This window comes from Streptomyces sp. NBC_00287, from assembly GCF_036173105.1.
GTDB lineage: Bacteria > Actinomycetota > Actinomycetes > Streptomycetales > Streptomycetaceae > Streptomyces.
The window spans coordinates 2,905,139-2,961,770 of the sequence record NZ_CP108053.1; the positions used below are offsets into that span (position 1 = coordinate 2,905,139).

Annotated in this window: 55 protein-coding genes and 1 pseudogene (2 of these 56 cut by a window edge); 38 read left to right on the forward strand and 18 right to left on the reverse strand. The window is 69.3% G+C overall.

Annotated elements, in window-relative coordinates; translation table 11 throughout:
• From OHT76_RS13245 to OHT76_RS13255, 3 genes are all read left to right on the forward strand, one after another.
• A protein-coding gene (locus OHT76_RS13245) for a hypothetical protein (RefSeq protein ID WP_328871005.1) crosses the window boundary here: on the forward strand, positions 1–243 show its final stretch. The gene continues 588 nt to the left of window position 1, outside the view; only the last 243 of its 831 coding nucleotides appear in the window; its start codon lies off the left edge, out of view; it ends in the stop codon at positions 241–243.
• Between the two features lie 94 nt (positions 244–337).
• On the forward strand, positions 338–1,342 hold the full coding sequence (locus OHT76_RS13250) for an LLM class F420-dependent oxidoreductase (RefSeq protein WP_328871006.1): 1,005 nt from the start codon (positions 338–340) through the stop codon (positions 1,340–1,342).
• Positions 1,343–1,382: 40 nt separating this feature from the next.
• Positions 1,383–1,676, forward strand: coding sequence for a hypothetical protein (locus tag OHT76_RS13255; RefSeq protein ID WP_328871007.1), 294 nt, complete (start codon positions 1,383–1,385; stop codon positions 1,674–1,676).
• Between the two features lie 127 nt (positions 1,677–1,803).
• Here the strand turns inward: OHT76_RS13255 and OHT76_RS13260 are convergent, their stop codons facing one another.
• The 3 genes from OHT76_RS13260 to OHT76_RS13270 are packed head-to-tail and all read right to left on the reverse strand — an operon-like array spanning position 1,804 to position 5,008.
• Positions 1,804–2,874: a prenyltransferase gene (locus OHT76_RS13260; protein ID WP_328871008.1), complete on the reverse strand. Its 1,071-nt coding sequence runs from the start codon at positions 2,872–2,874 to the stop codon at positions 1,804–1,806.
• Complete coding sequence (locus tag OHT76_RS13265; RefSeq protein ID WP_328871009.1) at positions 2,871–3,605, reverse strand: class I SAM-dependent methyltransferase; 735 nt, start codon at positions 3,603–3,605, stop codon at positions 2,871–2,873. Before OHT76_RS13265 ends, OHT76_RS13260 begins: the two co-directional genes overlap by 4 nt.
• On the reverse strand, positions 3,599–5,008 hold the full coding sequence (locus tag OHT76_RS13270; protein ID WP_328871010.1) for a glycosyltransferase family 4 protein: 1,410 nt from the start codon (positions 5,006–5,008) through the stop codon (positions 3,599–3,601). Before OHT76_RS13270 ends, OHT76_RS13265 begins: the two co-directional genes overlap by 7 nt.
• Before the next feature lie 172 nt (positions 5,009–5,180).
• On the opposite strand from OHT76_RS13270, the gene OHT76_RS13275 reads away from it, so the two are divergent.
• Entirely contained in the window at positions 5,181–5,810 is a 630-nt protein-coding gene (locus OHT76_RS13275; protein WP_328871011.1) for a TetR family transcriptional regulator, read from the forward strand.
• 240 nt (positions 5,811–6,050) lie between these two features.
• On the opposite strand, the gene OHT76_RS13280 is transcribed toward OHT76_RS13275, so the two are convergent.
• Together OHT76_RS13280 and OHT76_RS13285 are read right to left on the reverse strand one after the other, a co-directional pair.
• A complete protein-coding gene (locus OHT76_RS13280) occupies positions 6,051–6,284 on the reverse strand; it encodes a ferredoxin (protein WP_328871012.1) in 234 nt (77 codons plus the stop codon).
• 5 nt (positions 6,285–6,289) lie between these two features.
• Positions 6,290–7,747 carry an aldehyde dehydrogenase gene (locus OHT76_RS13285; protein ID WP_328871013.1) on the reverse strand — a complete coding sequence of 486 codons (1,458 nt, stop codon included), beginning with the start codon at positions 7,745–7,747 and terminating at the stop codon, positions 6,290–6,292.
• Between the two features lie 286 nt (positions 7,748–8,033).
• Here OHT76_RS13285 and OHT76_RS13290 point away from each other — a divergent pair, with 286 nt between their 5' ends.
• The 3 genes from OHT76_RS13290 (at position 8,034) to OHT76_RS13300 (ending at position 10,750) form a co-directional block, all read left to right on the forward strand.
• Positions 8,034–9,095: a prealbumin-like fold domain-containing protein gene (locus OHT76_RS13290; RefSeq protein WP_328871014.1), complete on the forward strand. Its 1,062-nt coding sequence runs from the start codon at positions 8,034–8,036 to the stop codon at positions 9,093–9,095.
• Between the two features lie 177 nt (positions 9,096–9,272).
• A complete protein-coding gene (locus OHT76_RS13295; RefSeq protein ID WP_328871015.1) occupies positions 9,273–10,298 on the forward strand; it encodes an MBL fold metallo-hydrolase in 1,026 nt (341 codons plus the stop codon).
• Between the two features lie 17 nt (positions 10,299–10,315).
• A complete protein-coding gene (locus OHT76_RS13300) occupies positions 10,316–10,750 on the forward strand; it encodes a nuclear transport factor 2 family protein (protein ID WP_328871016.1) in 435 nt (144 codons plus the stop codon).
• Here the strand turns inward: OHT76_RS13300 and OHT76_RS13305 are convergent.
• Positions 10,747–11,391, reverse strand: a complete 645-nt coding sequence (locus OHT76_RS13305; RefSeq protein WP_328871017.1) for a phosphotransferase — start codon at positions 11,389–11,391, stop codon at positions 10,747–10,749. The genes OHT76_RS13300 and OHT76_RS13305 overlap by 4 nt on opposite strands.
• Positions 11,392–11,673: 282 nt before the next feature.
• Between OHT76_RS13305 and OHT76_RS13310 the strand changes: the two genes are divergently transcribed.
• The 13 genes from OHT76_RS13310 (at position 11,674) to OHT76_RS13370 (ending at position 24,598) form a co-directional block, all read left to right on the forward strand.
• A complete protein-coding gene (locus OHT76_RS13310) occupies positions 11,674–12,897 on the forward strand; it encodes a prenyltransferase/squalene oxidase repeat-containing protein (protein ID WP_328871018.1) in 1,224 nt (407 codons plus the stop codon).
• Entirely contained in the window at positions 12,894–13,511 is a 618-nt protein-coding gene (locus tag OHT76_RS13315) for an SCO2322 family protein (protein WP_328871019.1), read from the forward strand. The genes OHT76_RS13310 and OHT76_RS13315 overlap by 4 nt, the downstream gene beginning before the upstream one ends.
• Positions 13,511–14,623: an energy-coupling factor transporter transmembrane component T gene (locus OHT76_RS13320; RefSeq protein ID WP_328871020.1), complete on the forward strand. Its 1,113-nt coding sequence runs from the start codon at positions 13,511–13,513 to the stop codon at positions 14,621–14,623. The genes OHT76_RS13315 and OHT76_RS13320 overlap by 1 nt, the downstream gene beginning before the upstream one ends.
• On the forward strand, positions 14,620–16,329 hold the full coding sequence (locus OHT76_RS13325; protein ID WP_328871021.1) for an ABC transporter ATP-binding protein: 1,710 nt from the start codon (positions 14,620–14,622) through the stop codon (positions 16,327–16,329). Before OHT76_RS13320 ends, OHT76_RS13325 begins: the two co-directional genes overlap by 4 nt.
• The gene (locus OHT76_RS13330; protein WP_328871022.1) at positions 16,326–17,156 is read left to right on the forward strand and encodes an ECF transporter S component; all 831 of its coding nucleotides are present in this window, start codon (positions 16,326–16,328) and stop codon (positions 17,154–17,156) included. Before OHT76_RS13325 ends, OHT76_RS13330 begins: the two co-directional genes overlap by 4 nt.
• A gap of 337 nt (positions 17,157–17,493) precedes the next feature.
• On the forward strand, positions 17,494–17,904 hold the full coding sequence (locus OHT76_RS13335) for a transglycosylase SLT domain-containing protein (protein WP_328871023.1): 411 nt from the start codon (positions 17,494–17,496) through the stop codon (positions 17,902–17,904).
• Positions 17,905–17,969: 65 nt separating this feature from the next.
• Positions 17,970–19,424, forward strand: a complete 1,455-nt coding sequence (locus OHT76_RS13340) for an AAA family ATPase (protein WP_328871024.1) — start codon at positions 17,970–17,972, stop codon at positions 19,422–19,424.
• A 386-nt stretch (positions 19,425–19,810) separates the two neighbouring features.
• Entirely contained in the window at positions 19,811–20,233 is a 423-nt protein-coding gene (locus tag OHT76_RS13345) for a hypothetical protein (protein WP_328871025.1), read from the forward strand.
• A gap of 364 nt (positions 20,234–20,597) precedes the next feature.
• Complete coding sequence (locus OHT76_RS13350) at positions 20,598–21,572, forward strand: hypothetical protein (RefSeq protein ID WP_328871026.1); 975 nt, start codon at positions 20,598–20,600, stop codon at positions 21,570–21,572.
• Entirely contained in the window at positions 21,569–22,153 is a 585-nt protein-coding gene (locus OHT76_RS13355; RefSeq protein WP_328871027.1) for a hypothetical protein, read from the forward strand. The genes OHT76_RS13350 and OHT76_RS13355 overlap by 4 nt, the downstream gene beginning before the upstream one ends.
• A complete protein-coding gene (locus OHT76_RS13360) occupies positions 22,150–22,890 on the forward strand; it encodes an ATP-binding cassette domain-containing protein (RefSeq protein WP_328871028.1) in 741 nt (246 codons plus the stop codon). Before OHT76_RS13355 ends, OHT76_RS13360 begins: the two co-directional genes overlap by 4 nt.
• A 101-nt stretch (positions 22,891–22,991) precedes the next feature.
• Complete coding sequence (locus OHT76_RS13365; protein WP_328871029.1) at positions 22,992–23,792, forward strand: hypothetical protein; 801 nt, start codon at positions 22,992–22,994, stop codon at positions 23,790–23,792.
• Positions 23,789–24,598: a Fic family protein gene (locus OHT76_RS13370; protein WP_328871030.1), complete on the forward strand. Its 810-nt coding sequence runs from the start codon at positions 23,789–23,791 to the stop codon at positions 24,596–24,598. The genes OHT76_RS13365 and OHT76_RS13370 overlap by 4 nt, the downstream gene beginning before the upstream one ends.
• Before the next feature lie 35 nt (positions 24,599–24,633).
• On the opposite strand, the pseudogene OHT76_RS13375 reads toward OHT76_RS13370, so the two are convergent.
• The 3 genes and pseudogenes from OHT76_RS13375 to OHT76_RS13385 all read right to left on the reverse strand — a co-directional run.
• Positions 24,634–25,056, reverse strand: a pseudogene (locus OHT76_RS13375) (DUF6461 domain-containing protein); the annotation flags it as partial.
• Between the two features lie 12 nt (positions 25,057–25,068).
• Positions 25,069–27,687: a hypothetical protein gene (locus OHT76_RS13380; protein WP_328871031.1), complete on the reverse strand. Its 2,619-nt coding sequence runs from the start codon at positions 27,685–27,687 to the stop codon at positions 25,069–25,071.
• A gap of 105 nt (positions 27,688–27,792) precedes the next feature.
• Positions 27,793–28,212 carry an ATP-binding protein gene (locus tag OHT76_RS13385; protein ID WP_328871032.1) on the reverse strand — a complete coding sequence of 140 codons (420 nt, stop codon included), beginning with the start codon at positions 28,210–28,212 and terminating at the stop codon, positions 27,793–27,795.
• A 73-nt stretch (positions 28,213–28,285) separates the two neighbouring features.
• Between OHT76_RS13385 and OHT76_RS13390 the strand changes: the two genes are divergently transcribed.
• Together OHT76_RS13390 and OHT76_RS13395 are read left to right on the forward strand one after the other, a co-directional pair.
• A complete protein-coding gene (locus OHT76_RS13390; RefSeq protein WP_328871033.1) occupies positions 28,286–29,113 on the forward strand; it encodes a helix-turn-helix domain-containing protein in 828 nt (275 codons plus the stop codon).
• Positions 29,094–29,276, forward strand: a complete 183-nt coding sequence (locus OHT76_RS13395; RefSeq protein WP_328871034.1) for a DUF397 domain-containing protein — start codon at positions 29,094–29,096, stop codon at positions 29,274–29,276. Before OHT76_RS13390 ends, OHT76_RS13395 begins: the two co-directional genes overlap by 20 nt.
• On the opposite strand, the gene OHT76_RS13400 is transcribed toward OHT76_RS13395, so the two are convergent.
• Positions 29,260–30,429, reverse strand: a complete 1,170-nt coding sequence (locus OHT76_RS13400) for a steroid 3-ketoacyl-CoA thiolase (protein ID WP_328871035.1) — start codon at positions 30,427–30,429, stop codon at positions 29,260–29,262. The two genes, OHT76_RS13395 and OHT76_RS13400, sit on opposite strands and share 17 nt — an antisense overlap.
• A 215-nt stretch (positions 30,430–30,644) precedes the next feature.
• On the opposite strand from OHT76_RS13400, the gene OHT76_RS13405 reads away from it, so the two are divergent.
• Complete coding sequence (locus OHT76_RS13405; protein ID WP_328871036.1) at positions 30,645–31,880, forward strand: cytochrome P450; 1,236 nt, start codon at positions 30,645–30,647, stop codon at positions 31,878–31,880.
• 139 nt (positions 31,881–32,019) lie between these two features.
• Entirely contained in the window at positions 32,020–33,603 is a 1,584-nt protein-coding gene (locus tag OHT76_RS13410) for a glycosyltransferase family 87 protein (RefSeq protein WP_443049914.1), read from the forward strand.
• Here the strand turns inward: OHT76_RS13410 and OHT76_RS13415 are convergent.
• Positions 33,566–35,605, reverse strand: coding sequence for a bifunctional glycosyltransferase 87/phosphatase PAP2 family protein (locus OHT76_RS13415; RefSeq protein ID WP_328871038.1), 2,040 nt, complete (start codon positions 35,603–35,605; stop codon positions 33,566–33,568). The two genes, OHT76_RS13410 and OHT76_RS13415, sit on opposite strands and share 38 nt — an antisense overlap.
• Before the next feature lie 273 nt (positions 35,606–35,878).
• Here OHT76_RS13415 and OHT76_RS13420 point away from each other — a divergent pair, with 273 nt between their 5' ends.
• Together OHT76_RS13420 and OHT76_RS13425 are read left to right on the forward strand one after the other, a co-directional pair.
• A complete protein-coding gene (locus OHT76_RS13420) occupies positions 35,879–36,982 on the forward strand; it encodes a DUF2330 domain-containing protein (protein ID WP_328871039.1) in 1,104 nt (367 codons plus the stop codon).
• 47 nt (positions 36,983–37,029) lie between these two features.
• Positions 37,030–37,701, forward strand: coding sequence for an O-methyltransferase (locus tag OHT76_RS13425; protein ID WP_328871040.1), 672 nt, complete (start codon positions 37,030–37,032; stop codon positions 37,699–37,701).
• 12 nt (positions 37,702–37,713) lie between these two features.
• On the opposite strand, the gene OHT76_RS13430 is transcribed toward OHT76_RS13425, so the two are convergent.
• Entirely contained in the window at positions 37,714–38,106 is a 393-nt protein-coding gene (locus tag OHT76_RS13430) for a hypothetical protein (protein WP_328871041.1), read from the reverse strand.
• A 91-nt stretch (positions 38,107–38,197) separates the two neighbouring features.
• On the opposite strand from OHT76_RS13430, the gene OHT76_RS13435 reads away from it, so the two are divergent.
• Complete coding sequence (locus OHT76_RS13435) at positions 38,198–38,617, forward strand: J-domain-containing protein (protein ID WP_328871042.1); 420 nt, start codon at positions 38,198–38,200, stop codon at positions 38,615–38,617.
• Here OHT76_RS13435 and OHT76_RS13440 read toward each other — a convergent pair.
• Both OHT76_RS13440 and OHT76_RS13445 read right to left on the reverse strand, forming a co-directional pair.
• A complete protein-coding gene (locus OHT76_RS13440) occupies positions 38,606–38,887 on the reverse strand; it encodes a hypothetical protein (RefSeq protein ID WP_443049783.1) in 282 nt (93 codons plus the stop codon). The genes OHT76_RS13435 and OHT76_RS13440 overlap by 12 nt on opposite strands.
• A gap of 5 nt (positions 38,888–38,892) precedes the next feature.
• Positions 38,893–39,567: a hypothetical protein gene (locus tag OHT76_RS13445; protein WP_328871043.1), complete on the reverse strand. Its 675-nt coding sequence runs from the start codon at positions 39,565–39,567 to the stop codon at positions 38,893–38,895.
• A gap of 108 nt (positions 39,568–39,675) precedes the next feature.
• On the opposite strand from OHT76_RS13445, the gene OHT76_RS13450 reads away from it, so the two are divergent.
• Positions 39,676–40,167, forward strand: coding sequence for a GNAT family N-acetyltransferase (locus OHT76_RS13450; RefSeq protein WP_328871044.1), 492 nt, complete (start codon positions 39,676–39,678; stop codon positions 40,165–40,167).
• Here OHT76_RS13450 and OHT76_RS13455 read toward each other — a convergent pair.
• A complete protein-coding gene (locus tag OHT76_RS13455; protein WP_328871045.1) occupies positions 40,160–42,196 on the reverse strand; it encodes an MDR family MFS transporter in 2,037 nt (678 codons plus the stop codon). The two genes, OHT76_RS13450 and OHT76_RS13455, sit on opposite strands and share 8 nt — an antisense overlap.
• A 192-nt stretch (positions 42,197–42,388) precedes the next feature.
• On the opposite strand from OHT76_RS13455, the gene OHT76_RS13460 reads away from it, so the two are divergent.
• The 4 genes from OHT76_RS13460 to OHT76_RS13475 all read left to right on the forward strand — a co-directional run bounded on the left by OHT76_RS13460 (position 42,389) and on the right by OHT76_RS13475 (position 46,752).
• Positions 42,389–43,294: a peptidoglycan-binding domain-containing protein gene (locus tag OHT76_RS13460; protein WP_328871046.1), complete on the forward strand. Its 906-nt coding sequence runs from the start codon at positions 42,389–42,391 to the stop codon at positions 43,292–43,294.
• Between the two features lie 195 nt (positions 43,295–43,489).
• On the forward strand, positions 43,490–44,479 hold the full coding sequence (locus OHT76_RS13465; protein ID WP_328876521.1) for an ABC transporter ATP-binding protein: 990 nt from the start codon (positions 43,490–43,492) through the stop codon (positions 44,477–44,479).
• A gap of 28 nt (positions 44,480–44,507) precedes the next feature.
• Positions 44,508–45,632, forward strand: coding sequence for an ABC transporter permease (locus OHT76_RS13470; RefSeq protein WP_328871047.1), 1,125 nt, complete (start codon positions 44,508–44,510; stop codon positions 45,630–45,632).
• 10 nt (positions 45,633–45,642) lie between these two features.
• Positions 45,643–46,752 (forward strand): ABC transporter permease, encoded by a 1,110-nt coding sequence (locus tag OHT76_RS13475; protein ID WP_328871048.1) that lies wholly within the window; start codon positions 45,643–45,645, stop codon positions 46,750–46,752.
• A gap of 423 nt (positions 46,753–47,175) precedes the next feature.
• Here OHT76_RS13475 and OHT76_RS13480 read toward each other — a convergent pair whose 3' ends face one another.
• Together OHT76_RS13480 and OHT76_RS13485 are read right to left on the reverse strand one after the other, a co-directional pair.
• Positions 47,176–47,844 (reverse strand): HAD family hydrolase, encoded by a 669-nt coding sequence (locus OHT76_RS13480; protein WP_328876522.1) that lies wholly within the window; start codon positions 47,842–47,844, stop codon positions 47,176–47,178.
• A gap of 193 nt (positions 47,845–48,037) precedes the next feature.
• Complete coding sequence (locus tag OHT76_RS13485) at positions 48,038–48,619, reverse strand: TMEM165/GDT1 family protein (RefSeq protein WP_328871049.1); 582 nt, start codon at positions 48,617–48,619, stop codon at positions 48,038–48,040.
• 368 nt (positions 48,620–48,987) lie between these two features.
• On the opposite strand from OHT76_RS13485, the gene OHT76_RS13490 reads away from it, so the two are divergent.
• The 4 genes from OHT76_RS13490 to OHT76_RS13505 all read left to right on the forward strand — a co-directional run bounded on the left by OHT76_RS13490 (position 48,988) and on the right by OHT76_RS13505 (position 54,027).
• On the forward strand, positions 48,988–49,632 hold the full coding sequence (locus OHT76_RS13490) for an HNH endonuclease family protein (RefSeq protein WP_328871050.1): 645 nt from the start codon (positions 48,988–48,990) through the stop codon (positions 49,630–49,632).
• Between the two features lie 73 nt (positions 49,633–49,705).
• Positions 49,706–51,346 carry an alkaline phosphatase D family protein gene (locus tag OHT76_RS13495; RefSeq protein ID WP_328871051.1) on the forward strand — a complete coding sequence of 547 codons (1,641 nt, stop codon included), beginning with the start codon at positions 49,706–49,708 and terminating at the stop codon, positions 51,344–51,346.
• Positions 51,347–51,614: 268 nt separating this feature from the next.
• Entirely contained in the window at positions 51,615–53,537 is a 1,923-nt protein-coding gene (locus tag OHT76_RS13500; RefSeq protein WP_328871052.1) for an FAD/NAD(P)-binding protein, read from the forward strand.
• A 52-nt stretch (positions 53,538–53,589) separates the two neighbouring features.
• The gene (locus tag OHT76_RS13505; protein WP_328871053.1) at positions 53,590–54,027 is read left to right on the forward strand and encodes a DoxX family protein; all 438 of its coding nucleotides are present in this window, start codon (positions 53,590–53,592) and stop codon (positions 54,025–54,027) included.
• 53 nt (positions 54,028–54,080) lie between these two features.
• Here the strand turns inward: OHT76_RS13505 and OHT76_RS13510 are convergent, their stop codons facing one another.
• Positions 54,081–54,614 (reverse strand): superoxide dismutase family protein, encoded by a 534-nt coding sequence (locus OHT76_RS13510; protein ID WP_328871054.1) that lies wholly within the window; start codon positions 54,612–54,614, stop codon positions 54,081–54,083.
• A 181-nt stretch (positions 54,615–54,795) separates the two neighbouring features.
• Between OHT76_RS13510 and OHT76_RS13515 the strand changes: the two genes are divergently transcribed.
• Positions 54,796–55,395 carry a DedA family protein gene (locus tag OHT76_RS13515; protein ID WP_328871055.1) on the forward strand — a complete coding sequence of 200 codons (600 nt, stop codon included), beginning with the start codon at positions 54,796–54,798 and terminating at the stop codon, positions 55,393–55,395.
• Positions 55,396–55,540: 145 nt separating this feature from the next.
• Positions 55,541–56,632: the 5' portion of an RNA polymerase recycling motor ATPase HelR gene (gene helR, locus OHT76_RS13520; RefSeq protein WP_443049784.1), read on the forward strand. Its footprint extends 1,077 nt past the window's final position; 1,092 of the gene's 2,169 nt are visible here — the first part of the coding sequence; it begins with the start codon at positions 55,541–55,543; its stop codon lies off the right edge, out of view.

The window sequence follows — 56,632 nt, forward strand, 5'->3', positions numbered from 1 at the left end:
CAGCCGCAGCCGGGGCAGCAGCCGCAGGCGCCGCAGCCGGCCGGGGACTTCTCCCCGTTCTGGTTCGCCGTGCCGGTGCCGCGTCCGCTGTTCGGGGAGGACGGTTCGCCCACGCCGATCGCCGAACTGGCGCCGGGCACCTGGTACCTGGCCGTCGAGCAGCGCGGCCCGAACCTGATCGCGCAGACGCAGGACGGTCGTCGCGGTGTCCTCCAGGACACCAGCGGCATTCAGCGCGGCTGACAACCCCGTCGTCACGGCCCCTCGCCCTTCCGGGCGGGGGGCCGTTGTCGTACAGTCGCAGCCCCCATGAACTGACATACCGTCAGGAGGTGCCATGCGGCTCGGTCTTGCCCTCGGTTACTGGGGTCGCGGCCCCTCCCCCGACCACGTCCCCCTCGCCCAGGAAGCCGAGCGGCTCGGGTACGACTCCGTGTGGACCGCCGAGAGTTGGGGTTCCGACGCGTTCACCCCGCTCACCTGGATCGCCGCGCAGACGTCAAGGATCAAGCTGGGTACGGCGGTTGCGCAGATGGCCGCCAGGTCGCCGACCACGACCGCCATGCACGCCCTCACCCTCGACCATCTCTCCGGCGGCCGCATGATGCTCGGGCTCGGGTTGTCCGGGCCGCAGGTGGTGGAGGGCTGGTACGGGCGCCCGTTCCCGAAGTCGCCGCTCAGCGCGACCAGGGAGTACGTCGACGTCGTACGGCAAGTCCTCAGGCGCGAGGCCCCCGTCACGCTCGACGGCCGCTTCCATTCCCTTCCCTATCGAGGCGCCGACGCCACAGGGCTCGGCAAAGCCCTCAAGCCCATCACTCACCCCCTCCGCCCCGACCTCCCCGTCCTCCTCGGCGCCGAGGGCCCGAAGAACGTCGCCCAGACCACCCGTATCGCCGACGGTTGGCTCCCGCTGTACTGGTCGCCCACCCGCCCCGAGGCATACGCGCTCCCCGACCTCCCGGAGGGCTTCCTCGTCGCCCCCATGGCCCAGGTCCGGGTCTGCGACGACGTACGCGAAGGCCTGCTCCCCGTGAAGACCATGCTCGGCTTCTACATCGGCGGCATGGGTCACGCGGCGCACAACTTCCACGCCGACCTCATGGCTCGCATGGGTTACGAGGAGGAGGCCCGGCGCATCCAGCGGCTGTTCCTCGAAGGGCATCGGCAGGAGGCCGTGCTCGCCGTCCCGGATGCCTTCGCCGACGAGATCTCCCTGGTCGGCCCGCGTGAACGCATCGCCGAACGCCTGGAGTTGTGGCGCAAGGGCCCGGTGACGGACCTGCTCGCGCTGGCCCCGGACGAGGAGTCGCTGCGCGTGCTCGCCGAGCTCAACCGGTGAACTCGCGTTTGGTTCACGGTTGAGCGGCTACCCGAGGGGCATGTCCCCTCGATATCGCAACGGTGCCAATCAGGCCGGCACGGTCATCGCGATCGTCGCCGACGTCATGGCTCTCATTCTGGGCCTGTGGATCCTGATGTACCTGCTGGACGCGAACCGCGCTAACGACTTCGTGCAGTTCATCCATGACGCGGCCCGCTGGCTGGCGGGCTGGTCCCACGACCTGTTCACCTTCGACGAGCAGTGGGCCAGGGTGGTGGCGGGGTACGGTCTCGCCGCGGTGGTCTACCTGTTCATCGGACACGCCATCGCGAACCGCACCCACCGCCACTGAGCGCTCCGCTGGAAGTGCCGCGATGTGCCGTCGGTTCGCTGCGGCGCCGTCGTGGCTGGTCGCGCAGTTCCCCGCGCCCCTTCAGGGCGCTGCCGAACCGCAGCGGACTGCGCCCGGCCCGCTCAGGTCAGCCGCAACAATCCGGATCCAGCCCCATCGGCAGACGATCCCCGCCGAACACCTGGCAGGTCGCCTCGTCCCCGCCCAGCGCGGCGACGGCGAGCAGCAGTGACCCCGCGGTCCAAGCGGTCAGTTCCCTGGGCCAGATCGCGTCGTCCTCGAAGACGTAGCCCGTCCAGTACAGGCCGGTCTCCTCGTCCCGCAGATGCTGGATCGACTGGAGGATGTCCAGCGCCCGGTCGGATTCGCCCACCGCCCAGAGCGCGAGGGCGAGTTCGGCCGATTCGCCGCCGGTCACCCACGGGTTGGGGACGACGCACCGCACGCCGAGCCCGGGCACGACGAAGCGGTCCCAGGACTCCTCGATCCGCGCCTTGGCCTCGGCGCCGGTGAGGGCGCCGCCCAGCACCGGGTAGTACCAGTCCATCGAGTAGCGGTCCTTGTCCAGGAACCGCTCGGGGTGACGGCGGATGGCGTGGCGAAGGGCTCCCGCCGCCAACTCCCAGTCGGGTTGGGGCTCTTCCCGCTGCTCGGCGATGGCGAGCGCGCACCGCAGCGCGTGGTGGATCGAGGAGGATCCCGTCAGCAGCGCGTCCGTCGTCGCCGTACCGTCGTCGTCCCGTCGCCAGCCGATCTGTCCGCCGGGCTGCTGGAGCTTCAGCACGCACTCGGTCGCCGCGTAGACGGTCGGCCACATGCGGTCCAGGAAGGTGTCGTCGCCGGTGGAGAGGTAGTGGTGCCACACTCCTACGGCTATGTAGGCGACGAAGTTCGTCTCGCGCCCGCGGTCGGTGACGTCGTCGAAGGCTCCGTCCTGGTACGCCGCGTACCAGGAGCCGTCCTCGTTCTGGTGCCGCGCGAGCCACTCGTACGCCCGCTCGGCGGCCTCGTGTTCACCGGCCGCGTCCAGGCCCATGGCCGCTTCGACATGGTCCCAGGGGTCGAGGTGATGGCCCCGGAACCACGGGATGGCGCCGTCCTCCCGCTGTACGGCGAGCAGTCCGGCGACGGTCGCGGCGGCTTGCTCGGCGGTGAGGACCCCGGGCAGGACGAGGTGTTCTGTCCGGGGGGTGGTCACTTGGCGTCCACCCGGGGGAGATGGGGCTTGGTCGCGTACGCCACGAAGCTCTTGCCGATCAGCGGGTTCAGCGCCTGTTCGGCGACCCGGGTGGCCAGCGGCTTCTTCATGATGTCCCAGACCAGCAGCTTGTGGTACGCCCGCACCGGCAGCGCCTTGTCGTTGTCGACGCCGAACGCGCACTTCAGCCACCAGTACGGCGAGTGCAGCGCGTGGGCGTGGTGGGTGCCGTACGGCTTGAGGCCCGCCTCGCGGATCTTCGCGAGCAGTTCGTCCGCCTTGTAGATGCGGATGTGGCCGCCCTCGACCTCGTGGTAGGCGTCGGACAGCGTCCAGCAGACCTTCTCGGGGCCGTAGCGCGGGACGGTGATGGCGATCCGGCCGCCGGGCCTGAGCACCCGGACCATCTCGGCGAGTACGCCCTTGTCGTCCGGGATGTGCTCCATGACCTCGGAGATGATGACGACGTCGAAGGACTCGTCGGGGAAGGGCAGCGCGAGCGCGTCGCCCTCCATCGCCGTCGCGGTGGCGCCCTCGGGGGCCTCGCCCGCCTCCTTCATCGCCGCGAACCACTTCGCGACCTCGCGGATCTCCTCGCCGTTCTGGTCCAGCGCGACGACCTGGGCGCCGCGCCGGTAGCACTCGAACGCGTGCCGGCCGGCACCGCATCCGAGGTCCAGTACGCGGTCGCCCGGGGCTAGCGGGAACCGGGAGAAGTCGACGGTCAGCACGTGGCCCTGCTTTCGGAATAGGAACCTTCTGAGGCCGCCGCGGAGCGGCCGGGGGTCTGGATCGCGGAGCGATCGACGGCTGGGGGCGCGGAGCGGCCTTGGTCCGTGGCCGCGGAGCGGGCGATCGCCTCGCGGTAGTGGGCCACCGTGCCTTCCGCGGCTCGGGCCCAGGTGAAGTGCCGCAGCACCCGCTCGCGGCCGGCCCGGCCGAGCCGTACGCGCAACTCGGGGTCGCCCAGGAGTCGGCTCAGGCCGGCGGCCAGCGCACCCGCGTCGCCGGGCGGTACCGCCAGACAGGTCTCGCCGTCCGTGCCGGCCACCTCCGGGATCGCGCCGCCGGTCGTGGCGATCAGGGGCGTGCCGGTGGCCATGGCCTCGGCGGCGGGGAGGGAGAAGCCCTCGTACAGCGACGGCACGCAGGCGACCTGCGCCGAGCGGACCAGGTCGACCAGTTCGGCGTCCGAGATGCCCTTGACGAACTCGACGGCGCCTTCGAGGCCGTACCGCTCGACGGCCTGCGCGACCGGGCCCTCGGCGGGCTTCTTGCCGACGACGACGAGGTGGGCGTCGGGGTGTTCGGTGCGCACCTTCGCGAGCGCCTCGACGAGGAAGACGAGTCCCTTGAGGGGGACGTCCGCGCTGGAGGTGGTGACGATCCGGCCGGGGACGACCGCCACCGACGGATCCGGCTTGAACAGGTCCGTGTCGGCGCCGATGTGGACGACGTGGATACGGTCCTCGCGCACCCCGAGGTGGTCGACGATCTCGGCGCGGGAGGTGCCGGAGACGGTGAGGACGGACGGCAGGCGGCGCGCGACGCGCTTCTGCATCCGGGTGAAGGCGTACCAGCGGCGCACCGAGTACCGGCGCTGCCAGCCCTCGGCTGCGTCCAGCTCCAACTGGCGGTCCACGGTGATGGGGTGGTGGATGGTGGTGACGAGAGGGGCTCCCACGTCGCCCAACAAGCCGTACCCCAGCGTCTGGTTGTCGTGGACGACGTCGAACTCGCCGCGCCGGGCGCGCAGATGGCGGCGGGCGCGCAGGGAGAAGGTCAGGGGCTCGGGGAAGCCGCCGGTCCACATGGTGGCCACTTCCACCGCGTCGATCCAGTCGCGGTACTCGCCCCGCTTCGGGGTGCGGAAGGGGTCCGGCTGGCGGTACAGATCGAGGCTGGCCAGCTCGGTGAGCGGGACGCCCTCGTCGAGGACCGGGTAGGGCTGGGAGCCGATGACCTCGACCCGGTGGCCGAGGCGGGCCAGTTCGCGGGAGAGGTGGCGGACGTAGACGCCCTGGCCGCCGCAGAACGGGTTCCCTTTATAGGTGAGAAGCGCGATGTCGAGAGGTCGCTCGCCGTCCGCGGCGGGCTCCTTGGGGGAACCCGTCCGACTGGCCTCAGCGGTCACTCTGGGCCCCCTTCTCCCTGCACTGTCCCGCGAGATTACGCCGGGACGCTAATCTAGAACAAGTTACAGACTTGATCGTTCAAGAGGCTCCGAATCTACCGGCAGGTAGAGGCGGCGTGAGCAGTGGATCAGGTGATTCACGCCACGGTCGCGCCATGGCGAGGGGAACAAGGTGGACAAGGTGGCAGCCAGTACCGCGAGACCCGTCACCCCGCCCCTCACCGAGCGCCAGGCGGCGCGCCGCCGCCGCATCCTGCACGCGAGCGCGCAGTTGGCCAGCCGGGGTGGTTTCGACGCGGTGCAGATGCGGGAGGTCGCGGAGTCGTCGCAGGTAGCGCTCGGCACCCTCTACCGCTACTTCCCCTCCAAGATCCATCTACTGGTCGCCACGATGCAGGATCAGCTGGAGCACATGCACGGCACGCTGCGGAAGAAGCCGCCCGCGGGCGACACGGCGGCGGAGCGGGTCGCGGAGACGTTGATGCGCGCCTTCCGGGCCCTGCAGCGCGAGCCGCATCTGGCCGACGCCATGGTCCGCGCCCTGACCTTCGCGGATCGCAGTGTGTCGCCGGAGGTGGATCAGGTGTCCCGGCAGACGACCGTGATCATCCTGGACGCGATGGGGCAGGAGAATCCGACGCCGGAGCAGCTGTCGGCGGTGCGGGTCATCGAGCACACCTGGCACTCGGCGCTGATCACCTGGCTGTCGGGCCGCGCTTCTATCGCCCAGGTGAAGATCGACATCGAGACGGTCTGCCGTCTGATCGACCTCACGGCCCCCACGGCCCCCACAGACACGTGAATGACCTACGAGACGGGTTCCCTGCGCCGGTATTACCCGGATCAGGTAATGGGGGTCGCCATCCGGCCTGACTGCTGCCTTCTGGCCTCTCAGCCCGGACCGTCGACGTCGGCACCGGCGTAAGCGTCGAGCTGTTGCTTTCCGCCGAGTCGGCTACTCCGGTTCGGACTCCCTCACTCGTCCCGTAGGCCTCTTACCAGAATAGAACGCCCACTGAAGGATGAAAAGGGTAAATATTCCCTAATCCTCCGGCGGAAAGACCGGCTCCCCGCTCCCCAGCAGCGTGATCACGATCGCCTCCACCGGGCAGGTCTCCGCCGCCGCCAGAACCTGCTCGTTGGCGTCCGTCTCCGCCTCGACCGGGTGGGACTGGCGGGCCGTGTCGAGGCGGAATCCGTCGGGTGCCCGGTGGACGCACTGGGCCGAGCCGATGCACACCGACCGGTCGACCTCGACGTGCCAGCGGTCTCCCATTCTCTCTACGCCTCCCAGCCCGCCGGGAGGTGGATCATCTTGTGTTCGAGGTACTCGCCGTACCCCTCGGGCCCGAATTCGCGCCCCAGCCCGGAGTTCTTGTAGCCGCCGAACGGGCCGAGCATGTCGAGGCTGAAGGTGTTGACCGAGTAGGTGCCGGTACGCACCTGTCGGGCGACCTCGATGCCGCGCTCGACGTCGGCCGTCCAGACGCTGCCGCTGAGCCCGTAGTCCGAGTCGTTGGCGATCTTCACGGCCTCGGACTCCTCGCCGTAGGGGAGCAGGCAGATCACGGGCCCGAAGATCTCCTCCCGCGCGATCCGCATGGAGTTGTCGACATCCCCGAAGAGCGTCGGCTCGACGTACCAGCCGCGGTCCAGGCCGTGTGGGCGACCGCCGCCGGTGAGGATCTTGGCGCCCTCCTCCTGGCCGATGCGGATGTAGTCGAGGTTGCGGCGCTGCTGGCGCTGGGCGACCAGCGGGCCGACCTGGGTCGCCGGGTCCAGCGGGTCGCCGACGACGAGGGCGTTCGCGGCGGCGGCCAGCGCCTCGGCGAACTCGTCGTAGCGGGAGCGCGGCAGCAGGATGCGGGTCTGGGCGACACAGGCCTGTCCGTTGTTCATCCAGGCCGCCGGGACGATCCCGGCCACCGCGGTGTCGACGTCCGCGTCCGGCAGCACGACCGCGGCGGACTTGCCGCCCAGCTCCAGGGTCACGCGGGTCAGATTCCGCGCGGCCACCTCCATCACGCGCTTGCCGGCGGCGACCGAGCCGGTGAAGGAGACCTTGTCGATGCCGGGGTGCCCGACGAGGTACTCACTGACCTCACGGTCGGCCGGGAGAATGGAGAGCACTCCCTCCGGCAGCCCGGCCTCCTTCGTGATCTCCGCGAGGAGGTAGGCGTCCAGCGGCGACTCGGGCGACGGCTTGAGGACGACCGTGCAGCCGGTGAGCAGCGCGGGCGCGAGCTTGGCGGCGGCGACGAACTGCGGGACGTTCCAGGGGACCACGGCCGCCACGACCCCGACAGGCTCGCGCCGGACGAGGATCTTGCCGAGAACTCCGTCGCGCTGCTCCTCGTAGGTGAAGTTCCGCGCGACGGTTATGGCGGAGTCCCACACCATCATCGCGCCGAGCGCCTGCGCGAGGATGCTCCAGGAGTACGGCGACCCGTTCTCGGAGGAGATGACGCGGGCGATCTCCTCGTGCCGGGCGGCGATGGCGTCTTTGATGCGGGTGACGACGGCGATGCGCTCGTCCAACGGCAGTCGGGGCCAAGGGCCTTCATCGAAGGCCTGCCGTGCCGCCGCGACCGCGCGGTCCACATCCGCCGTTGACGCGTGCGGGACGCGCCCGATGACCTCCTCGGTGTGTGGGGAGATCACCTCGATGACGTCCTGGCCGAGCGGATCGGTCAACTCCCCGCCGATGAACAGCTGTCCGTGCTCCACGATCTCCGCCATGGCCGAACGCCTCCCGGGGCAGCTAGTTCTGACGATGTTTCAGAACTGATACCAGTTCTAGTTCGAGGAAGCCAGGCCTGCGCCGGACCGGCCACCGACCGGGAAATATGTTCTTCATGGCGGAGTGCGGCCGGGTGTTCCGGTCCCGCTTGCGCTTTCCGGGCGGTGTGTGCGTCTGGTCGGCCTAGTCGACACGTGTGGCTACGTGCGAACCGCGTCAAAAGGTTCAAATACTCCTCCTCGGGTGCAAAGCCCGAGCCGAGAACCAAAAGGTGGAGCCACTCCTATGAGAGCAACCGCTCTGTCCCATCCGGAAAGATCCAAGTCACTGGCCGCACGGTGCCGCTCGTCCGTCCTCGCCGTCGGAATGGCGGCCGCGATGACGGTCTCCTTCGCCGGCACGGCGGCGGCCGACATTCCAGGTTCGCCCAGCACCGGAGGCGAGACTCCCTCACTCAGGTCGGGCAACCCGACCTGTGCCACCGTCATGCCGGGCGACTTCCTGGAGTTCTACAAGCAGGACCCGCCAAGGGACGAGACGAACGTCCGTGTGGAAGCCACGGATCCGGAAACGAACGAGACGCTCGTCGGGTTGCTGGACGTGGACGTCACCTTCGGAGGCACTCCCTCCGAGCCGAGGACCTTCACCTTCCACATCGACGGCGACCTCGTCGTCGTCGGTGTCCTCGTCAAGGGCGGCAACAACGCCAACTTCTACGACTACCGCCCGGGCGGCGTAACGGACGACGGCAACCTCCACGCGCCGCTGACCGACAGGGGCAACCCGCGCGGCATCAGCCACATCGAGTTCTGCTTCGGTGCGGTCCAGGAGGGCGCCCTGCTGATCGAGAAGAACAGCAGCAAGGGCGGGCCCGTCCAGGTCGAGGGCGCGAAGTTCGCGGTCACCGGTCCCAACGAGTACAGCGAGTTCGTGACCGACACCGAGGACACGCCCGACGGAGAGGTGCCCGACGAGGCCCCCGAGACCGGCGTCGTGTGCATCTCGGGGCTGCGGCAAGGCGAGTACACCGTCGCGGAGACGGAGGCTCCCGAGGGATACGCCCGTGACGAGGACACCAAGACCGCTCAGGTCGTCCCCGGCACGGACTGCACCGACAACCGGCCCACCGACGAGGACGACGGCCTGGTCGCCTTCGAGAACGTGCCGCTCGCCGATGTCGACATCAACATCACGGGACAGGTGCCGGGCGAGATCACCTCGGACATCGTGTGCCGCAGGGGCACCACGGTGGTCGGCGACAGCCGCCCCGGCGGCGACCCGGAGACCCTTGAGATGGACGACCTGCCGGCCGGCATCTACACCTGCACGCTGAACATCGACCCGTGATGCAGCCGTAGAGGAGAGCGATCCCGCTCCCGCCCGACGACCCCGCCCTGCGCAGCAGATGCCGCAGGGCGGGGTCGTTTTCGTGGATCAGGGAACTGTGATTACCCGAACGCGCTATCTGACGCTGCATCAGTTCTGGCTATAGTGGGCCGAGGTCGCGGGCAGACGGAGGGCCGGATGGCAAGAACGTTCGATCACGGCGGGGGCGTACGGTCGATCCAGGTGCCGATCCCGGACAACCCCCTCGGGCACACGCTGGTGTACGTCGTCGACACCGACCGGGGCCCGGTGCTGATCGACACCGGCTGGGACGACCCGGCCTCCTGGGACACCCTCGCCGAGGGGCTGACGGCCTGCGGTACCGGGGTCGCCGAGATCCACGGTGTGGTCGTCACCCACCATCACCCCGACCACCACGGCCTGTCCGGCAAGGTGTGCGAGGCCTCCGGTGCCTGGATCGCGATGCACGAGGCGGACACGGCGATCGTGCGCCGTACGCGATCGGCCGAACCCGAGCGCTGGTTCACGTACATGGCGGCGAAGCTCACCGCGGCCGGCGCCCCCGAGGAACATGTGGCGCCCCTGCGCGGCGCCCGTCGCCGTACCCTGCCCGGCCTCTCCCCCGCCCTCCCGGACCGCGAGATCGTCCCGGGCGAGCTCCTCGACCTCCCCGGCCGCCGCCTGCGCGCGATCTGGACCCCGGGCCACACACCCGGCCATGTCTGCCTGCACCTGGAGGAAGAGCACCCGGCCCAACTCCCCGGCCACGGGCGCCTGTTCTCCGGCGACCACGTACTCCCGGAGATCACCCCGCACATCGGCCTGTACGAGGACCCCGACGACACCACCGTCACCGACCCGCTCGGCGACTACCTCGACTCCCTGGAGCGCGTCGCCCGCCTCGCCCCCGCCGAGATCCTCCCGGCCCACCAGCACGCGTTCACCGACGCGGCGGGACGCGTACGAGCCCTCCTCGCCCACCACGAAACCCGCCTCACCGACCTCCTCGCCCTCCTCTCCGTCCCCCTCACCGCCTGGCAGCTCGCCGAGCGCATGGAGTGGAACCGCCCCTGGGACCAAATCCCTTACGGGTCAAGGAACATCGCGGTGTCGGAGGCCGAGTCGCACCTGCGCCGACTCGTGAAGCTGGGGAGGGCGGAGGCGGTGACGGGAAGCGATCCGGTGACGTACACGGCCGTATGAGGGTTTAGTACGGGATCATGGAAACCCTGCACGCCGAGCGCGCCTGCGAGCGTCTGCTCATCGACTTCGTCCACCGCCTCGACCTCGGCGAACCGGCCTCCGTGGCCGAGCTGTTCACGGAGGACGGCATCTGGGAGTGGCCTGCGGGCGACCGCCGTATCAAGGGCCGTAAGGCGCTCCGGGAGTACTTCGGCGCCCGCCCCGCCGACCGCCTCTCGCGCCGCCTGATGTCCAACATCCTGGTCACGGTGACGTCCCCCGACACGGCGACGGCGACCTCGTACTTCACGACGTACCGAGTCGACGGCTTCGCGGGCGGCCTGGTCCCGGCGGGCCCGCCGGTCCAGGTCGGCCACTACATGGACAGCTTCCGCAGATCGCCGGACGGCGGCTGGCTGCTCTCCGCCCGCGTCCTCCACCTGGCCTTCGCCGGACCGACCCCGCGCGCCTAGACCATGAACGACCGCACCAACTCCTCTGCCTCACCGAGGACTTCGACCTCCCGAGCGGTCATGGTCGGGTTGGCGGCACGTCGGCGCCGGGCCTCGATCAGCCCGGCCTCGGTGAGGTCGGAGGGGTCGGCGAGGAGGGCGGCGAGTGTTGCGCGGACGGGTACGGCGAGTTGGGCGTCCGTCATGGCGACCTGCGCGAGGATCAGCGCCGACATGCCCCAGTCCAGGCCCGGTTCGCCTTCCTCGGCGTTCGTCCAGTCGATGACGTGGGGGCCGTGCGGCGTGAGCATCACGTTGTCCGGATGAAGGTCCAGGTGGATCACCCGCCCAGGGAGCGCGTGCAGTTGCCGCAGCAGCCGGGCCAGGACCTCCCCCGCCTCCTGCGGACCGATCCGCCCCGCGCCGAAGGCCTCCAGCATCGTCGGCCCGTTCAGCCGCTCCATGACCAGCTCGCTGCGCGTGCAGTCGGCGACCCGGACTCGCGGCACCGGGTAGCCGTGTGCGTGCAGCCGCTCCATCAGCGCCGCCTCGGCGACCCCGTCGCCGTACTCTTCCCGGTCCCGGCGCAGCACCCACCCGTCGCCGAGCTCGTACACATCGGACGCCCGCCCCGAGCCGATCAGCTTCCCCGTGATCCCCATGGGCGGAACCTACCCCCGTCCCCCCGGCCGCTTCCCTACGGGCCGGTAGAGTGGCCGCGTCGTCATCACACCCGTACGGGGGGAAGCCGGTGCAAATCCGGCGCTGACCCGCAACCGTGAGCAGCCGAAAGGCCGCGAGCCGGACTGCCCCGCGCGGTACGTGAACGGCTCACGTGCGTCGGCAGCCCGCCGTCGTACGGCACCGTCGAGGTCTGCGGAGCCGAGCCGCCCGGGGTCGTCCCGTGCTGCCCGGCTCCCATCAGGGAGAGGCACCCGCCGATCATGAACGTCCGCCGCAGCGCCGCGGTCCTGGCCGCCACCGCAGTGATCGGCACGGCCACGCCCGTCATGGCCGCGTCCCCGTCCCCGTCGCCGTCCGTGGCGATCCCCTCCGGGCTGTACGGCAGCACGGACCCGACGTACGACGGCGTCTGGCGCCAGTCCCTCGCGCTGATCGCCCAGTTCCGGGTGGACGTGCGGCCCGCCGGGAAGGCCGTTGACTGGCTGCTCGGTCAGCAGTGCGGGAACGGGGCGTTCGCGGCCTTCCGGGCCGAGCCCGCCAAGGCCTGTGACGCCAAGGTCATGGTCGACACCAACAGCACGGCCGCCGCGGCCCAGGCGCTGTCCCTGGCCGGTGACGGTGACCACATGGACGTCGCCCTGAAGGCCGTGAACTGGCTGAAGTCCGAACAGAACAAGGACGGCGGCTGGGGTTACACCCCCGGCGGCCCCAGCGACGCCAACTCCACCTCCGTCGTCATCGGCGCCCTCAACACCGTCGGGCAGGACCCCGACACCGTGGTGAACGGCGGCAAGTCGCCCTACGACGCGCTGCGCGAGCTGGCCCTGCCGTGCGCCGACGGCGGTGCCTTCGCCTACCAGCCGGACAAGAAGGGCAAGCTGACCGCCAACGCGGACGCGACGGCGGCGGCCGTGGTCGGTATGAAGGGCATGAGCATGGCCTCGGCGAAGGCCGCCGCCGACACGGACCTGTCCTGCGCCGACGCCACCCACCCCGCCCCGGACCAGGCCGCCGCCAACGGCGCGTCCTACCTGGCCTCGGCCATGAAGAAGGACGGCTATCTCAAGTCCGCGCTCGCCGGCGCCGAGGACCAGCCCGACTACGGCAACACCGCCGACGCGGTCGTCGCGCTGGCCCTGACTGGCGGACCGAAGGCGGCGCAGCAGCCGCTGACGTGGCTGGAGCAGAACTCCGCGGACTGGGCGAAGCAGAACGGCCCCGCGGCCTACGCCCAGCTGATCCTCGCCGCCTCCGTGGCGGGCGCCGACCCGCGCGACTTCGGCGGCACGGACCTGGTGAAGCAGCTCAACGCGACGGGCCCGGAGCCGAAGGCCACCGCGACGGCCGAGGAGAAGAAGGACGAGGAGAAGAAGGACGAGGACGACGGTGGCGTCAGCGTCTGGTGGATCATCGGTGTCGGCCTGGTCGCGGGCATCGGCGTCGGCTTCCTGATCAGCAGCCGCAACAAGGGGCAGCAGCTGTGATCCGCCGCGCCGGCGCGCTGTTGCTGGCCGCACTCGCCCTGTGTGCGGCCACGCCCTCGGCGCAGGCTGCCAGTTACCGCTACTGGTCCTTCTGGGACCGCGAGGGCTCGTCCTGGATGTACGCCACCCAGGGCCCGTCCATGGCGGTCCCCTCCGACGGCGACGTCCAGGGCTTCCGCTTCACCCTGAGCGAGGACTCGTCGGACGCGGCGACTCCACGCAGCACCGGGACCTTCGGCACGATCTGCGCGAGAACGCCCGCGCAGGACGGCAAGAAGAGAGTGGCCCTGGTAATCGACTTCGGCACGAAGTCGGAGTCCCCGTCAGGAGAAACCCCGCCGAAGCTCCGCACGGCCTGCGCCCACGTGGCGGAGGACGCGACAACGGCAGAGGCCCTGGCCTCGGTTGCCAAACCCCTCCGCTACGACTCGAACGCCCTGCTCTGCGCGATCGCGGGCTACCCGAGCGCGGGCTGCGGAGAACAGGTCGCGAAGACCACCCCGAAGAACACAGAGAAGAACGACAACCCGTCCGTGGGCCTGTGGGCAGGTGTGGCGGGCGTAGCAACCTTGGGAGCGGCGGCAATCTGGCAGGCACGCCGACGGCGGGCGTGATGGCCAGGACGCGGGCGCCGGGCGGGCATCCCACCCAGCCCCAACCCCGCGCACCCCTGCACCCGGGGGCCTGGTGGCTCTGGGCCCTGGCCCTCGGTACCGCAGCGACCCGCACCACCAACCCCCTCCTCCTGACCCTCCTCATAGCGACATCCGCCTACGTAGTAGCGACCTGCCGCCAGAACACCCCCTGGTCCCGCTCCTACAACGCCTTCCTCAAACTCGCCCTGGCCGTAATCCTCATCCGCCTGGCCTTCGCCATCCTCCTCGGCTCCCCCATCCCCGGCACCCACACCCTCGTCACCCTCCCCGAAGTCCCCCTCCCCGACTGGGCCCAAGGCATCCGCATAGGCGGCCGAGTACACGCGGAGGGACTCGTCTTCGCCCTCTACGACGCGCTGCGACTCGCCACCCTCCTCATCTGCGTAGGCGCGGCGAACGCCCTCGCCAACCCCACCCGCCTCCTCAAATGCCTCCCGGGCGCCCTGTACGAAATGGGCGTAGCGGTAGTCGTCGGCCTCACCTTCGCCCCGAACCTCATCGCGGACGTCCAGCGCCTACGAGCCGCCCGCCGCCTGCGGGGCCGCCCGGACAACGGCATCCGAGGCCTGCTCCAGGTAGGCCTCCCCGTCCTGGAAGGCGCCCTGGAACGCTCGGTCGCGCTCGCCGCCGCCATGGACGCGAGAGGCTACGGCCGTACCGCCGATGTCCCCCCAGCCGTGCGCCGTACCACCACCGCCCTCACCCTCGGCGGTCTCCTCGGAGTCTGCGCGGGCACCTACGGCGTACTGACGGCGGAAGGCGGCACGTACGGCCTCCCCGTCCTCCTCACCGGCCTCACCGCGGCCCTCATCGGCCTACGCCTGGGCGGCCGCCGAGCCACCCGCACCCGCTACCGCCCGGACCCCTGGGACGCCCGGGCCTGGCTGGTAACGGCCTCCGGCACAACAGTCGCCGCGCTCATGTTCGTAGCCGCGACCAAGGACCCCACAGCCCTGGAACCAGGCGTAATCCCCCTCACCGCCCCCACCCTCCCCCTCTGGCCCGCGGCAGCGATCCTCCTCGGCCTGCTCCCAGCCGCCCTCGCCCCCACCCCGAAGGAGCCGTCGTGATCCGCTTCGAAAACGTCTCCGTGACGTACGACGGCCAGACCGAACCCACCGTCCAGAACGTCGACTTCGAGGTCCCGGAAGGCGAACTGGTCCTCCTGGTAGGCCCGTCCGGCGTAGGCAAATCGACAATCCTCGGCGCCGTAAGCGGATTGGTCCCCCACTTCACGGGCGGCACCCTCCGCGGCAGAGTCACGGTGGCCGGTCGAGACACCCGCACCCACAAACCCCGCGAACTGGCCGACATCGTGGGCACGGTGGGCCAGGACCCCTTGTCCCACTTCGTAACGGACACGGTCGAGGACGAACTCGCCTACGGCATGGAGTCCTTGGGCCTGGCCCCGGACGTCATGCGCCGCAGGGTGGAGGAAACCCTCGACCTCCTGGGCCTCACCGACCTCCGCAACCGCCCGATAGCAACCCTCTCCGGCGGCCAGCAACAGCGCGTAGCGATCGGCTCGGTCCTCACTCCCCACCCCCAGGTCCTGATCCTCGACGAACCCACCTCAGCCCTGGACCCCGCAGCAGCGGAAGAAGTCCTGGCAGTCCTCCAACGCCTGGTCCACGACCTGGGCACGACAGTCCTGCTGGCCGAACACCGGCTGGAACGGGTCATCCAGTACGCCGACCAGGTAGCCCTGCTGCCATCACCGGGCGCGGCCCCGGTCCTCGGCACCCCGGCAGACGTAATGGCGATCTCTCCAGTAACCCCACCGGTAGTGGACCTGGGCCGCCTGGCGGGCTGGACCCCCCTGCCCCTGACGGTGAGGGACGCGCGACGACGTGCAACGGAACTCCGCGACCGACTCGCGCAGCCTGCGGGCAGTCGTGCCGCTGGGGCGGCACGGGTGGGCGCAGGCGGCACCCCGCAAGCGCGGGCAAGCGACCCCACCCCGACCGAGCCCCGACGCCGGTGGTTCCGACGCTCCCCCATCCCCCAGCCCACCTCCCACTCCCCCCACCTCGCCGAAGTACAAGCACTAGCAATCACCCGCGAACATGTCCAAGCCCTACGCAAGATCGACCTCACCATCACCCCCGGCGAAACCATCGCCCTAATGGGCCGAAACGGCGCCGGAAAATCCACCCTGCTCAACGCACTGGTCGGCCTACTCGAACCCACCAAGGGCACAGTCCAGGTAGGCGGCATAACCCCCCACCGCACCCCACCCCCCACCCTTGTCCGCCAAGTAGGCCTCGTACCCCAAGAACCCCTGGACCTGCTCTACGCAGACACAGTCGCCGCCGAATGCGCCGCAGCCGACACGGACGCCGGCGCAGCCCCCGGCACCTGTCGCACCCTCGTCACCGACCTACTCCCCGGCGTAACAGACGACACCCACCCCCGAGACCTCTCGGAAGGCCAGCGCCTCGCACTCGCACTGGCCGTCGTCCTGACCGCCCGCCCACCCCTACTCCTCCTCGACGAACCGACCCGAGGCCTGGACTACGCGGCAAAGGCCCGCCTGATCAAGCTCCTGCGCACACTCGCGGCAGAGGGCCACGCCATAGTCCTGGCCACCCACGACGTAGAACTGGCCGCAGAACTGGCGAACCGAGTGCTCCTGCTCGCAGAGGGAGAGGTAATCGCAGACGGCCCCACAGCAGACGTCGTGGTGTCGTCCCCCTCCTTCGCCCCCCAGGTCACCAAGATCCTCGCCCCCCAGCACTGGCTGACGGTCGCCCAGGTCAAGCAGGCCCTCGCATGACCCCGCAGCCAACCCCCCAGTCCCGCCCCATCCGCCTGGGACCCCGCTCGATAGCCGCCCTGACCCTCGTCAGCGCGGTAGGCCTGGGCGCGATCGGCTGGCCCCTCTTCGCCCCACCCGAATCCCAGGCGAGCGCGCACGCCCAGGACGCCCCGTGGCTCTTCGCAGCTCTGCTGATCCTCTTGGTCGCGGTCGTAGCGGCGACGATCTCGGAGTCCGGCCTGGGCCCGAAGGCGGTGGCAATGCTGGGCGTACTCGCGGCGACGGGCGCAGCCCTACGTCCCCTCGGCGCAGGTACGGCCGGCATCGAGCCGATGTTCTTCCTGATGTTGCTCAGCGGCCGCGTCCTCGGCCCGGGCTTCGGCTTCGTGCTCGGCTCGCTGAGCATGTTCGCGTCGGCCCTGCTCACGGGCGGAGTCGGACCATGGATGCCGTTCCAGATGCTGGCGATGGGCTGGTTCACGATGGGCGCGGGCCTGCTCCCGGGCCAGGACAGGCTCCGGGGCCGCGCGGAACTCCTGCTGATCGCCGCGTACGGCTTCATAGCCGCCTTCGCCTACGGCGCGATGACGAACCTCGCGGGCTGGCCCTTCCTGAAGGAACAGGCCTCGAACATCGCCTACGACCCGGACGCGGGCGTCCCCACCAACCTGGCCCGTTTCGTCGTCTACTGCCTGGCCACCTCCCTCGGCTGGGACCTGGGCCGAGCCCTGGTGACGGTCGTGCTGACCCTGACCCTCGGCCCGGCGATCCTCAAGGCGCTCCGCCGAGCCACGAGGAGGGCCGCTTTCGAGGCGCCGGTCACATTCGACAAACCCACTGCGTAAGCCGGAAGGAACACCCTGTCACCGCAGCGGTGAACCACCCCACATGACCCACATCACCTACGATCCAGCCTAGTCGGACAAACCGGACGCCATGTTCACGCCAAAACAGTGTCTGACCTGCACGTTGAGAGCCACGTCACACGAGAAGCATGTACCCCACATACGACCACAACTAGCAAAAGGGGTCATTGCGGACCCCTGCCAAGCCTGTTTCTCTGGATGACGTCGCACGGCGCCGACGAGCCCCACGGGCCTCGGCGCCGACGCATGTCCCCGCCACACACCGTGTGGTTCCGACATGCCGCGGCCACACCGTCCCCGACGAAAGGTCACCGCCTTGTCCGCCACTTCCTTCCTCCGCAGCATCGCCACCCCGAAGAAGGCCCTCGCCGGTACCGCCGTGGCAGCTGCCGCCGCCGGTGCGATCTTCGCCGCGGCGCCCGCGCAGGCCGCCGAGGCGTCCTCGGCCCAGGCGACCGCGAAGAAGATGATCGGCGACTCGGCCCAGTACCAGTGCTTCTCCAACATCGTCGACCACGAGAGCGGCTGGGACGTGAACGCCACCAACGCCTCGTCCGGCGCCTACGGCCTCGTCCAGGCCCTCCCGGCCTCGAAGATGTCCTCCGCCGGCTCCGACTGGAAGACGAACGCCGCCACCCAGATCGAGTGGGGCGTGGACTACATGAAGGACCGCTACGGCAGCCCCTGCGGCGCCTGGAACTTCTGGCAGGCCAACGGCTGGTACTAAGCCGAGCCACCAACGCGCAGAAAACCGCACCCGTGCCCCGCACGGGTGCGGTTTCGTTTTCGGGGGTGTACCTCCGCGACCTCCCCAAACCACCTCAGATCTTCGACCGTGCCCAGGAGTGGAACGATCTCGCCGCGTTCGTCACTGACGAGGAACCGGGACCGCGCCTCGGGGTGCTCTCGGGACGCCGTCGACAGGGGAAGAGCTTCCTGCTAAAGGCCCTCACCGAAGCTACCGGCGGCTTCTACTTCGCCGCCGTCGAGGCCACGCGGACAGAGTCATTGCAGCTGCTCGGCGAGGCAATCGGACGCTTCACCGACGCCCCGGTGCCACCCCGCCCGCACGACTGGACGGAAGCCCTGCAATTGCTCTTCGACCTGGCCGCGCAGCGCTCCGTCCCCGTCGTCATCGACGAGTTCCCCCATCTGGTCACGGGCGACTCCTCCCTCCCCTCCCGCCTCCGGGCGACCCTGGGTGCCCGAGCGGGCCGTCACCCACGTCTCCTGCTCTGCGGCAGCGCGATGTCCTGCCTGGGCACGTCTCCGCAGTACACCCGACCCGCCCTCAACTTGGTCATCCGCCCCCTGGGTTACCGAAAGGCGGCCGAGTTCTGGGCCATCGACGACCCACGGCTCGCCGTCCTCACTCACGCCGTGGTCGGCGGAACCCCGGCCTACCGGCGGGAGTTCGTGACCAACGACGTACCGGAGCGACTGGAGGACTTCGACGACTGGGTGTGCCGTACGGCCCTCAACCCGGCACGCCGCCTGCACCATGAGCCGCAGTTCCTGATCGCCTCCGAACCCGACATACGCGATCGCGCGCTCTACCACTCCGTCCTCGGGGCGGTCGCGGCCGGCAATCACACCAGCGGGGGCATCGCGAGCGCGGTGGGCCGCAAGGCAACCGACATCTCCCAGCCGTTGACCGTTCTCAAACGCTGCGGACTTCTGACCGCGGAACAGGACGCCTTCCGAGGCAACCGCAGCGCGTACCGCATTGCCGAGCCTCTGATCACGTTTCACCACGCGGTGGTCCGCCGCAACCAGGCCCAGCTGACTCGTCAAGGCAACACGGCGGCAGCGTGGGCTCAGGCCCAGGACACCTTCCTGAGCAAGGTCGTCGGCCCCCACTTCGAGCACCTGTGCCGCGGATGGGTCGCCGAGCACGCCGACCCCGACACCTTCGGCGGCCTACCCATCGAGGTCACCTCAGGAACCGTCGCCGACCCGGCCGCACGCACCTCACACGAGGTCGACGTCGTCGTGCGCGGCGCGGTGGGCCAGGACCACGGCATCCTCCTGTCCATCGGCGAGGCGAAGTGGAACAAGGAAATGGACATCCGCCACCTGGACCGCCTCCGCCACATCCTCACCCTCCTGACATCCCGAGGCTTCGACACAACCCACACCCGCCCGGCCTGCTACAGCGGCATCGGCTTCACCCCGGACCTCCAGGCCGCGGCCGCCCGCGGCGAAGTGGTCCTGGTCGACCTGCGACGCCTGTACGGCGGGGCTTGATTCAAGCGGCCCTACCCAACTGGGCCTACACGGAGCGAGATTCTCATCCACTCCACTCCGGGGATCCTGATGGTGGCGGAGTTCCTCACCCGATCCGCGATGGCCTCGAACTCCCACCCAGCTGTGTACGGCTCACCCATACTCAGCGCTGTCCACCAATCCCCCATGGTCCAAGCGGCGCCAAGCAAAACAGGACCATTCCTGATGTTCGCGATAATCAGATAGCAAGCTCGTAAGTTACTGAAAGTCAGACAAATCTGACTTCAGAACCCTCCGTAAACAACAAGTGATTGACACGTGATCATCAGGTGAATATTCTCCGGTGGATCACCATCGCCCCTCACGTTCACACCTCCCACAGGGGCACACATTTATCTCCATCAGGAGTGCACCTTATCTTCAATAAGCGCAATATAGCCGTCACGGCCGGCCTTACTTCCACACTAATTCTCACCTTGGCACCCAGCGCTTCCGCGAATTGGCAGAGTTTCATCTCCAACGCCACCGCCGGCTTCGAATCCAGCCGCTGGGAGGACGAACACTACAGTGAAGTCCGTTTCAAGAACTGCACGCAGGTATATGCAACAGGAAAGTATGTGAAGGTCGCGCTCTGGGAGGACAACTTCGCTTCGCCCGACACCAATCACGGCACCAAGACGTACACCAACTGCTTCAACGGCGAGGACGCCGTCAGTGCCGGAGAGTGGACGGGACTTCCTCTTGATGGCTACTACTTCCGCCTTCAGGACACCGAGGGTGGACTTTTGGATGTAGACGTTGTCTATGTCGACACCAGCCAGGCCGATTAGGCGCATGTAACACGTAAGCGAAGCGAGGGGCGCTCCACGCGCTGGAGCGCCCTCCGCCCCACCCCCCAGAGAGAATCTTGTGCGTATAGGAACCATACTGTTGGGCAGCAGTGCAAAATGGGCGGCCCCATTCGCTGTGGTGCTGTCGCTTTTTTACTACTACGGAAGCGGGATTCCGCGGGAAACTTTCGGATACTCCCCGGCCTTGGTGTCGTCCGCTCTGAGCACCATGTACGCGGCTGCGTACGCATTCGCTTCCGCACTCGCAGTATGGGAAAGCGCACGCCTACGGAAGGCGGGAATCTGGGCCATGGGCCCGGTTCGCTCTCGTTATCATGTGGCGTGGAACGGAATAATTCCCGCCATGGCATCCGCATGGATCATGCTGGTTCTACCGGTCGCTCTCGCGCTGGGAAACGCGGCTGTTCTTCCCACTCCGGCCAGTCTGGGGCCTCTGGTGATGGCGATGGCCCTGTGTGTGGCGCACGCGACGATCGGGTTCGGTGTCGGCCTCCTGGCGCCACCAGTCGTCGCCGCGCCGTTGATGTCCGTACTCGTCTGGGTACTGGTCGCCTTTTCGTGGTCGACCGACGCCTTCTGGATGCGGCACGTGTCCGGTCAATATCCCACGACTCTGATGTTCGGTGAGGCTGCCACTTACGGGTCACTCGTCCCGCCTCTGCTGCTCACGGGAGGAATCGCAACAGGAGTCGCCCTGCTTTGGCTGCCGCTGCGTTCCAGGCCGGTCCGCGGGCTGCTCGCTGCCACAGTTCCCGTCATCTGCTCGGTGTTTGCCGTTCAGGCCGTGCAGGGCTGGGAGGCGAATCCGCCTCTGCTGGCCGGTCAGGCACCCATGGACTGCGTCGGAGACGCACCGAAGGTGTGCGTGCCGCAAGCCAGTCCAGCCCGCGTCGCCGCTGTCAGGAAGGAGGCGACGTCAGTCCTGGCCGACCTGCACTCCGCGGGTTACGCGGGAACGCCTGAAGTGATTGTCGACCGCCTGGGTGAGGGCCGCTACCCGCTGCCCTCAACGGCGACCACATGGCGGGTCGGCCTCACCAGGGGAATGCAACAAGGTGAACTGCGCTACCAGATCACCCGCGCCGCCGTACAGTTCCCCTGCCTTCGCGTCGATCCTGTGCACGGCAATGCGCTCATGCTGTGGGCGGCCACCATAACGGGCGAAGAGGCCGCATACAACGCCCATATGAAGGGTCGGGCCTTCGCCGGGGAGAAGGAGGTTCGCAGGACAGTGCGCCAGGTTCTGGTCTCAGAGCCCCGCGAACAAGGAAAGTGGTACCGCCAGAGTCTCGCCGACGGTTGCCGGCAGAGCTCATGATGTGGTGGGTCAAGGCGCGACGCGCCCACACCGTCCTGCCGTCCGCCCTGGGGCTCTTCGCGTTGCTTCTGGTGGTCTTTCAGGGCGATTCGGTGGCACTTCCCTCTCTCACCGCAGGCGCGACCCAGGTGGTCCTCGCCCTCTTTATTCCGGTTCCTCTGGTGTCCGGCTTGGCGATGTGCCTGGACATGCGCCTGCACGCTGACGAGAGTACGGCCGTACGCCCGGTCAAGTACATGGACAGCGGGCTGGTAGTCGCCGTCTCCGTTTTCGCGGCGGCCATGAGCGCACTGGCCGGTGTGGCTTTGGAAGACGCGGTGACCGAGGCGGTCGGGAGAAACACCTTGTTTCTGACCGGACTGATGCTGATCGGCCGCGCGCTGTTCGGCCGACCCGGTGTTCTACTGCCCACGGCTTGGATACTCGCGGTCTGCCTTTGTGGTTTCCGGCCCGGCAACGACGCCTACCCCTGGACCATCCTTCCCGAACCTCTCGGCGCGCCGCATGCCGCCGCCGGGGCCATGCTGATGTTCGGTGCCGGACTCATCGTTCAGATCCGATACGCGAGGAACCCCTCATGACCCTTGAGCTGATCTCTTGCACCTACGGCTATGGCTACGGGCGCCGCAAAAAGACCGTGCTCAGCAACTTCGGCTACCAACTACCCTCAGGACTCACAGTTCTGCTGGGTCCCAACGGCGCCGGAAAGTCCACCCTGCTCAAACTCGCCGCCTCCGCGGTGCGTCCCGACAGCGGCAGGGTTGTCTGCGGCAGCATCCCCAGCACGTCGAAACTGTTCCGCAAGACCGTTGCCCGGATGCCGCAGGACATCATCCCTATGCCCGGCCTGACCGCACGTGAATACGTCGCTTACGTTGGCTGGTTGAAAGGTATGAACCGCAGCGATGCCTGGAAGACGGCACGCCGTGTGCTGGGCCGCGTGGAACTGACCGAGCAGAGCGATGTTAAGACGACGAACCTCTCCGGCGGCCAGCTGCGGCGAGTCGGTGTAGCGGCCGCCCTCGTGCACGGTGCCCGGGTCCTCCTTCTCGACGAACCCACTGCCGGGATGGACCCTCGACAACGCCGAGTTTTCCGGGATCTTCTCCGTGACCTCAGCGGCGAAGTGAGCATCCTCATGTCCACACACGATGTCGCCGATCTGGCTGAAGACGCCGATCACGTCACGGTCTTGGCCAACGGCCAGGTCCTGCACTCGGGCACCACGGACACCTTCCTCAGGCTCGCTCCCGGCGGAACAGCCGCCGGCCGACGAGCGGAGGGCGCTTACACCGAGTTGCTCGCGCGACACGGGTAGCCGTTCGACAACGGCAGGTCATGGCTGCAAGGAAGATGCGGCATCGGTGGCGTCCAAAACTCCGTTGCCTTCGCCCCTCTCTGTCATAGAACATCCGTCCGGTGAACCTGGAAATGCGCCCCTACCACCTCACCTGGACCGAGGTAGACCCCGCCACGCGCCCCTTCGACAGCGCCGAAACGCTGTGCGTCGTACGGGCGTTGGTGCCCGCGGGCCGGACTCCCGTGCGGCCGGAGTGGAAGCCGCTCCCTGACCGGGACGAGGCGTACGCGCAGTATCGGAAGCTCTGCGACTGGTCCCATACCGTGGGGTGGGAGTGGGCCGACGCGATGAGCGAGGCGCTCGTCGAGCGGTACGGGATGTGGGCCTCCGGGTGGCGGTGGTCGCATGATGAGGGGGATCTCGGGGGTGGGCCCGTCGGGGCGTGGTGTTGCGCTCTGCACTCCATCACCACGCCTGAAGAGACCCTGGAGCGCGTCGCCGCCGCGCTGTGCGAGTGGCGGGACTGGCTGGAGTTCCTCGGGCGGTGCTTCGATCGGTACCCCCTTGGCACCCTCTCCGCCGAGGACCGCCGTGACGCCTGGGAGCGCGCCACCCACCAGTTGATCCTCCACACCCTCGACCGCACCGGCTCCGGCGACGCCTGGTACGCCCACTGCCGTCAGGTCCTCACCTGGTTCCTCACCCGACACGGGGTCGACCAGGACACCGCCCACACCCTCGTCAAGGACGCCATCGACGGCCGCTTCGGGAGCTGGACCGCGCCGGAGAACAAGGTCGTGTACGCCGTGGCCGAGCAGCTCGCCGCCTCGCTGGAGACGGATGCCGAGCCCGCGACCGACCCCGGCAGCTATACGTACACCTCCGCCCGCGTTCAGTCGTACGTCGACGAAGACGCATGACCGGTCCCACCGCCGCCCCCGACCACCTCCGCACCTGGCTCACCCTCCGCACCCAAATCCCCTGGCACCAGGCCCACGCCGTCGTCCGCCTTCCCACCGGCATCCCCCTCCGAGACGGCGCGCAACACGACATCCGCACCCACGACCACGCCCGCGCCCCCCAGCGCGCCGCCCGCCTCCTCGCCGCCCTCGCCCGCACCCGGGAAGACGCCGCCTCCGGCGCCCCCCTCTCCTTCCAACTCCTCAGCACCTGGCAGCGCGAAGTCCTCGCCGTCCCCGACGCCCCCTTCCGCAGCCACCCCGCCTACGCCAAATCCGGCCGCGAGCGCTACGGCATCACCCCCGACCTCCCCACCCGCCTCGACGCCTGCCTGCACCAGGCTCAGACCGACGACCTCCCCCTCACCGCCCGAGCCGCCCGCGCCTACCTCGACGTCTGCTTCTTCCACCCCTTCGACGACGGCAACGCCCGCTCCGCCTTCCTGACCCTGACCTTCGTCCTGGCCCGCGCCGGGGTCTCGCTCGACCAAGTCGGCCCCGTACGACGCCTACAGCGCCGAGCCGACGACCCCGAGGGCGCCCTCGCCCTCGCCGACCTGCTGGCCGTCCTCATCACCGCAACGGCGAGGCGGCAGAGCCCCGTTCAGCCGCCCGCGAACCCCGCAGCCGGCAACCGCTCCCCCTCGGACTCCTTCGGCACCCACAGCCCGAACCGGCTCTCCAGGTACTCCAGCACCTGGACCGAGCTCATGCCCTCCCCGCCCGCCGGCCATCCGAACGCCGACGGATCGGCGCCGTCGTCGTAGGCGGGGATCCCGGGGTCGAAGGAGGACAGCACACGCCCGTCGACGGCGTACTCCACCCGCTGCGTGGCGTTCACATCCCGACTGACGGCGATGACACGGGTGCCCCGGGAGAGCTCGGGAAGGTACACCCGGGAGGAGACGTACGACGTGGAGGCCTGGATCGCGAAGGACCACTCCTCGATCGCTCCGGCCCGCAGGACAGCGTCCACCGAGGGCTCCAGGAAGCCCAGTTCCTCTACCGCTTCCACGTCCAGGTCGTCCAGGTGATCGAGGTCGTAGGGCTCGTCCGCCGCATTGCGGACCTCGATCTCCTGGGCCTCGACGCGGGTGAGCGGAAAGACGGACCCGCGCCGGGCACCGAGCCGTTCGAGCACCTCCTCTGGCGTGAGCTCCTCGCAGAAGACGAGGCTGTAGCCGAAGGGATACGCCTCGAAAACCCAGCGGAGTCCGTCGGTCATTCCGTCATCCTCTCAGCATCTCGGCGGGCACGGGTTGGGGTGCACTGCGAAGGACACCCAGCGGGGTTTGTAGATGCTGGGATCCTTGTAGTGCGAGCCCTCCTCTGAGACCCGGTTGTCGAAGGTGTTGACGTTGTAGCTGAACGTGAAGTGTGTTCCATCAGAGTTCAGTTGAGGGTGAACGTGCGCGTTGTAGGCGAAGATGTTCTCGTCGCCGTACACCCCCCACAACCCGGTCTCCGGCATCTTGTACACCTCGACCTGGTTGTACCAGCCGCCTGCCGGATCGCAGGAGGAGTAGGAGTACACCTGGGCGTTGAAGGCCAGGTTGCTGTCCTGAGTGAGCAGCATGAACTGCCCGTTCCAGGGGGTGACGCTGTACTCGTTTGCCACCCCGGTCAGGGTGTTGGAGGTGCGGCGCTCATCGAGTGCCCATCGGTTGTTCGCCGGGTCGAGGAACTCCCAGCGGGTGTTGAGATCGTCGCCCCGCACACGGGCGACCCGCATGGACTTCTTCGTCGGGGCGTCATCTACGCCGTAGATATATGTGTACCCATCGCCGCTCTGGCTCGACGGCAGAATCCCGGATCCCCAAGTGACTCCTGCGGCCGACGGCAACGGTACGACGCTCAAAGGTGAGTTGAGGTCAGACAGGGAGAAGGTCGCCAGCACGCTGTGGTGCCAGCCCCAGTCCCACAGGCCACCCCCGAAGCGGTAGTACTCCTGGAAGATCACCTGGAGGTATTTGGTACCGTCGCGTTCCGCGATCATTCCGTCGCCGAGCCAGTACCAATGCCCGGCTTCGTTGTTGGGCATGATCGGGCCCCGATTTGGGCCGGTGATCGTAGTCAGGTCGTTGCCGTCCTGGATGACGAAGGAACTGTTGATCAGCGGCGCGCTGGTGGGCCTGGACCCGTTCGAGCTGAGCGGCCCAAGAAAGGTGTCCGAGAACAGCCAGAGATTACGGCCGTCGGGCAATCGCACCGAATAGGTGGAGTCACCCCCGGTCCAGCCGTCCGGTGTTGTCCTCGCGTAGTCCAGGAAGGCACTCTGCGGGGCTGCCCCGGCCGTCACGTCGGAAACCACCGGCGACTTGACGGAACAGCTGCGCGGCTCCCAGGACTTGACCGGCCCCGCGTTGTTGTAGACCGCGGCCGCGCCGGAGTCGAGAAAGAAGCCGTCGTTGTCGAGGATGCGTTGACCTTGGTAGAAGTTGCTGAGAGCGGTGCCCACACCACCGTTCTGTCGCCGAGGCATGCTGGCGCGGGCGCACTCGCCGGTGGTGCCGGACTTCGTCCACGCCTGTACGGCGTAGTCCGTGGATGGCCATCCGGAACCCGAACCTCCTGGCCAGACCGTCCACTGCTGGCACTGCGTGCCCGAAGAGATGCCCGACTGACCGCCGCTCTCCTTGGTGGCGGCGAAGGGGAACTCGTCACACTCGATGCTGTTGGGGTCGGGAGAGTTCCTCTGGCCGAAGCGGTCCTCCTTGACCCAGCTGCTGTCGCAGACCTTCCTGCGGTTCTCGTCCGAGACCGACGAGTCGCCCTCGCGGTGCAGCGGCTGCCCCATGCCCAGCCAGCCGATGTGGGAGTCCAGGCTCGCCTGGACGCGGCCGATGTAGTCACGGGCACCTGGGTAGGCGGAGCCGTCGACGACCATCGTCGGGGTGTAGCTGGGGACGACACAGCCCGCCGTGCCGCCGATCTCGTCGTCGCAGCGGAGCTGGTAGTCGGCTCCGCCCCACACGACGGTGGAACTCTTGCCGCTCTGCGGCTTGGTGAAGGTCAGGGTCCACAGCATCAGGATGTCGTCGTGTCCGTTCGCCCCGGTCCAGCTGCGGTGCACGGTCCCCTCCCACCAGGTACCGGCGGGAGGCAAGGGAAGCTCGCCGATCCATGGGTCCTGACCGCCATCGGAGCAGCCGGAGAGGTAGTTGCACTCGGTGTTGACAGATACGGTCACGGTGGCCAGCGCGGGATCCATGCGGTCGACCCGCATGTAGAATTCCTCCACAAAGCCTGTTGACCTGGGCTCTGTGTTGATCTCCTGCGCGGTGGTGATGTCGGCAGTGCCGAACTGGCTGCCATCGGTGTTGTAGACGATGACGCCCCAGTACCGGACGGAACAGAGGCTGAAGCGGGTCACCTGGATGAGGGCTGTGCCCCCGTCGCACCATACTGGGAGGGCGGCGGCCGCAGAGAGGGCAGCCGAATTAGGGGGTTCTCTCTCCTCGACGCAGACCGCGCCGCCTTTACGCTTCGCCGGATCGCGCCTCAGCTCGTCGCAGCTGAAGCCAGCTTTGATCCTCGACCGCTTCTCCTCGACCTCCTGAGGCTTGCGGTCTGCCTGCTTCTGATTCTTGAAGCTCTGTTTCGCCGCCGCGGGAAGAGGTTCGGTGGTCTCTACGGCGGTTTCCTGCTGGGGTGACCGGGTCTGTCCGGCCATTCCGGCCGCGGGGCCCGGCGGCCTACCGGAACTTCCGGGCGCTGAGAGGGCAGGGGCCTGCGCGGTGCCAGCCAGCAGGAATATCACCGCGCAGACCATCAGGAAGGGGCGTCTTGAACGCACAGGTCTGGAACGAGGTCTTAAACACACAGGAGTTACGTCCTTCTCTCCCGATTCGGACATGGGGGAGCCCCAGGTGGTGGGGGGATGGACGTGCGAACACCTGTGGCAACCAGGCGTCTCAGACTTTACGTGTACATCAGACTTAACGTGTACATGCCTTTTCGGTCAACACTTCCCAGACTCAAACCACACCGTCTTCCCACCCCCACCCCTCCGGTCCACCCCCCACTTGTCGGCCACCTCACACAGCAGCACCAACCCCCGCCCGCCCTCCGAGTCCAGCGGCAACCAGCCCTCCATACACGGGACTTCGGCACACCCGTCCGACACCTCCACCCGCACGCCGGCCCCCTGCCGCAGCACGAGTACCCGACAGCGACGGTCCGGGACATGGCGTACGACATTGGCGACCAGCTCGGTCACGCCCAGCGCCACGGCGTCGTACAGCTCCGGCAACTCCCAGTCCTCCAGCAGCGAGCGCACGATCCGGCGGATGTGTCGCGCGGAGTGCTCACCGACGGTGAGGTTCATGGCGTACTGAACCGCGTGTGGCGCGGCGAGAGTGGGGGGAATGTATTCATTCACGGTACGAGCGTGACCTCGCGCAACTACTTTGGGCTACAGGCCGGATACAACATGCTCTGGAGTGGGGCACTTCGTGACGCACGTCAACGTTCTGGATCCGGGGGCCTCGCCTCTCGACTACTACGGCTTCGAGTTACGGCGGTACCGAGAGGCCGCCGGCCTCACTCAGCGCCAGTTGGGTGACATCGTCAACTACACCGGGTCGCTGGTCGGTCAGATTGAGACCGCCCGGAAACTCCCGACACCGGAGTTCAGCGACCGCGCGGACGCGGCTCTGGGGACGGGCGGGTTACTGTCCCGGCTGGTCGTCCTGGTGATGCGCAGTCAACTTCCGGCCTGGTTTCAGCAGGTCGCCGAGCTCGAAGTACGGGCCGTCGAAATCTGCACGTTCCAGACGCACATGGTCCACGGTCTCCTCCAGACCAAGGGCTACGTCCGTGCAGTTCTCGGCGTACTCGACGAGACCAACCTCGACGACCGCACGGCGGTACGACTCGCCCGGCAGCGCATCTTCGAGAAGGAGGAGCCGCCGGTCTTCTGGATGATCCTCAGCGAGGCGGCGTTGCATCAGGAGATCGGCAGCCGGGAGGTCATGCGTGAGCAACTCGCTCACCTGCTGTCCTTCGAGAGCAACCCGCTCATCAACATCCAGGTGCTGCCGTTCACGGCCGGCGCACACGCGGGGCTCCAAGGCTCGTTCAACCTCTACCGCTTTCCCAGCGATCCGACCATCGTCTACACGGAGGGTTACGGCAGCGGGCATCCGACCGCCAACCCGGACACCGTCAAAGACTGCTCGCTCCGTTACGATCATCTTCAAGCCGCCGCGCTCTCCCTCAAGGACTCGGCGGAGCTGATCCGGCGCGTGATGGAGGACCGCTATGGAGAGCAACTGGCGTAAGTCGACGTACAGCGGTGACCAAGGTGGCGATTGCGTCGAGATCGCCGAAGTCACCAGCGCTGTCGCCATCCGTGACTCCAAGGTCCCGGCGGGACCGATCCTCACCCTCGATCCCGCCGCGTTCACCAGCTTCGTGAACTGGACCGCTACAACCGCTGAATGATCGTGCCGGTGGCCAACCCGCCACCGGCGCACATCGTCACCAGCGCGAACTCCTTATCAGAACGCTCCAGTTCATGCAGCGCCGTCGTGATCAACCGCGCCCCCGTCGCCCCCACCGGATGCCCCAGCGCGATCCCACCACCGTTCACGTTGACCTTCTCCAGGCTCTGCTGGAAGACCTGGGCCCAGCTCAACACCACGGACGCGAAGGCCTCGTTGATCTCGACGAGGTCGATGTCCTTCAGGGACATCCCCGCCTTGCCCAGCACCGCCTTCGTCGCGTCGATCGGCCCGTCGAGGTGGAAGTGCGGGTCGGCACCCACCAGCGCCTGCGCCACAATCCGCGCACGCGGACGAAGCTTCAGCGCCCGCGCCATCCGCTTGGACGCCCACATGATCGCCGCGGCGCCGTCGCTGATCTGCGACGAGTTGCCCGCCGTATGGACGGCCGTCGGCATGACCGGCTTCAGACGGGCCAGCGCCTCCATGGACGTATCGCGCAGCCCCTCGTCCCGGTCCACGAGCCGCCACATCCCCTGCCCGGCCCGCTGCTCGTCCTCGGTCGTCGGTACCTGCACCGCGAACGTCTCCCGCTTGAACCGCTCCTCGGCCCACGCCACGGCGGCCCGCTCCTGCGACACCAACCCCAGCGAGTCGACGTTCTCGCGCGTCAGCCCCCGATGACGCGCGATCCGCTCCGCCGCCTCGAACTGGTTGGGCAGGTCTACGTTCCACTCGTCCGGGAACGGCTTCCCGGGACCGTGCTTGGAGCCAGAGCCCAGCGGCACGCGGGACATCGCCTCGACGCCGCAGGAGATACCGACGTCGATGACCCCGGCCGCGATCATGTTCGCGGTCATGTGCGAGGCCTGCTGCGAGGAGCCGCACTGGCAGTCGACGGTCGTCGCCGCCGTCTCGTACGGCAGGCCCATCGTGAGCCAGGCCGTGCGCGCGGGGTTCATGGACTGCTCGCCGGCGTGGGTGACCGTACCGCCGACGATCTGCTCGACGCAGTCGGCGGGGATGCCGGTGCGGCCGAGGAGTTCACGGTAGGTCTCGCCCAGGAGGTAGGCGGGGTGCAGATTGGCTAGCGCTCCGCCGCGCTTGCCGATGGGGGTGCGGACGGCTTCGACGATCACGGGTTCGGCGGCCATGGGGGGCGGTCCTCTCGTCCAGAACCAGCAGACCTGACAACGAGACCTGCAACTAGATCCGACAACTAGTACGTGTTCTAGTTCTGTGTGCAGTCTGCTGATGTGACGCCCATCACCGCAAGGGTCTTGCAGTCTTCGGAGCCCGCCGTTACGTTGCGCGATAACTGATGGGCCGTCAGATCACCGCCCCGAGTTGGCCGATGGCTGGAGCCGCCATGCCCTGTCCAGCGCTTCCCGACGGGTTCGACTTCACCGACCCCGACCTCCTCCAACACCGCGTCCCCTTCCCGGAGTACGCCGAGCTGCGCCGGGCCGAACCGGTGCGCTGGATCCCGCAGCCGGACAATCTCGCCGGCTTCCAGGACGAGGGGTACTGGGCCGTCACCCGGCACGCGGACGTCAAGTACGTCTCCACGCACCCGGAGCTCTTCTCCTCCTGGGTCAACACCGCGATCATCCGCTTCAACGAGCACATCGAGCGCGACGCCATCGACGCGCAGCGGCTGATCCTGCTGAACATGGACCCGCCCGAGCACACCCGGGTCCGCCAGATCGTGCAGCGGGTCTTCACCCCGCGCGCGATACGGGCGTTGGAGGAGCGGCTGCGCAACCGGGCCCACTCGATCGTCACCGAGGCCCGCGCGAACCCCGGCCCCTTCGACTTCGTCACCCAGGTCGCCTGCGAACTGCCCCTCCAGGCCATCGCCGAGCTGATCGGCATCCCGCAGGACGACCGGGCCAAGATCTTCGACTGGTCCAACAAGATGATCTCGTACGACGATCCCGAGTACGCGATCACCGAGGAGGTCGGCGCCGAGTCGGCCACCGAGCTCATCGCCTACGCGATGAACATGGCCGCCGACCGCAAGCAGTGCCCGGCGAAGGACATCGTGACCACGCTGGTCGCCGCCGAGGACGAAGGCAACCTCGGCTCCGACGAGTTCGGCTTCTTCGTGCTGATGCTGGCCGTCGCGGGCAACGAGACCACCCGCAACGCCATCACCCACGGCATGCACGCCTTCCTCACCCACCCCGAGCAGTGGGAGCTGTACAAGAGGGAGCGGCCCGAGACGGCGGCCGAGGAGATCGTGCGCTGGGCGACCCCGGTCAACTCCTTCCAGCGCACCGCGACCCAGGACACGGAGCTGGGCGGCAAGCTGATCAAGAAGGGCGACCGGGTGGGCGTGTTCTACGCCTCCGCCAACCATGACCCCGAGGTCTTCGAGAACCCCGACGCCTTCGACATCACCCGCGATCCCAATCCCCACCTCGGCTTCGGCGGCGGAGGCCCGCACTACTGCCTCGGCAAGTCCCTGGCCGTCCTGGAGATCGACCTCATCTTCAACGCCATCGCCGACGCCATGCCCGACCTGCGCCTGGCGAGCGACCCGGACCGGCTGCGCTCGGCGTGGATCAACGGCGTGAAACACCTCCAGGTCGAGCTCGCCTGACAGACGTCGAGCCGGCCCCACAGACCCGGGGGAGGCAGGAGCACCTCATCCCCCCGCCCTGCCCCTGCCTCCCCCGAGGCCACCAATGAACGAATCCGTGCGGTTCGGCGTCTTCGATCGTGTGTCTGTCCCTGTCGAGATCGCCACCCGCCCGGACACGAGCACGCCCCCACCGTGGAAGCCGGGCTTCCGCCTCCCCCTCCTCGCCACCCTCCCCCTGCTCCCGCTCTACGCCGTGTGGTGGCTCGTCCTCGCCACCGGCGGCGGTGATCTCGCGGCCCAGGAGGCCTGGTCGGGCTTCGCCTCCCGGCACGGCGGCTCGGCCTACAACCTGTTCTGGTACGGCGGTATGCACACCGCCAACTACAGCCTGATCTCTCCGTACTTGATGGCCGCGCTCGGCGTGCGCACGGTCACCGTCCTCGCCGGGCTCGCCGCGTCCTGGCTGGCGGCCGTCCTGATCAGCCGTGCCGGTGTCCGAAGACCCCTCGGCCCGGCGCTGCTCGCCTCGCTCGCCCTGTGGTGCAACGTGGCCTCGGGCCGCACGACCTTCGCCCTCGGCGTCGCCTTCGGCCTGGCCGCCTGCCTTCTGCTCACCCGCGAGCGCCGGATCACCCTGGCGGTGGCGTACGCGGCACTGGCGACGATGGCCAGCCCGGTGGCGGGCCTGTTCCTGGTGGTCGTGGGCGCGGCTCTCCTGCTCGTACGGGACTGGGGGCGGGCGCTGGCCCTGCTCATACCCCCCGCTCTCGTCGTCGGCGCGACGACCCTCCTCTTCCCGTTCACCGGCGAGCAGTTGATGCCCCCGGCCCGCATCTGGCCGCCCGTCGTTCTCGGCCTCGCGGTCACCGCGCTGGCGCCGCGCACCTGGCGGGTCGCCCGGTGGAGCGGCGCGGTCTACGCGTCCGGGACTGTCCTGACGTATCTCATCCCCTCCCCCGTCGGCACGAACGTCGAGCGGTTCGCGGAACTCTTCGCCCCGGCCGTGCTGTTGGCGGCCCTGCTCAGTGCACCCGGGCTCCGAACAGCACGCCGGAATCTGCTCGTCGCCGCCCTTGTCTTCTCCGTCGCCTGGGTCGGCAAGAAGACCGCCGACGATCTGAAGGTCTCCACCGTGGTGCCCGCCTGGGCCGCCGAGACGCAGGGTGTCGTACGGGCCCTGGAGGGCCTCGGCGCCGACCGCACCCGGGTCGAGGTCGTCCCGGCCCGCAACCACCGCGAGGCCGTGGGACTCGCCCCGCACATCAACATGGCCCGCGGCTGGAACCGCCAGCTCGACATGGAACGCGCCCGCCTCTTCTACGACGGCACCTTCAACGCTGCCACTTACCGGGCCTGGCTGGACCGGTGGGCGGTCGGTCTGGTGGTCCAGCCGCTCGGCAAGCCCGACGGATACGCCGAGGCCGAGGCGCGGCTCATAAGCGAACAGCGGCCGGAGTGGCTGGAGCCCGTCTGGCAGGACGCCCACTGGCGGATCTACCGGGTGCGGGACGCCGTACCCCTCGTATCGCCGCCCGCGACCGTCGTGCGGTCCTCCGGCGCCGACCTCGTCGTCCACCTTCCGCGCCCGGGCTCGGTGACGGTGCGGGTGGCGTACTCGCGCTGGCTGCGGGCGGAGGGCGGATGCCTGTCCCCGCAGGGGGAGTTCACCCGCCTCACGGTGACCGCGCCCGGCGAGTACCGGATCAGCTCGGAGTACGGTCCTTCAACGGCTCGCTGCTGACCGCTTGGGCCGTCACCAGCCGGGCGCGCGGTCCCTGGAGCAGGTAGGTGATCCCGAAGCCGGCGCCGACGACGGCCGCGCCGCCCGCCGCGTCCAGCACCCAGTGGTTGCCGGTGACGACGATCGCGGTGAGCGTGAAGAAGGGATGCAGGAGCCCGAGGGCCTTCATCCACATCCTCGGCGCGACGATCGCGATGACCAGACCGCACCACAGCGACCAGCCGAAGTGCAGCGACGGCATCGCCGCGTACTGGTTGGTGAGCGCGGTGAGTGTGCCGTAGTCCGGCTTCGTGAAGTCCTGCACGCCGTGCACGGTGTCGATGATTCCGAAGCCCGGCATCAGGCGCGGCGGGGCCAGTGGGTAGAGCCAGAAGCCGACCAGGGCGAGCAGGGTGGCGAAGCCGAGGGCGGAGCGGGCCCAGCGGTAGTCGACCGGGCGGCGCCAGTACAGCAGGCCGAGGACGGTCAGCGGGACCACGAAGTGGAACGACGTGTAGTAGAAGTCGAAGAAGTTCCGCAGGAAGTCGACCTTCACCACGGCGTGGTTGAGCGCGTGCTCGATGTCCAGATGCAGAAAGCGCTCGAGGTCGAGGATCTGCTGCCCGTGCTCCTCGGCCCGCTCCCGGCCCGCGGAGTTGCTGCCTCCGGTCGCGGCGAGGCGGACCTTGGAGTAGGCGGCGTAGGTGACCCGGATAAGCAGCAGTTCCAGCAGCAGGTTCGGACGGGCCAGGACCCGGCGCAGGAACGGCACCAGCGGGACATGCTTGAAGCGCGTCGGGACGGGATCGGCGTACGGCGTCGGGATCGGCGACTGGTAGTACGGCGAGGTGCGCGAGAGGAACGGCACGAAGGTGGCGGCGGCGAGCGCGGCCAGCAGGACTACGTTGTCACGCAGCGGGTAGAGGGCCGCCATGTTCGGCAGCATCATCTTCGCCGGGAGCGTCATCACCAGGACGACGGCGACCGGCCAGACGTACCGGTCGGAGGCCTTCTTGCCGACCCGGCCGACGACCGCGAGCAGCACCCACAGCAGCTGGTGCTGCCAGGCGGTGGGCGAGGCGACGATGGCCGCGCAGCCGGTGATGGCGACCGCGAGCAGCAGCTGCCCGTCCCGGGCGTAGCGCACCGCCCGTCTGACCCCGAGCGCGGCCACGGCCGCGGCGAGCACGAGGAAGAGCCCGATCTCCAGCGGCCCGTCCAGGCCCAGCCGGAGCAGGGCGCCGTGCAGCGACTGGTTCGCGAGGTCGTCGGCGCGTCCACCGAGCCCGACGCCCGCCATGTGGTGCACCCAGTAGGTGTACGAGTCGTGCGGCATCGCGGCCCAGGCGAGCAGGGTCGCCGCGCCGAAGGAGGCCCCGGTGGCCGCGGCCGCCTGCTTGCGGCCGGTGAACCACAGCAGGGGCGCGAAGAGCAGCAGGGTGGGCTGGAGCGCCCCGGCGACACCGATCAGCACTCCGCTGGCCTTCTGCCCGCGTACGGCGAAACAGCCCAGCAGGACGAGCAGGACGGGGATGATGCTGGTCTGGCCGAGCCAGAAGCTGTTGCGCACCGGCAGCGACAGCATCAGCAGGCTGACCGCGACGGGCGCGGCGAGCAGCGAGGTCCTGCGGCTGACGGGCTGCGGCAGGGCTCTTGCCGCCACCAGACCGAGGGCGACGACCAGGAGCAGGGTGCCGAAGGTCCAGCCCCAGCCGAGCGCCTGCTCGGCGGATTTCGTCAGCGGCTTGAGGACAAGTCCCCCGAAGGGGGTGCCGGTGAACCGCGTCGAGTCGTAGAGGGAACCGTTCACATGCAGGACGCCGTTGGCACCGACCCAGGTCTCCAGATCCGTCAGCCGCTCCCCCCGGGGCGTGCTGAGGACGACGGCCACCTGTCGTACGGCGAGGACGGCGGCGAGCAGCCACAGTCCGATGCGGGCCGCGCGCAGGCGTGCCCTGGCCGTACCGACGGCCGTTGCTCCGAACGCATTCGCCGGTCGCCCGCTGTGCTCCGCATTCGCCACGCCTCGTCGGCCTCCCGCCCCGTCAGTCCCACGCGGCCCGCACGCGAGATCCCGTTACGAACCCTATGAGGCTCGCACCACCCCCGGAAGAGACGCAGGCAACCCCCGATTCACCTGACGTCCTCTCTCCTTTTGTCCGAATGACGATAGTCCCGAGCCGATTCCCTCGCCTCCGAGGGGCGCGAGATGGATCACAATGCGGACCGGTGAATACGGAACCGCCGCCTCGGCCGTAGCGTCTGAGCCCCGGCGGTACGGCGGAAGGCTTCTGTGGTGGGGTTCCTGCGGGATCGGGCACGCGCGCGTGTCGTCGCCGTCGTGCTGACCCTGCTGGCCGCGCAGATCGGCTCGCTGCTCGCCCCGGCCTACGCGTGCGGCTGCGGGGCGATGATTTCGGGGGCCGGGGAGCGGGTGGCCGTGGACCGGGAGGAGTCGCTGGTCCGGTGGGACGGGCGGCGGGAGCAGATCGTGATGCGGCTGACCGTCGGCGGGGACGCCGAGCGGGCCGCCTGGATCATGCCCGTGCCGAACCGGGCGACCGTACGGCTCGGCGATCCGGCCCTCTTCGACGCGCTGCACTCCATGACCGCGCCGGTGACCCGGGACCGGTACCACTTCTGGCCGCAGGACGGGGACTGGCCGCTGGTCACCGGCGATGACGAACGCCGGGGACCGCCACCCGGAGCGCGGGCAAAAGCGCCGGTCGACGTGGTGGGCCGGCAGCGGCTCGGCCCCTTCGACGTGGCCCGACTGACGGCCACCGACCCCGAGGCCCTGGACGGCTGGCTGGACACCAACGGCTTCGCCCTCCCGCCCCGCCTGGAGGGCGCCCTCAGGCCGTACGTGGAGCGCCGCTGGGAGTACGTGGCCGTACGCCTGACCCCCGAGTCCACCGGCGACCGACTCGTCGGCGACCTGGACCCCCTGCACCTCAGCTTCGCCGCCACCGAGCCGGTCTACCCGATGCGCCTGTCCCGCCTGGCGGAGACCCCGCAGTCCCTGGGCCTGTACGTCCTCGCCGGGCATCGGATGGAACCGGCGTCCCGGATCGGCGGTGAACGGCCCCGGGTGACGTACGCCGGACGGGTGAACGCGAGCTCCGGCCCGTTGACGGAGCTGGCGGCCGGGACGCCGTATCTGACGGCGATAGGCCAGGAGTTCCCGCACCCCGAGGCGATCTCGGCCGACCACGTCCTGCGGCAGGCGCCGACCGACGACCCCTTCCAGCAGGTGATCTACGAGGACCGGCTCCGGACGGTGGCGGGGATCCCGGCGTGGCTGCTGACGATCGCGGGCGCGCTCGCGGTGGGGATCGCGGCCGTGTCGATGTTCCTCGTCCGCCGCTCACGGCGGCCGGTGGGCGACTATATTCCTTAGCAACGCTACTTAGCCGCTCTAACTAGCCATATGAAAGGCACAGGTACATGAGCGAGTCGCAGCTCTGGGACGCCGTAGACGACTACTTCACCGCCCACCTCTCGCCGGACGACGAAGCGCTCCAGGCGACCTTGCGCGACAGCGAGGCGGCGGAACTCCCGTCCGTCGCGGTAACCGCCCCGCAGGGCAAGCTCCTCCACCTCCTGGCCGTGATCCAGGGCGCCCGGAACATCCTGGAGATCGGCACCCTCGGCGGCTACAGCACCATCTGGCTGGCCCGCGCCCTGCCGTCGGACGGACATCTGGTCTCCCTGGAGTACAGCCCGAAGCACGCCGAGGTGGCCACCCGCAACATCGCCCGGGCGGGCCTGGAGAAGGTGGTCGACGTCCGGGTGGGCCCGGCCCTGGAGTCCCTCCCCCACCTCGCCGACGAGAACCCGGCCCCCTTCGACCTGGTCTTCATCGACGCCGACAAGGCGAACAACCCGCACTACGTGGAGTGGGCCCTGAAGCTGACCAGCGCGGGCAGCCTGATCATCGTGGACAACGTGGTCCGGGGCGGCCGGGTCGCGGACGCGGCCGACACGGCGCCGGATGTGCGCGGGACGCGGGCGGCCATCGAGCTGATCGGCAGCCACCCGCGACTGAGCGGTACGGCGATCCAGACGGTGGGGAGCAAGGGGTACGACGGTTTCCTGCTGGCGCGGGTGCTGGCGTAGGAGTGTGCTCGGCTAAACCTCGTGGTAGAAGCCGACGTTGACGCTGCGCGGTGCCGTGCGGTCCCGGACGACGATCTCTCCGCTGCCGCCCCTGGGGAGGGGCACGGTGCCGCCGTACGCGAGGGGCTGGGCGTAGTCGCCGATCGTGAGCCGGACCTCGGAGGACGGGTCGGGCTGGGAGCCGCGCAGCCAGGTCACCTGCCAGGTGCCGTCCGGGCCGCACAGGAACTCCAGATGGACCCGGGAGATGAACAGCCAGTCGTCGGGTGTGGACAGCCGGCACACGGCCTTGTCGCGGCCCACGCGGAGCACGGCGCCCGGCTCGCTGGGCGCGTCGGCCATGAGCATGCCGGCCGTGGCACCCTCCTCCGCCGCGGTGACGGCGGCCATGGTGAGTTCGAGCACGTGCGCTCCTCTGAAATGTCCCTCGAAGTGTCCTTGTACAGCGGCCGCATGATAAATCGCCCGGCCCGACCGTGTCCGGCACAATGGACTCATGACCGAGCGAAAGCCACCCGGCGTCCCGTTCGAGTCCTGGGTGGACAAGCAGATCCGCGACGCGGAGAGACGCGGCGACTTCTCCCATCTCCCCGGCGCGGGACGGCCGTTGCCCCCGGGCACCGACACCACGTACGACGAACTGTGGTGGGTCAGACAGAAGATGGCCCGCGAAGGACTGTCCGTCCTGCCGCCGACGCTCGCGCTGCGCAAGGAGGCGGAGGACGCGCTGGAGGCGGCGCTGAAGGCGCCCACCGAGCGGCTGGTCCGGAAGATCATCACGGACATCAACACGAAGATCCGCGACATGATGTTCAAACCGCCACCGGGCCCCCCGCTCGGAAAGAAGCCGTACGACGTCGAGGACGTCGTACGGCAATGGCGTCAGGCCAGGCTGTCGGACCCGTCAGACGCGTAGCAGCCGGTCGGCCAGCTCGCGGTAGTCGCGCAGGGCGAGACGGAGCTGCTCGGTGTCGGAGGCCGACTCCTCGCCCTGCCAGGTGCCGCGCAGGGTGCGCCGGCGCTGGTTCAGGGCGTCGGTGAAGCGCGCGGTGATCTCCTCCAGCGCCTGGTCGGCTTCCTCGACGGAGGCGCGGGGCTCGTCCACGAATCCGGACATGGCGTGCTGGAGCCGGGTTTCGAGCTTGTCGTGCTCCTCGCTGGGGAGGAGAGGCGTGCCGTCGGTCATGTCACTCAGCTCCCCTTCGCGTGACGCCTGGTGATCGCCCACGGGGCGTGGCCCTGGCCACCGGAGGGCTTCGCCGGCTCTTCCGGAGCCGCCCGGTGAGGTTTGCTTCCCGCCGCCACGAGTTCCTCGAAGAGCAGCCGCGCCTCGATCATGGCCTCGCGCATCTCCTCGGTTCCGGCCCCGCCGGTCTGCCCGACGGCCGCCATCCCGGCACCCGCACCTGTGTGCGCGGCGCGGTGGACGCGCCGATAGCCGTCCACGTGGTCGGCGTGGTGGACGGAGAGCGCGGCGAGCTGCTCCTCGTACCGTCCGCCGTCCGGGAAGCCGCGGTCACCGGCCAGCTCGGCGAGCAGCCGGTCGGCCTCGCCGACGGCCTGCTGCGGCGAGTCGACGAAGTGCTCCTGGGCGGCCGCCCAGCGTGTCTCGTACTGCTGCCGCTGCGCGGGCTCCAGCGGGCGCTCCTGCAGCGAGCCGTGCCGCTGCACCCGCTCGGCGAGCTCCCGCTCGGCGGCCTTGGTGTCACCGTCATGCCGGGCCACGGCCCGGTCGTACTCGGGCCCGAAGCGCCGCTTGAGGCTCCGACCCCCCTGCCCGCCTCGGGCGCGCAGGAACAGGACGGCCGCGACGATGAGAACGGCCGCCACGATCACGATCAGAGCGATGATCAGACCTGTGGACATGAATGCCTTCCGGGGTTCTCGACCCAACCGGTCCTCCCTGCGAACCGGTACCGGGTCCGGGTAGCCCCGACGCGCCTCCTCAAACGGCATCGGACGACAATGGACGCCATGACCTGGACCGTCGCCCCGGAAGCCCCCGACTCCCCCGCCGCGACCGCGCTCTGGCGGGCGTACTACACGGAGGTCAGCGACCGCTACTACCTCCTGCACGAGGGACGCCGCACCGACCCGGCCGAGCTGGAGCGGGAGATCGCGGCGCAGAGCTGGGACGAACTCCGTCCGCCGAAGGGGCAGTTGCTGGTGGCGCGGTTCGCAGGTGAGGCGGGCGGGACGGCGGGCGTGCGGCTGCTGTCGGCCGAAACCGCCGAGCTGAAGCGGGTGTTCGTCCAGGAGTCCCTGCGCGGCAAGGGCGGCGCGCCGCTGCTCGTCCGGGCCGCCGAGGAGGCCGCCCGCGCGATGGGCGCCGCCCGCATGATCCTCGACACCCGGAGCGACCTGACGGAGGCCCGGGCCCTGTATGCGCGGCTCGGCTATACGGAGACCGAGCGGCACAACGACGAGGTCTACGCCGAGCACTGGTTCACGAAGGACCTCAACTGATCCTCGTGGGCGCCCCGTTGTGGGGCTGCTCGCGGTCCGAGCCGCACAGCTCGGCGTTGAGGTCCTTCACGAGCTGCGCCAGATCGGTCGGCCGGTCCGGACCCCACCAGTCCCCGAGCAGCTGCGCGAGGGAGTCCTCACGGGCCTGCGCCAGCCGGTCGGCGACCTCACGGCCCTGGTCGGTCAGGACGAGGTCGAGTCCTTCGCGGGTGGCGAGGCGGCGCTCCTCGACCTGGCGGGCGGCGGCGAGGATCACCGGGAGCGGGACGACACTGCGCTCGGCGAGCTGACCCGGCTCGACCCAGCCGTACTTCTTGATGCGCAGGAGCAGCCAACTCGCCCCGGGGAGCAGGTCGTAGCCCGCCCGCTCGGTGATCTCCTGATAGATCTCGCGGCGCCCCTCCCGGGTGCCCAGCACCGACAGCGCCCGGCACACCTCGTCGTACGACGACCGCTGCACCGGATTGCTGGCCAGCGTCTCGGTGACATCCGGCGCGGTGACCGACCCGCGCAGCTTGTCCTCCTTGAGGAACCAGGCCAGGACGAAGCCGAGGAGGGCGACGGGGGCGGCGTAGAGGAAGACGTCGGTGATGGAGGTGGCGTACGCGTCCACGGCCGACGACTGGAGCGCGGGCGGCAGTTCGGCGATGCCCCGCGGGTCGGCCTCCAGCGCGTCCGCCGAGACACCGGCGGGCAGTTCGGTGCCCCGGAAGGCGTCCGCGAGCTTGTCGCCGAGGCGGCTCGCGAAGACGGTGCCGAAGATGGCGACGCCGAAGGAGGCCCCGATGGACCGGAAGAAGGTCGCGCCGGAGGTGGCGACGCCGAGATCCTCGTAGGCCACGGCGTTCTGCACGATCAGCACCAGCACCTGCATGACGAGGCCGAGCCCGAGCCCGAAGACGAAGAAGAAGGTGCTCATGACGGCCGTGGAGCTGTCCGCGTCGAGCCGGTGGAGGAGCAGCAGCCCGAGGGTGGTCACACCGGTGCCGGCGATGGGGAACACCTTCCAGCGCCCGGTACGGCTGACGATCTGCCCGGAGACGGTGGACGCCAGCAGCAGGCCGAGCACCATCGGCAGCATGTGCACACCGGACACGGTTGGCGTCACGCCCTGGACGACCTGGAGGAAGGTCGGCAGATAGGTCATCGCGCCGAACATCGCGAACCCGACGATGAAGCTGATGACCGCGGCCAGGGTGAAGGTGCGGATCCGGAACAGCTTGAGCGGGAGGACGGGTTCGGCGGCCCGGCGCTCCACGGCCACGAAGGCGAAGGCGAGGACGACCCCGAGCACGGCGAGCGACACGATCTGCGCGGAACCCCAGCCCCAGGTGGTGCCCCCGAGCGAGGCGACGAGAACGAGACAGGTGGCGACGGAGGCGATGAGGAAAGTGCCGAGATAGTCGATGACATGGTGCTCGGTGCGGCGCGGGATGTGCAGCGCGGCGGCGATGACGGCGAGGGCGACGACACCGACCGGGAGGTTGATGTAGAACACCCAACGCCAGCTCAGATGCTGGGTGAAGAGCCCACCGAGAAGCGGCCCGAGCACGCTCGTGGCACCGAAGACGGCCCCGAACAACCCCTGATAACGCCCGCGTTCACGAGGCGAGACAAGATCCCCCACGATGGCCATGGACAGCACCATGAGCCCACCGCCCCCAAGCCCCTGAAGTGCCCGGAAGGCAATGAGCTGGGGCATGTCCTGAGCCATGCCACAGAGGGCGGACCCGATGAGGAAGATGACGATGGCGGACTGAAAAAGCCGCTTGCGCCCGTACTGATCACCGAGCTTGCCCCAAAGCGGGGTGGCGGCGGTGGAGGCCAGCAGATAAGCGGTAACAACCCACGACAGATGCTCCATCCCACCCAGATCACTGACGATGGTCGGCAGCGCGGTGGACACGATGGTCTGATCGAGTGCGGCGAGCAGCATCCCGAGCAGCAGGGCGCCGATCGGAACGAGGACGTTGCCCGGCACGTTCTCCCGGACAGCGGCGCCGTGCCGTGCGTGCGTATCCCCGGCCATACGGACCTCCTGAGGCCTCCCGAGGCGCGATTGCATCTTCCATCGTGGTCGGTGTGGCCGGTTATGGCCTGTTGAATCCGGTCTCATTCTCAAGGCGGGGGGCGTGTCTGCGACGACGTGAAGGAAATCTGCATAATCTCTGGAGTTCGCGAGGGGAGTCGCGAGGGGAGGGACGAGGGGAGGGACGAGCAAGTGACAGATCCGAAGGACCATGGGTGCCCGGAGTGCGGGGCGCCCAGGGGGACCGACAGCACCCCGTCCTGCGCCTGCACGGAACGAGCGTCCGAGGCCCTGCGCGACGCGCGCGAGGCACAGGCGGCAGCGGCGGAGGACTTCGATCCACTACGAATACGCCCGTACGTAGAGCTGGACGGCACGGCGGAGCTGGACCCGTCGTCGACCATGCCACTGAGCACGCCGTTGGCGCCGCCGGTTGTGGAGCCGAGCGCAACGGACATACACCTGTTCGAAGAAACGACCCCTCAGCCTGCGCAGGAGGAACGCGCACGAGGCCGAAGAGGGAAGGTGCTGCTACTGGGGGCGGCGGGAGCGGTAGTCGCCGTCGTAGCGGCAGCGGGAATGGCGAGCGGCCTGTTCTCGTACGAGTCCCCCACCCGCGACACAGCCCTGCCGGAGGCGGTACGGGCAAGCGTCCCGGACCCCACACCGAGCGAGCCGAAGCCGGCTCCCGAGTCCAAGTCCCCGACGCCTGCATCGGCGTCCCCGACACCATCGCCGACGAAGAGCGAGACCCCGTCCCCTTCGGCGTCAAGCGCAAGCCCGACCCCCTCGGGCACCCCGACCCCCACGCAAACCTCCACCCCGGCAAGGGCCTCAGACGCCCCACCCGCAGAAACGACCCCCGACCCCGATCCCCCGATCCTCCGCCGAGGCGACAAGGGCGCAGAAGTAACAGAACTCCAACTCCGCCTGCACCAGCTGTACCTCTACAACGGCGACATCAACGGCAACTTCAACGAGCAGGTGGAGAACGCCCTGAAGAACTATCAGTGGAGCCGCGGGGTGGGCGTCGACAACCTGGGCGTGTACGACACGGAGACCCGGGCGAGCCTGGAATCGGAGACGTCGGAGCCGTAGCCGCCCCGGGGCGAGGAGGCAGCCCGCCGCTCGCGCACGGCTCGTGCGCTGCTCGAACACCACTGCACGCCCGGGGGAATTGTGGGCTCCCCTTCTGAAAACCGCCCTATTTCCACTCCTGACAGGCCCCTAGATTTGATGAGCGGTTGGCTCCGCCAACAGACATCACGGGCTCAGGAGGAATCCTTGAACAGCGTGTCGACCACCCCACTGCCGCCGGCCACTCTCAAGGACACCGCCGTGGAGGTGAAGGGCGTCAACGTCGTCTTCCACCGGCGAGGTTCCGAGCCGTACCAGGCCGTCACGAACCTCAGCTTCACCATCCCCCAAGGAACGGTGTTCTGCCTCTTAGGCCCCAACGGGTCCGGGAAAACCACCACGATCAACGTGCTGAACGGCCTGCTCAGGCCGACCGGCGGCGAGGTCAGGGTGAGCGGGCTCGACCCGACCCGGGACCGCAGGGAACTGCTCCGCCGGATCGCCCTGGTCCCGCAGGAGACCGCGCTCTACAACGAGCTCACCGGGGCGGAGAACCTGGAGTTCCACGCCAAGTACTACGGCGTCGCCCCACGCGAGGTCCGGGACCGTATCGCGCACGTGCTCGAACTGGTCGGACTGACCGACCGGGCCACCCATCGCACCGGCACCTACTCCGGCGGTATGCAGCGGCGCCTTGCGCTGGCGCGCGCCCTGCTCACCGATCCCGAGGTGCTCTTCCTCGACGAGCCCACGCTGGGCGTGGACGTCCAGTCCCGGCAGGCGATCTGGGAGCGCATCGAGCAGCTGGCCGACGAGGGCAAGACCGTCCTGCTGACCACCAACTACATGGAGGAGGCGGACGCTCTCGGGCGCGAGGTGCACATCATCGACCACGGCGCGACCGTCGCGCACGGCACGCAGACCGAGCTCAAGGCGATGGTGCAGGGCAGCCGGGTGGTGCTCGAATTCGCCGCGCCGGAACGGGCCGAACGCGCCCGCGCCGTGCTCGACGCCGTCTCCCCCACCACCGTGCCCTCGGAGGGGTCCCTGAGCATCGCGGTCCCGCGGGGCGTCGAGACCGTCGCCTTCCTGCGCCAAGTGCTCGACGAGATCAACGCGGTGGGCGGCGTGACCGGCTTCCGCTTCAGCGAGCCGAGCCTGCAGGACGTCTTCCTGCACTTCACCGGCCGCGCGCTGCGCGACTGACGGATCCGAGCCAGAAGGGAGCCACGACATGCGATCCATCTGGGCCCTGGCCGGCAAGGACCTCACGGTCACCCGGCGCAGCCCCACATTCCTCGCGATCACCGTCCTGGTGCCGCTCGTCTTCGTCGGCCTGTACGCCCTGCTCGTGCAGGTATCCGCGACCAGCCCGGTCGCGATCGCCCAGGAGGGCACCGGCCCGCACAGCCAGCGGATGGTCCAGGTCCTCAAGGACATGTCCAGCGTCGACGGGGAGTTCTTCGAGATCCGGACCACCGACCCGGACGAGGCGCGGCGGATGTTCGACGACGGCGAGATCGGGGCCGTGCTGACGATCCCCGCCGATTTCGACCGGTCGGTCGAAGCCGGCCGGCCGGTCTCGGTGCCGCTCCAGGTCTTCAACATCAACTCCGACGGCACCAAAAACTTCCAGCTCCGGGCAGAGCACGCGGTGCGGCAGTTCGCCGCGGACGGGGGCGGCTCGCTGGCCACGGTGAAGGAGACTTCGGCCTTCTCCGAGGACATGCGGATCACCGTCTATCTGGGCACCGGCCTGCTGATGTTCGCCATCCTCTACGCCTCGATGGTGAACACCGGCACGCTGGTCGCCCGGGAGTGGGAGGAACGCACGGCCAAGCCGCTGGTCCTCTCCCCCGTCGGCAACGCGCCGTTCGTACTGGGCAAGTGGCTCGCGGCCGCCGTGCAGACGGTGGTCAGCATGGTCGGGGTGCTGCTCGGGCTGGCCTGGCTGCTCGACTATCCGGTGTCCGGCCTCGGCTGGAACAGCCTGCTCGCCATGGTCGTGCTCTTCGCCTACGGCGCCGGCTTCGGCGCCCTGATCGGCGTGGCCCTGCGCAAGTCGCTGCCGATGATCCCGATCTGCGTGGTGCTGGCGGTGACGCACTTCTTCGTCAGCGGCTACGAGTCGTATCTGCGGGGTTTCGCCCACGGCGGCGCGGTCGAAGGGCTGTGGCAGGCCACCCACTGGGCGCCGATGGGGCTGCTCACCGACCAGATGCGCTTCGAGGTCTCAGGGCTGAAGACCGTCTCGCTGGACTGGTCCGCGATGGGCTGGACCCTCGCCGCCGCGGCGGCGCTCACCACGCTCGCGGTGCTGCGGATGCGCCGGGCACTGTCGTTCAGCCAAGGCCAGTGAGGAGGTCGCCATGGAGAAGATCCGTGCCATCCGGGCAACCAATCAGCGCAACCTCCGGCTCCTGAGGCGCCGGCCGGACCTGCTGGCCCAGTCGGTGCTCATGCCCATCGTGATGCTGCTGCTCAGCGCGCTGATCTTCGGCGCGGGCGGGGACGACTGGCCGGTGGGCGTGACCGACCATGCGAAGACGGAGCAGTCGGCGGCGCTGGTGGACGCCATCGAGGAGAGCACCTCGACCATCACGCCCTACTTCCGGATCACCGAGACGGACGCGACCGAGGCGAAGGCGATGCTCGACGAGGGCCGGATGCAGCTCGTCATCGAGATCCCGCCCGACTTCGACCGGACCCGCCAGGTGGACATCACCACCTACAACATCAACAGCGACGCGACGAAGAACCTCCGGCTGCGGGTCGAGGACGCGCTGAACGCGTTCGACGCCGAGGCAGGCAACCTGGATGTCACCGTCGACCTGCGCACGGTCGAGCCGGAGGACATCCCGCGATCGGAATTCATCGCCGGCGGCCTGACGCTGCTCGCGCTGTTCTTCGGCGCGGCGCTGATCTCCGCGAATCTGTTCGCCGTGGAGCAGGAACAGCGCACCACCAAGGAGATGCTGCTCACCCCGGTCGGCGCGGGCACGGCGGCGCTGAGCTGCATGATCACAGGAACGGCGGTCGCGTTCCTCACGACCGTCCCGACGTACCTGACAGGCTGGCTGGCCTTCGGCCTGACCCCGTCGCCGTCGGCACTCCTCCTGGTGCTGATCTTCATGACCCCACTGATGCTGGCCTGCGCCGGCACGGGCGTCCTGCTCGCCCAGATGCTGCGCCAGCACCGCAGCATCCAGCCCCTGCTGATCCTGGTGGCCATCGCCACGTTCTTCACGGCGGGCGGCTTCGTCAGCGTCCCCGGCCTCCCCCCGGCGGCCCGCGCCTTCGCCGAGTGGTGGCCCTTCTCCCGCATCTTCGAGTGGAACAACCCGGTCCTGCACCGCTTCGCCGACAACTTCCCCACCCACCAATGGGCATGGGCCCTGGCAGCAGCCGCACTGGGCGCCCTGGCGGCCCTATGGGCAGCCCACAAGGAACGCTACGCAACACGCGCGGGCGGCCAGTAACGCCCGTGGATCCGGCCGGGTTGCATTCCTTGATCTCGGCGGGGGTTCGCCCCCCGACCCCGTTCGGTGCTGAAAGGGCCTCGTCCTCAGGCGCCGGGCGGGTTGGGGTTGTCTGGGCCGCGGGGCGCCGCCTGCGTGGGGGTTTGCCTGGGTCCTTGCCGTGGTGTGCGGTCTTGGTGGGGTCTCGTTCTTGAACGCCGGGCGGGCTGAGGTTTCGTTGGTTGCAGCCTCGGCGGGCTGACATTGTCTGACTCGCACCGCGGCGTATCGAGTCCCATGCCCGCCGAGCTCAAGGAACGCGACCCGGCCGAGTCCACGGGCACAGCCCAGGTCCGAGCGGCGCAGCCCTCTGCGTGGGTTGAAGGGGCGGCAGCCCCTGGGGATGGGACGGGTAGGGGCGGCGGGGGCGGAACAGCCGACCGATCAGCCCACGTGCAGACGGACCCCGCCGTCAAACCCCTCGACCCGGATCTCCATGAGGTCCCGGACCACCACATCCGGCCCGTGGAACGCGGCCCGCGCCCCGACACCGACGACCCGCATCCCCGCCGCACGCCCCGCCTCGATCCCGGCCCCCGAGTCCTCGAAGACGACGCACTCGGCAGGGTCGACACCGAGTTCCGCCGCCCCCTTCAAGAACCCCTCCGGATCCGGCTTGCTCGCACCGACCGACTCGGCGGTCACCCGAACGCCCGGCAGCGCAAGCCCCGCCGCGTTCATCCGCGCCGTCGACAGCGCAACATCCGCCGAGGTCACCAGCGCATGCGGCACCCCCAGCCGCACCAGCGACGCCAAGAACTCCGCCGCGCCCGGGATCGCGAAGACCCCGTCCATGTCCGCGGTCTCCTCCGCGAGCATCCGCGCATTCTCGGCATGGTTCTGCGCCATGGGCCGCCCGGGCAGCAGCAACGCCATCGACGCATACCCCTGCCGCCCATGGACGACCTTCATGACCTCGTCCCCGTCCAGCCCGTGCCGATCGGCCCAACGGCGCCAGATCCGCTCCACGACGGCATCAGAGTTGACGAGGGTGCCGTCCATGTCGAGCAGGAGGGCGCGGGCGGTGAGCACGGTCGTGGCCGTCATCGGCAGCTCCAAAGCGCACGGGGCGAAAACCCACGGGGCGGAAAACCAAGGTGGTCCCGCCCGCCGGTCAGGGAAAACGGGCGGGAGCCACTTTGTTCCCTCACGGTACAAAACCATTCCATGATCCCGCCACCACCCCCGGCAAACGTTCACGAACCGTTCAGCTCACACGAAGATCACCCGAAGCTCACCCCGAAGCTCACCCGGCGATCGCCTCCCACAAGCTCCACACCCCGAGTCCCACCATCAACAACGCCGCCACCTGCGTAATCAACTTCAACGGCACCCGCTTCATCAGCGCCTTCCCCCCGACGATCCCCAGCCCGGCCACAGCCCACAGCGCCAGCACCGCCCCAAGCCCCACCGACAACGGATCGTCGTACCGCGCAGCCAGATTCGCCGTCATGATCTGCGTAAGATCACCGAACTCGGCAACGAGAATCAGCATGAACCCGGCCCCGGAGACCTTCCAGAAGGACTGGTTCTCCGGCTTACGGATCTCCTCGTCGTCCTCGTCCTTCTTCAGCAGCAGCATCGCCGCGCCACCCAGGAAGAGCACACCGGTCAGCGCGTGCACGATCTGCTGAGGCAGCAGCGTCAGGACACTGCCCGCCGCGACGGCCAGCGTCACATGCAGCGCAAACGCGGCGGCGACACCGACAAAGACGTACGACGCCCGATACCGCGTACCGAGCACAAGCCCCGCAAGCGCCGTCTTGTCCGGCAGTTCCGCGAGAAAGACGACGCCGAAGACGAGCGCCATCACACTGAAGCTGATCAAGGTTCCTCAATCGGTCGGGGCTGCCCCACCGAGAGTGCAGTAACTCCTCGAAAAGAAGACACCTCGGCACGGCAGCACACGGAAAATGCACTGCGTTGCCGAAGGTCTCGCTGGCAGGAACCCCGTCCAAAAAAGACGCGGTCCGCCTCCGGGCGCCGGCTCAGACGAGCTGAGCAGTATGTCGACGGTCCGGCGAAGAGCTACTCCCCTTCTGCGCCGACCATCCTACGTGATCGTTCGACCGTAAACCTTGTCATGTCATGCCCGCGTCATTAACTTCTCACGCAACGCACACCTGGAAGCAACACGGCGCCGCGAGGCTTCTCCCGCTCGCACGCCCAACACCCCCACACTCCAAGGGAGTTCGCATGCCGAAGTTCTACGCGCGTCGACGCCTGAGCATACTCGCCGCCTTCACCGGCCTCATAGCCTCCGTCGGCCTTTTCAACGGCCCGACCGCCTCCGCCGCCCTCCCCACCCCGGTCAGCGCCGCGACGGCCCGCACCTACCTCGCCTCCCTCACCGTGGCCACCGAGGACCGCACCGGCTACAACCGCGACCTCTTCCCGCACTGGATCACCCAGTCCGGCACCTGCAACACCCGCGAGGTCGTCCTCAAGCGCGACGGCACGAACGTCGTCCAGGACTCCGCCTGCGCCGCCGTCAGCGGCAGCTGGTACTCCCCGTACGAGGGCGCCACCTGGACCGCCGCCTCCGACGTCGACATCGACCACCTGGTCCCGCTGGCCGAGGCCTGGGACTCCGGCGCCGACAGCTGGACCACCTCCCGCCGCCAGTCCTTCGCCAACGACCTGACCCGCCCGCAGCTCATCGCGGTCACCGACAACGTCAACCAGTCCAAGGGCGACCAGGACCCGGCCACCTGGATGCCGTCGCGCACCGCCTACCGCTGCACCTACGTCCGCGCCTGGGTCCAGGTGAAGTACTACTACGACCTCTCCGTGGACTCCGCCGAGAAGAGCGCGCTCACCAGCTACCTGAACGCCTGCTGAACGAAGATCCCGGAACCTCCCCACCGGCCTCCGTCGTTCCGTACCGTACGGGGCGACGGAGGAAGGTGACCGCGTGGCTGAACTGCGGCTGGGACCGCTGCTGAGATACGCCGACGGCTCGTCCGCGACCGTCTGGGTCGAGACGAGCCGTCCGTGCACCGCCGAGGTGCGCGGCGAGCAGGGCGCGGGCGGCACGTCCCGGACCTTCCAGGTCGCGGGTCACCACTACGCGCTCGTCGAGGTGACCGGCCTCACACCGGGCACCTCACAGTCGTACGACGTCTTCCTCGACGGCACGCGCGTGTGGCCGCTCCCGGACTCCCGTTTCCCGCCCTCGGTGATCCGCACCCCGGCCGAGGACGACACCGTCCGGGTCGCCTTCGGTTCCTGCCGCTGGGCCGCCCCGCCGGAGGGTGAGAACGACCCGGTGGGCCCGGACGCCCTGGACACCCTCGCGGCCCGGATCGCGGCCGAGCCGGACGGTGAACGCCCGGACGTCCTGGTGCTGCTCGGCGACCAGGTGTACGCCGACGAGGTCTCCGAGGACACCCGCCGCTGGCTCGCCGCCCGCCGCGATCTGAGCGAGCCGCCGGGCAGCGAGGTGGCGGACTACGAGGAGTACACCCGCCTCTATTACGAGTCCTGGCTCGACCCCGAGGTGCGCTGGCTGCTGTCCACCGTCCCCAGTTGCATGATCTTCGACGATCATGACGTGATCGACGATTGGAACACCTCCGCCTCCTGGCTCGCCGAGATGCGGGCCACCCCCTGGTGGCGCGAGCGCCTGCTGAGCGGCCTGATGTCGTACTGGGTCCACCAGCACCTGGGCAATCTCACCCCGGCCGAGCTGGCCACCGACCCGCTCTACGCAGCCGTACGCGAAACCCCCGACGGCACCGACGAGTTGCGCGCCTTCGCCTGCGCGGCCGACGCCGACCCGGACTCCGTGCGCTGGAGCTACCGGCGCGACTTCGGCCGGGTACGCCTGCTGATGGTCGACACCCGCGCGGCCCGCGTCCTCGACGAGCAGCACCGCGCCATGATCGACCCGGGCGAGGCCGAGTGGCTGCGCGAGCAGATACACGACGGGCGCGGGGCCTACGACCATCTCCTCATCGGCACCTCGCTGCCCTGGCTGCTGCCGCACCTGGTCCATGACGCCGAGGCCTGGGACGCCGCGCTGTGCCGGGGTGAACGGGGCGAGCGCTGGGCCCGGTTCGGGGAGCGGCTGCGGCGGGCTGCGGATCTGGAGCACTGGGCGGCGTTCCCGGCGTCCTTCGACGCGCTGGCGGAGGCGATCCGCGAGGCGGGCTCCGGGCCCGGGGCGCCGGCGACGGTGTGCGTGCTGTCGGGGGACGTGCATCACGCGTACGTGGCCGAGCCGACCTGGCCTGGCGAGGGCGGGCCCGATGCCCGGGTCGTCCAGCTGACCTGCTCACCCGTCCACAACTCCATCCCGCTGTACATCCGCCTCGGGTTCCGGTTCGGGTGGAGCGCGGTCGCGCGGGCGCTGGGGCGGCGGATCGCGGGGCACGGCGGGGTGCCACGCCCGCCCATCGACTGGCGCCGCACGGGCGGACCCTGGTTCGGCAACCAGCTGATGACACTGGTGATGCACGGACGTTCGGCGTCGCTGAAGCTGGAGCAGGCGCGACCCGTGAAGGGTGGCGGGGCGCGGCTGCGGAAGGTCGCGGAGTCGGAACTCACCCCGTAGTTTCAGGGCATCGCGGAGTGCGAACTCAGCCCGTAGTTTCGGGGCGTCACGGAGTGCGAACTCAGCCCGCAGTTTCGGGGCATCGCGGAGTGCGAACTCAGCCCGTAATACGCCCCTTTCGGGTGGTTGTCACACCCGTGGCCCCCGATACCCCTGATGCCAGTGACGCATCCCACAGTCCCCGCACCCCGGGCCCGGATCCACCCCCTCCCGACGGCATGATGAGGCGGACCGTCCGCTTCCAGCGGAGCCGGTGATCCGCCCGCCCATGCGCCCCACCCGCCCGGGAGTCACCCCCTTGTCTGCACCGACCACGGACCCCGCACCCCTCTCCGTCGCCGTGGTCGGCGCCGGCCCGCGCGGCACCAGCGTCCTGGAACGCCTGTGCGCCTCCGCCCCGGAGCTCCTCCCGCCGGGCGCCGAGCTGACGGTCCATGTGATCGACCCCGCCCCGCCGGGCCCCGGACACGTCTGGCGCACCGCCCAGTCGCCCGAGCTGCTGATGAACACCGTGGCCTGCCAGGTGACCCTGTTCACCGACGACAGCGTGGACTGCTCGGGCCCCCTGCGCCCGGGCCCCAGCCTGTACGAATGGGCGGCCGGCGCGCTCGGCCCCGACGAGTACCCGACCCGTGCCCAGTACGGCCGCTACCTGGAGTGGGTGTTCGCCCGTACGGTCCGCGAGGCGCCGCCCTCGGTCCGCGTCGAGACCCACCCGGCCCGCGCGACACGCCTCGACGACGCCCCCGACGGCCGCCAGACCCTCACCCTCGACAACGGCCGCACCCTGACCGGCCTCTCGGCGGTCGTCCTCGCCCAGGGCCACCTCCCGACGGCCCCCGACGCCACACAGCGCGGAACGACCGCGTACGCCCAGGAGCACGGCCTGCGCCACACCCCGCCCGCGAACCCGGCCGACGTCGACCTGTCGGCCGTACTCCCCGGCGAACCGGTGCTGTTGCGGGGCCTCGGTCTCAACTTCTTCGACCACATGGCCTTGTTGACCACCGGTCGGGGTGGCCGCTTCGTCCCCGCCGAGGACGGGCTGCGGTACCTGCCCTCCGGCAACGAGCCGCGCCTGTACGCCGGTTCACGCCGAGGCCTGCCGTACCAGGCGCGCGGCGACAACGCCAAGGGCCCCTACGGCCGTCACCTCCCGCTGGTTCTCACACCCGAGGTGATCGCCGCCTTCCGCAAGCGCGCCGACTCCGGCGAGGCACCGGACTTCCTCACCGAGATATGGCCGCTGGTCGCGAAGGAGGTGGAGACCGTCTATTACGAGGCACTGGCCGGTGCCTCTCCGGACTTCACCGACCGTTTCCTGGCCGCCCCGCACCGCAGCCCCCAAGAGGCCGCCGTACTGGACGAGTTCGGGATACCCGAGGCCGACCGCTGGTCCTGGGACCGGATCTCCCGGCCGTACGCGGGCCGGGACTTCGCCGGTCCCGAGGACTGGCGCGGCTGGCTGCTGACGTATCTGCGCGAGGACGCTGAGCAGGCCGCCCTCGGCAATGTGGCGGGACCGGTGAAGGCGGCCCTCGATGTGCTGCGCGATCTGCGCAACGAGCTGCGGCAGATCGTGGACCACGGCGGACTGCCCGGTGCCTCCCGCCGAGACCATCTGGACCGCTGGTACACCCCGCTCAACGCGTTCCTCTCCATCGGCCCGCCCCGGCGCCGTATCGAGGAGCTGGTGGCCCTGCTGGAGGCGGGCGTGGTGGAGGTGCTCGGGCCGCGGCTCGAGGTGCGGGAGGAGGACGGGGCGTGGGTCGCGCACTCCCCGGCCGTGCCGGGCTCGGCGGTCCGCGTCACCACGCTCGTCGAGGCGCGTCTCCCGGAACCGGACCTGCGGCGCACGGCCGACGAACTCCTCGCCCGGCTGCTGAAGACCGGACAGTGCCGTCCGCACACGGTCGACGGCTACGAGACCGGCGGTCTTGACGTGACCGGGCGGCCGTACTACTTGATGGACCGTCAAGGTCGGCCGCACGCACGGCGGTTCGCGTTCGGGGTGCCGACCGAGGGCGTCCACTGGGTGACCGCGGCCGGGGCCAGGCCGGGGGTGGATTCGGTCACACTTTCGGACGCCGACGCGGTGGCGAGGGCCGCGCTGCGTACTACTACGGCGGGGGCCGGAGCGGCCGAATCTCGGCTGAATGTTGAACTTGCAAGCATCATTAGGCCTGCCTAGCCTAGGGGGCTCACAGGAACACCCGTCCCCATGGCCCCTAGGAGCCCCCCACATGACCGGACGCCTCAACAGCGCCCAGCCGTATGCCCTCGGCCTGTTCCGCATAGTCGTCGGACTGCTCTTCACCTGCCACGGCGCCTCCTCGCTCTTCGGTGTGCTCGGCGGCCAGACCGTCGACACCGGCGCCTGGCCCAACTGGTACGCCGCCGTCATCGAGTTGGTCGGCGGCAGCCTGGTGCTGCTCGGCCTCGCCACCCGCGCCGCCGCGTTCATCTCCTCGGGCGCGATGGCGTACGCCTACTTCAAGGTCCACCAGCCGGAGGCCCTGTGGCCCATCGAGAACAGCGGTGAGGGTGCCGCGATGTTCTGCTGGGCCATGTTCCTGCTGATCTTCACCGGCTCCGGCGCCTTCGGCCTGGACCGGCTGTTCGCCAAGCGCTCCTCGGCGGGACGCGAGCCGGCTGCCGAGCAGACGCCCGTCGCCGCCTGACGCACCGACGGCGCCCGTCCCGGTGGGGACGGGCGCCGTCGCCTTCTCGTCCCTCAGGCGACCCAGCCGAACGGCACCGTGAAACAGCCCACCCGGCCGCCCTTGCTGCCCGGCGCGTCATGGATGACGACGGACGCGGCCTCACCCTGCCTGAAGCCCCACGAGTGCTGCGCCCGCGCCTGGCCCGCGCCGCGCTCGTCGGCGGTGAAGTCCAGCCACACCTCGTTCTCGGCGTTGACGTGATGCGCCTGCGAGGAGACCACGTGCTGGTAGTGCCCGCCCGCGGCCATCGGATCGGCAGCGCAGGGCTTCTTGTGCACATGGACGCCGTACGCGTGCCCGGGCTTCAGGCCCGTGACCCGCATCCGCACGCTCGTCGCACCGCCGCTCGTCATCCGCTGCTCGACCTCGATCCACGAGGCGGCGGGGACCAGCTTCATGTCGTACGTCAGCGCCGCCGAGCGGACGAAGGCACCGGGAGGCGCGAACTGCGCGTCCGTCCGCATCGAGTAACCACCGGCGCCGTCACCGCCGCCGACGGCGAGCACGGCCGCCGCGAGGGCGCCCGCGCATATACCTGCCACCATGATCTTCCTAACGTTGCTGGATTTCGGGACCCCCGCTCCGTGCTACGGGACACCCGCGAGCCCCGCCCCCCGGGACCGGCAGCCGGGTGAACATCACGTGTTGAACACACAAGGCACCTGTGAATCACCCGTCACTCCGTGCCGCGTACGCTGTACAACCACGGGGGAAACGGGGAGTCGGGTGCTGGAGAGTTTCGAAAGTGTTGGATCACTGGCCGCCAGTCCATGGATTTACGGGGTCGTAGCCCTGTCGGTCCTGCTGGATGTGTTTGTGCCGGTCCTGCCGAGCGGCGTACTGGTGATCATGGCCGCCACGACCACGGCAGCGGGTACGGCCGCCCAGGTCCCGGACGTCCTGGCGCTCACGCTCTGCGCCGCGACCGCGTCCGTCCTCGGCGACCTGGTGGCCTACCGCCTCGCCTGGCACGGCGGCGCCCGACTGGACCGCGCCATCGCCCGCTCCCGGCGCCTGACGACCGCGCAGGAACGTCTCGGCGCCGCTCTCTCACGGGGCGGCGGCGCCCTGGTCGTCCTCGCCCGCTTCGCCCCGGCCGGCCGCTCGGTGGTCTCGCTCGCCGCCGGTGCCGCACGCCGCCGCGCCCGCGAATTCCTGCCCTGGTCGGCGCTGGCGGGCCTGTCCTGGGCGACGTACAGCGTCGCGCTCGGCTACTTCGGCGCCCAGTGGATGGGGACGAGCTGGCTGGCGACGGGGGTATCCCTGGGGGCTCTGGTGGCGGCGGGCGCGGGGGCCACGTATCTGGTGCGGCGGCGGCCGGCCTGAAGCCCGCACACAACAAAGGCAAGGGAGAATGTTTCCCTTGCCACTCTCAACTTATAGCTGATGGGGGGCCTTGCGGCAAGGCCCCCCTCATGCCGCAGAATCGCTCCCTCAAAGCCGGTAGCTGCGGAAATGAGTGATTCACGAAGTGAGTGCTTCTTTGTCGATCGACCTGTCCAGTGAGAGCGCGTTCGACCTTCCCGAGCGTCTGGCCGCCAAGGCCGACCCCGCGTTGATCGCCGCCGACGAGCGGCACTTCGCGGCCATCGCGGAGAGCCTGGAGCAGACGATCGCCGAGCTGTCCGACCAGCTCGCCGCCGAGCTCAGGGCGCCGGGCGGGGCGGGCCGCGCGGCGATGGACCGGGACGCGGAGGTCCACCGGCTCACCGGCCGGCTGCGCGCCCTGCGGCGCTTCGGACTCGATCTGGTCCTCGGCCATATCGTCGGAGCCCAGGACCAAGAGCCCGTGTACATCGGCCGGTTCGGCCTCACCGACGCCACCGGCCGCCGCCTGCTGCTCGACTGGCGGTCCCCGGCGGCCGAGCCGTTCTTCGCCGCCACCCATGGCAACCCGATGGGCCTCGCGAGCCGCCGCCGGTACCGCTGGAAGAGCGGCCGGATCAGCGACTACTGGGACGAGGTGTTCACCACCGACGGCCTCGAGGGACACGCGGCCCTCGACGACCAGTCCGCCTTCATCGCCAGCCTCGGCACCAACCGCTCGGACCGGATGCGCGATGTGCTCGCCACCATCCAGTCCGACCAGGACGCCATCGTCCGCGCCGGATCACGCGGCGCCCTCGTCGTCGACGGCGGCCCGGGCACCGGCAAGACCGTCGTCGCCCTGCACCGCTCCGCCTACCTCCTCTACTCCGACCCCCGCCTGGGCCACCGGCGCGGCGGCCTGCTCTTCGTGGGCCCGCACCAGCCGTATCTGTCATACGTCTCCGATGTCCTGCCCAGCCTCGGCGAGGAGGGCGTACAGACCTGCACCGTGCGGGACCTCGTCGCCGAGGGTGCCGAAGCGCCGGAGGAGACCGACCCCGAGGCGGCCCGTCTGAAGTCGTCCGCGGACATGGTGCGGGCGATCGAGAAGGCCGTCAGGTTCTACGAGGATCCGCCCACCGAGGGCATGACGGTCAGCACCCCCTGGGCCGACGTCTGGCTCAGCGCCACCGACTGGGCCGAGGCGTTCCAGGCACCGGGGCCGAGCACACCGCACAACGAAGGCCGCCAACTG

Coding starts and splice junctions, on each gene's coding strand:
- OHT76_RS13250 (WP_328871006.1), top strand. CDS start 338: ATGCGGCTCGGTCTTGCCCTCGGTTACTGGGGTCGCGGCCCCTCCCCC.
- OHT76_RS13255 (WP_328871007.1), top strand. CDS start 1,383: ATGTCCCCTCGATATCGCAACGGTGCCAATCAGGCCGGCACGGTCATC.
- OHT76_RS13280 (WP_328871012.1), bottom strand. CDS start 6,284: ATGGGAGACCGCTGGCACGTCGAGGTCGACCGGTCGGTGTGCATCGGC.
- OHT76_RS13285 (WP_328871013.1), bottom strand. CDS start 7,747: ATGGCGGAGATCGTGGAGCACGGACAGCTGTTCATCGGCGGGGAGTTG.
- OHT76_RS13290 (WP_328871014.1), top strand. CDS start 8,034: ATGAGAGCAACCGCTCTGTCCCATCCGGAAAGATCCAAGTCACTGGCC.
- OHT76_RS13295 (WP_328871015.1), top strand. CDS start 9,273: ATGGCAAGAACGTTCGATCACGGCGGGGGCGTACGGTCGATCCAGGTG.
- OHT76_RS13300 (WP_328871016.1), top strand. CDS start 10,316: ATGGAAACCCTGCACGCCGAGCGCGCCTGCGAGCGTCTGCTCATCGAC.
- OHT76_RS13305 (WP_328871017.1), bottom strand. CDS start 11,391: ATGGGGATCACGGGGAAGCTGATCGGCTCGGGGCGGGCGTCCGATGTG.
- OHT76_RS13310 (WP_328871018.1), top strand. CDS start 11,674: ATGAACGTCCGCCGCAGCGCCGCGGTCCTGGCCGCCACCGCAGTGATC.
- OHT76_RS13320 (WP_328871020.1), top strand. CDS start 13,511: ATGGCCAGGACGCGGGCGCCGGGCGGGCATCCCACCCAGCCCCAACCC.
- OHT76_RS13330 (WP_328871022.1), top strand. CDS start 16,326: ATGACCCCGCAGCCAACCCCCCAGTCCCGCCCCATCCGCCTGGGACCC.
- OHT76_RS13350 (WP_328871026.1), top strand. CDS start 20,598: ATGGCATCCGCATGGATCATGCTGGTTCTACCGGTCGCTCTCGCGCTG.
- OHT76_RS13355 (WP_328871027.1), top strand. CDS start 21,569: ATGATGTGGTGGGTCAAGGCGCGACGCGCCCACACCGTCCTGCCGTCC.
- OHT76_RS13360 (WP_328871028.1), top strand. CDS start 22,150: ATGACCCTTGAGCTGATCTCTTGCACCTACGGCTATGGCTACGGGCGC.
- OHT76_RS13370 (WP_328871030.1), top strand. CDS start 23,789: ATGACCGGTCCCACCGCCGCCCCCGACCACCTCCGCACCTGGCTCACC.
- OHT76_RS13380 (WP_328871031.1), bottom strand. CDS start 27,687: ATGTCCGAATCGGGAGAGAAGGACGTAACTCCTGTGTGTTTAAGACCT.
- OHT76_RS13395 (WP_328871034.1), top strand. CDS start 29,094: ATGGAGAGCAACTGGCGTAAGTCGACGTACAGCGGTGACCAAGGTGGC.
- OHT76_RS13400 (WP_328871035.1), bottom strand. CDS start 30,429: ATGGCCGCCGAACCCGTGATCGTCGAAGCCGTCCGCACCCCCATCGGC.
- OHT76_RS13405 (WP_328871036.1), top strand. CDS start 30,645: ATGCCCTGTCCAGCGCTTCCCGACGGGTTCGACTTCACCGACCCCGAC.
- OHT76_RS13425 (WP_328871040.1), top strand. CDS start 37,030: ATGAGCGAGTCGCAGCTCTGGGACGCCGTAGACGACTACTTCACCGCC.
- OHT76_RS13435 (WP_328871042.1), top strand. CDS start 38,198: ATGACCGAGCGAAAGCCACCCGGCGTCCCGTTCGAGTCCTGGGTGGAC.
- OHT76_RS13440 (WP_443049783.1), bottom strand. CDS start 38,887: ATGACCGACGGCACGCCTCTCCTCCCCAGCGAGGAGCACGACAAGCTC.
- OHT76_RS13445 (WP_328871043.1), bottom strand. CDS start 39,567: ATGTCCACAGGTCTGATCATCGCTCTGATCGTGATCGTGGCGGCCGTT.
- OHT76_RS13450 (WP_328871044.1), top strand. CDS start 39,676: ATGACCTGGACCGTCGCCCCGGAAGCCCCCGACTCCCCCGCCGCGACC.
- OHT76_RS13455 (WP_328871045.1), bottom strand. CDS start 42,196: ATGGCCGGGGATACGCACGCACGGCACGGCGCCGCTGTCCGGGAGAAC.
- OHT76_RS13470 (WP_328871047.1), top strand. CDS start 44,508: ATGCGATCCATCTGGGCCCTGGCCGGCAAGGACCTCACGGTCACCCGG.
- OHT76_RS13475 (WP_328871048.1), top strand. CDS start 45,643: ATGGAGAAGATCCGTGCCATCCGGGCAACCAATCAGCGCAACCTCCGG.
- OHT76_RS13490 (WP_328871050.1), top strand. CDS start 48,988: ATGCCGAAGTTCTACGCGCGTCGACGCCTGAGCATACTCGCCGCCTTC.
- OHT76_RS13500 (WP_328871052.1), top strand. CDS start 51,615: ATGCGCCCCACCCGCCCGGGAGTCACCCCCTTGTCTGCACCGACCACG.
- OHT76_RS13505 (WP_328871053.1), top strand. CDS start 53,590: ATGACCGGACGCCTCAACAGCGCCCAGCCGTATGCCCTCGGCCTGTTC.
- OHT76_RS13510 (WP_328871054.1), bottom strand. CDS start 54,614: ATGGTGGCAGGTATATGCGCGGGCGCCCTCGCGGCGGCCGTGCTCGCC.